This window comes from Pseudomonas sp. PsB (assembly GCF_043658375.1).
GTDB classification, from domain to species: Bacteria; Pseudomonadota; Gammaproteobacteria; order Pseudomonadales; family Pseudomonadaceae; genus Aquipseudomonas; species Aquipseudomonas putida_Z.
Map to the genome: position 1 here is coordinate 112,123 of NZ_JBIGLU010000005.1, position 57,550 is coordinate 169,672.

Sequence of the window (57,550 nt, forward strand, 5' to 3'; positions counted from 1 at the left end):
CGCAAGGCCATGGCCGAGAAGATCGGCTTCGATGCCTATGGTGTCAGTGGCGACATGCCCGACCCGGTGGCCCGTGCCATCGGCCAGATGCTCGACCACCTGCAGGCAGTCGACGAGCGGCTGGAGGGCATGTGCGGCGCCCTGACCAAGATGGGCAGCGATTACTGCGCCAAGGAACTGCCGGCCCTGCCGGAAGATGACTTCACGGAAGTCGCCCAGGTGGCTCAGCGCGACACTCAGTCGCATTGATTGCGCCGCGCTGAAATCATGGTGACATACGGGGCGTGTGCTCACGCCCCCTGTCTGCTACAATCGCGCCCGCCTCCCCGATGCAAACCCGACTAAAGCACTAGGTCTAATAGTTGACTTAAATGCTCGGGAATCGCATACTCGCTCACATCCTGTAACTCCCGTGGTACCCAATAGCCATGCGACTGACTACCAAAGGCCGATACGCCGTGACCGCCATGCTCGACCTGGCGTTGCACGCGCAGCATGGGCCGGTGTCTTTGGCCGACATTTCCGAGCGCCAGGGCATTTCCCTCTCTTATCTGGAACAGCTGTTCGCCAAGCTGCGCCGCAGCAGTCTGGTCTCCAGCGTGCGTGGTCCAGGCGGTGGCTACCAGCTGTCGCGGGGCATGGAAACCATCCAGGTGGCCCAGGTCATCGATGCGGTCAACGAATCGGTCGATGCCACCCGTTGCCAGGGCCTCGGGGACTGCCATGCCGGTGACACCTGCCTGACCCACCACCTGTGGTGCGACCTCAGTCAGCAGATCCATGAATTCCTCAGCGGTATAAGCCTGGCCGACCTTGTCATGCGCCGCGAGGTGCAGGAAGTCGCCCAGCGCCAGGACCTGCGTCGTGTCGCAGGCCGAACCGCCCAGCTGGACAAGATTGAGACGTCCGCCGTCGATTGATCCCACCGGGACGACGAGCGACGCCACCGCCTGATAGGAGAGACAAATGAAGTTGCCGATCTACCTCGATTACTCCGCGACCACCCCGGTCGACCCACGCGTGGCCCAGAAGATGGCCGACTGCCTGCTGGTCGACGGGAACTTCGGTAACCCGGCTTCGCGCTCCCACGTCTTTGGCTGGAAAGCCGAGGAAGCGGTCGAGAACGGTCGTCGCCAGGTTGCCGAACTGATCAACGCCGATCCGCGCGAAATCGTCTGGACCAGCGGTGCCACCGAGTCCGACAACCTCGCACTCAAGGGCGTCGCGCACTTCTATCAGACCAAGGGCAAGCACATCATCACCTCCAAGATCGAGCACAAGGCGGTCCTGGACACCGCTCGCCAGCTGGAGCGTGAAGGTTTCGAAGTCACCTACCTCGAGCCAGGCGAAGACGGCATCGTCACCCCGGCCATGGTCGAGGCGGCGCTGCGCGACGACACCATCCTGGTTTCGCTGATGCACGTGAACAACGAAGTCGGCTCGATCAACGATATCGCCGCCATCGGTGAACTGACCCGCTCGCGCGGCGTGCTGTTCCACGTTGACGCCGCGCAGTCGGCCGGCAAGGTCGAAATCGACCTGCAGAAGCTGAAGGTCGACCTGATGTCGTTCTCGGCGCACAAGGTCTACGGCCCGAAAGGCATCGGCGCGCTGTACGTCAGCCGCAAGCCGCGTGTACGCCTGGAAGCCATCATTCACGGCGGTGGCCATGAGCGCGGCATGCGTTCGGGCACCCTGCCGACCCACCAGATCGTCGGCATGGGCGAGGCCTTCGCCATCGCCAAGCAGGAAATGGCCGCGGAAAACGTACGCATCAAGGCCCTGAGCGACCGCTTCTTCAAGCAGGTCTCGGACCTCGAAGAGCTGTACGTCAACGGCAGCAAGACTGCCCGCGTACCACACAACCTGAACCTGAGCTTCAACTACGTCGAAGGCGAATCGCTGCTGATGTCGCTGAAGGACATCGCCGTATCGTCCGGTTCGGCCTGCACCTCCGCGTCGCTCGAGCCGTCCTACGTATTGCGCGCCCTGGGCCGCAACGACGAGCTGGCGCACAGCTCGATCCGCTTCTCCTTCGGCCGCTTCACCACCGAAGAAGAAGTCGACTACGCCGCGCAGAAAGTCTGCGAGGCCGTGAACAAACTGCGTGAGCTGTCGCCGCTGTGGGACATGTACAAAGACGGCGTTGACATCTCCAAGATCGAGTGGGCCGCCCACTAAGCAGTCGCCGGCAAGAGCGGCTCCCTGATGAGGAAGGAATTGCACCATGGCATACAGTGAAAAGGTCATCGACCACTACGAAAACCCGCGCAACGTCGGCAAGATGAACGCCGAAGACCCGGACGTCGGTACCGGCATGGTCGGCGCGCCGGCCTGCGGTGACGTGATGCGCCTGCAGATCAAGGTCAACGAGCAGGGCGTGATCGAAGACGCCAAGTTCAAGACCTACGGCTGCGGTTCGGCCATCGCTTCCAGCTCCCTCGCCACCGAGTGGATGAAGGGCAAGACCCTGGACGAAGCCGAGACCATCAAGAACACCCAGCTGGCCGAAGAACTGGCGTTGCCGCCGGTCAAGATCCACTGCTCGGTACTCGCCGAAGATGCCATCAAGGCAGCCGTACGCGATTACAAGCAGAAGAAAGGCTTGATCTAAGTCGCCTGTTGCGAGGTAAGGAGTCCTGATGGCTATCAGCATGACAGAAGCCGCCGCCAACCACGTGCGGCGTTCCCTGGAAGGGCGCGGCAAGGGCGAAGGCATTCGCCTGGGCGTGCGCACCACCGGTTGCTCGGGCCTGGCCTACGTGCTGGAGTTCGTCGACGAGCTGGCGGACGAAGACCAGGTGTTCGAGAACCATGGCGTCAAGGTGATCATCGATCCCAAGAGCCTGGTCTACCTCGATGGCACCGAACTGGACTTCGTCAAGGAAGGGTTGAACGAAGGCTTCAAGTTCAACAACCCCAACGTGCGCGGTGAGTGTGGCTGCGGCGAAAGCTTCAACGTTTGAGGCTGGCTGTGGGTACTCCTTGTCATTTCGCATTGTTTGACCTCCAGCCAAGCTTCCGCCTGGATCTCGACAAGCTGGCCACTCGCTATCGTGAGCTGGCCCGCGAAGTCCATCCCGACCGCTTTGCCGACGCCTCCGAGCGCGAGCAGCGCGTGGCGCTGGAAAAGTCCGCGGCCCTCAACGACGCCTACCAGACACTGCGCAGTGCGCCGCGTCGCGCCCGCTACCTGCTGGCCATCGGCGGCCACGAAGTGCCTCAGGAGGTCACGGTCCACGACCCTGACTTCCTGTTGCAGCAGATGCAGTGGCGTGAAGAGCTCGAAGAACTGCAGGACGAAGCCGACCTCGATGGCGTGGCCGTGTTCAAGAAGCGCCTGAAGGTCGCCCAGGACACACTGAACGAGGACTTTGCCGCCTGCTGGGACGCCCCAGGCGAGCGCGACAAGGCCGAACGCCTGATGCGCCGCATGCAGTTCCTCGACAAGCTCGCCCAAGAAGTGCGCCAACTGGAAGAGCGCCTCGACGATTAACCCGGTGCTGCCCGTGATGGCACCTAAGGTATTCAGATAAGCATGGCCCTACTGCAGATTGCCGAACCCGGTCAAAGCCCTCAGCCGCATCAGCGCCGCCTGGCGGTGGGGATCGACCTGGGTACCACCAACTCCCTGGTCGCCGCACTGCGCAGCGGCCGTAGCGAGCCCCTGCCCGACGCGCAGGGCAACGTCATTCTGCCGTCCGCGGTGCGCTACCTCGAAGGGCGCAACGAAGTGGGGCAGGCTGCACGCGATGCCGCTTCCAGCGACCCGCTGAACACCGTGCTGTCGGTCAAGCGCCTGATGGGGCGCGGCCTGGCCGACGTCAAGCAACTGGGCGAGCAGCTGCCGTACCGCTTCGTTGGCGGTGAGTCGCACATGCCGTTCATCGACACCGTGCAGGGGCCGAAAAGCCCGGTGGAAGTGTCCGCCGATATCCTCAAGGTGCTGCGCGAGCGTGCCGAAGCCACCCTTGGTGGTGAGCTGGTGGGGGCGGTGATCACCGTGCCGGCCTATTTCGACGATGCCCAGCGCCAGGCCACCAAGGACGCTGCGCGCCTGGCCGGCCTGAACGTGCTGCGCCTGCTCAACGAGCCGACCGCCGCTGCCGTGGCCTATGGCCTGGACCAGAACGCCGAAGGCGTGGTGGCCATCTATGACCTGGGCGGCGGTACCTTCGACATTTCCATTTTGCGCCTGACCGCCGGCGTATTCGAAGTGCTGGCCACCGGTGGCGATACCGCCCTGGGTGGTGACGACTTCGACCACGCCATCGCTGGCTGGATCATCGAGCAGGCCGGGCTGTCGTCCGACCTGGATCCGGCCACCCAGCGCGCGCTGTTGCAGACCGCCTGCGCCGCCAAGGAAGCCCTGACCGACGCCGACGTGGTCAGCGTCAGCCATGGCACCTGGCAGGGCGAGCTGAGCCGCGCCGGCTTCGAAGCCATGATCGAGCCCATGGTTGCCCGCAGCCTCAAGGCCTGCCGCCGCGCCGTGCGTGACAGCGGTATCGAGCTGGAAGAAGTCAGCGCCGTGGTCATGGTCGGTGGTTCGACCCGCGTACCGCGTGTACGTGAAGCCGTCGGAGCACTGTTCGGCCGCACCCCGCTGACCTCGATCGACCCCGACCAGGTGGTGGCCATCGGTGCCGCCATCCAGGCCGATACCTTGGCCGGCAACCGCCGCGAAGGTGGCGAACTGCTGCTGTTGGATGTCATCCCGCTGTCGCTTGGCCTCGAGACCATGGGCGGGCTGATGGAGAAGGTGATCCCGCGCAACACCACCATCCCGGTGGCGCGTGCCCAGGAGTTCACCACCTATAAAGATGGCCAGTCGGCCATGATGATCCACGTGCTGCAGGGCGAGCGCGAGCTGATCAGCGACTGCCGCTCGCTGGCGCGCTTCGAGCTGCGTGGCATCCCGGCCATGGTCGCCGGTGCGGCAAAAATCCGCGTCACCTTCCAGGTCGACGCCGACGGCCTGCTCAGCGTCGCTGCCCGCGAACTGGGCTCGGGCGTGGAAGCCAGCATCCAGGTCAAGCCGTCCTACGGCCTGACCGACGGCGAAATCGCCCGCATGCTCAAGGATTCCTTCGAACACGCAGGTTCCGACAAGCAGGCCCGCCAGCTGCGCGAGCACCAGGTGGACGGCGAGCGCCTGCTCGAAGCGGTACAGGGCGCCCTGGACGCCGACGGTGAGCGCCTGCTCAGCAGTGACGAGCGCGACGCCATCGAATTCCAGATGCAAGAACTACGTGATTTGCTGGCCGGCACCGATGGCGCAGCCATCGAGCAACAGACCAAGCGTCTGTCGCAGGTGACCGACGCATTTGCCGCCCGTCGCCTTGATTCGACGGTCAAAGCCGCACTGGCCGGGCGCAACCTGAATGAGATCGAGGAGTAACCGATGCCGCTGGTGACATTCCTGCCGCACGAGAAGTTCTGCCCCGAAGGGCTGACCGTGGAAGTCGAGCCCGGGACCAACATCCTGGAGCTGGCCCACGACCATCACATCGAGATGGAAAGCGCCTGCGGCGGCGTCAAGGCCTGCACCACTTGCCACTGCATCGTGCGCAAGGGCTTCGACTCGCTCGAAGAAGCCGACGAGCTGGAAGAGGACATGCTGGACAAGGCCTGGGGCCTGGAGGCTCAATCGCGCCTCGGCTGCCAGGTGGTCGTCGCTGACCAGGACCTGGTCATCGAGATCCCCAAGTATTCGCTCAACCACGCCGCCGAAGCGCCGCACTGAGGTTTGCCCCATGAGCCTGAAATGGATTGATGTACTTGAGATCGCCATCCAGCTTGCAGAAAGCAAGCCGGAAGTCGATCCTCGTTATGTGAATTTCGTCGATCTGCACCGCTGGGTGCTGGCCTTGCCAGAATTCAGCGACGATCCGTCACGCGGCGGTGAGAAAGTGCTCGAGGCCATCCAGGCGGCCTGGATCGAAGAAGCCGACTGAACGCGTCCTGCAGGTTAGGCAATCCCCTGGAACCCGCGTATAATTCGCGGGTTTAATTTTTCGCAACACTCATTTTTCTGGAGTTTTCCATGGCTGTTCAACGTACTTTCTCCATCATCAAGCCTGACGCCGTTGCCAAGAACGTCATCGGCGAGATCACCACTCGTTTCGAGAAAGCCGGCCTGCGCGTCGTCGCTTCGAAAATGAAGCAACTGTCCAAAGCCGAAGCCGAAGGCTTCTACGCCGAGCACAAAGAGCGCGGCTTCTTCGGTGACCTGGTTGCCTTCATGACCTCCGGCCCGGTCATCGTTCAGGTTCTGGAAGGCGAGAACGCCGTTCTGGCCAACCGCGAACTGATGGGCGCCACCAACCCGAAAGAAGCTGCCGCTGGCACCATCCGTGCTGACTTCGCCGTTTCCATCGACGAAAACGCTGTTCACGGTTCCGACTCGGAAGCTTCGGCTGCCCGCGAAATCGCTTACTTCTTCTCCGCTACCGAGCTGTGCGACCGCATTCGCTAAGCGAAGCAGGTCTTGGGTGATTCCATGAGTGACATGACTGGCAAGATCAACCTGTTGGGCCTGACCCTGCAGGAAATGGAAAAATTCTTCGAGTCGATCGGAGAGAAGCGTTTTCGTGCCGGTCAGGTCATGAAATGGATTCACCACTTTGGCGTCGACGATTTCGCCGCCATGACCAATGTCGGCAAGGCCTTGCGCGAAAAGCTCGAGGCCGTTGCCGAGATTCGGGGCCCGGAAGTGGTCAGTGAAGACATTTCCGCCGACGGTACCCGCAAGTGGGTGGTCCGCGTTGCCTCCGGCAGCTGCGTCGAAACCGTCTACATCCCCACCGACGATCGCGGCACCCTGTGCGTGTCGTCGCAAGCCGGCTGTGCCCTGGACTGCAGCTTCTGCTCCACCGGCAAGCAAGGCTTCAACAGCAACCTCACCGCCGCCGAAGTGATCGGCCAAGTGTGGCTTGCCAACAAATCCTTCGGGACCGTTCCGGCCAAGATCGACCGCGCCATTACCAACGTGGTCATGATGGGCATGGGCGAACCCCTGCTGAATTTCGACAATGTCATCGCCGCCATGAAGATCATGATGGAAGATCTGGGCTATGGCATTTCCAAGCGTCGCGTCACCCTGTCCACCTCGGGCGTGGTGCCGATGATCGACGAGCTGGCCAAGCACATCGACGTGTCGCTGGCCCTGTCGCTGCACGCACCGAACGACGAACTGCGCAACAAGCTGGTACCGATCAACAAGAAGTACCCGCTGAAGATGCTGCTGGAATCGTGCATGGGCTACATGTCCACCCTGGGTGGCAAGCGCGTGCTGACCATCGAGTACACCCTGCTCAAGGATGTAAACGACCAGCCGGAGCATGCTGCGCAAATGATCGAGCTGCTGCGCGACGTGCCATGCAAGATCAACCTGATCCCGTTCAACCCGTTCCCGCACTCCGGCTACGAGCGGCCGAGCAACAACGCCATCCGCCGCTTCCAGGACCTGTTGCACCACGGTGGCTTCAACGTCACCACCCGCACCACCCGTGGTGATGACATCGACGCTGCCTGTGGTCAGCTGGTCGGTCAGGTCAACGACCGCACCCGCCGCAGCGAGCGCTACATCGCTGTGCGCCAGCTGTCCGCGGACGCCGAGCTGCAAGACAGCCCCGCCAGCCACTGACCGGGACCTTGCCCATGAGCCTGCGCGCCGCGCTGTCGATCCTTGCGCTTTCGCTGCTGGCCGGCTGCGTGTCGGGCGGCGCGAGCGACCCCCTGGCCAGCCGCCAGGGCAGGGCAGAGGCGGGGCGGGCCTATGTGCAGCTTGGGCTAGGTTATTTGCAACAGGGTTTGACCGAGCAGGCCAAGGCGCCGCTGGGCAAGGCCCTGGCCCTGGATGGCGGTGATGCCGACGCGCACGCCGCCCTGGCGCTGGTCTTCCAGGCCGAAGGCGAGCCGGCGCTGGCCGAAACGCACTTTCGCAAGGCGCTGCACGCACGCACGGGCGATACGCGAATTCGCAACAATTACGGCAGTTTCCTTTATGCTCAGGGGCAATTTGCCGAGGCCGAGCAGATGTTTCGCCTGGCCAGCGCCGATACCCTGTATCCTGAGCGCTCACGCGTTTACGAGAACCTGGGCCTGACCGCTCTGAAGCTCGAGCGCCGCGACCAGGCGCATGCGTATCTGCTGAAAGCTTTGCAACTCAACCAGCGGCAACCGAAAGCGTTGCTGGAAATGGCTGAGTTGTCCTACGAAAACAGGCATTATGTGCCGGCCCGGGACTACTACGATCGTTTCAGCCAGTTGAGCGACCACGATGCCCGTAGCCTGCTGCTGGGCAGCCGCCTTGCCAGGGTATTCGACGAGCAGGGCACACTGGCCGAGCTGGGCCAGCAATTACAACGACTTTATCCCGGTACGCCGGAATATCAGCAATACCTGTCGGAGCAACGATGAAAGCCGCGCATCCCGAAGTAGCAGTAGCGCCTGGCCAGAACCCCGGTGAGCTTTTGCGTCAGGCCCGTGAGAACCGGGACTGGTCACAAGCCGAGGTGGCCCGCAAGCTCAACCTCACTGTCAGTTCGTTGAACCACGTGGAAACCGGCGCCTTCGACAAGCTGCCGGGGCATACCTTCGCCCGTGGTTATATCCGCGCCTATGCCAAGCTGATGGACCTGGACCAGGCTGCCCTGGTGGAGGCCTTCGACCGTTACACCGGCACCCACGCCAAAGGCAGCGACGTGCACTCGCTGGGCCGTATCGAAGAGCCGGTGCGCCTGTCGCACAATATCCTGCGCGGCGTCAGCCTGCTGCTGCTGGTGGCCGTGGTCGGTGGCGGCTTCGTCTGGTGGCAGGACCAGGGCAGCCTGCGTGGCAAGGACCTGGCCAAGATCGCCCTGGAGCACGTCGAAGTCGAAAGCGCCGACGGTACCACCCAGATTCACCCGCTCGATGAGCCTGAAGACCAGGCTGTTTCCGCTGGCCAGCAGCCTGAGAGCGCGCCGCTGCCGCTGGAGCAGGGCGTTGCCGAGCAGCCTGCCGCCGCCGAACCGGCACCGGCAAGCCCGGCACCTGCTGCTACCGCTGCCGCAGTGCCGGCACCGGCCCAGCAGGCGCCTGTGCCACCGGTCGCCAGCGCCCCTGCTGCCGCGCCTGCGCCGGTAGCACCGGTTGCCCCGGCTCCGGCCCCGGCGGCTGTTGCACCTGCTACGCCGGTAGCGGCCGTGGCCGCTGCCGAGCCTGTCGCCCCCGCCGCAGTGCCGGCTGGCAGCGCCAAGGTCGCCATCCAGTTCGTCGCCGATTGCTGGACCCAGGTCACCGACGGCAACGGCAAGGTGCTGTTCAGCGCCATCAAGCGCAAGGGGGACAACCTCGAGCTGACCGGCAAGCCGCCGTTCTCGGTACGCCTGGGCTTTGCCCGTGGCGCCCAGGTCAGCTACAACGGCCAGGCCGTCGATGTTGCCCCGTTCACCAGTGGCGAGACCGCTCGCCTGAAGTTGGGACAGTAATCATGCACGGCGAATCTCCGATCAAACGTCGCGAATCCCGCAAAATCTGGGTCGGCAATGTACCGGTGGGTGGTGATGCCCCCATCGCGGTGCAGAGCATGACCAACACCGACACCAACGATGTGGCCGCCACCGTGGCGCAAATCCAGCGCCTGGTCGATGCCGGCGTGGACATCGTGCGCGTCTCGGTGCCGGACATGGACGCCGCCGAGGCGTTCGGCCGCATCAAGCAGCAGGTCAGCGTGCCGCTGGTTGCCGACATCCACTTCGACTACAAGATCGCCCTGCGCGTGGCCGAACTGGGCGTGGACTGCCTGCGTATCAACCCGGGCAACATCGGCCGTGAAGACCGTGTGCGCGCGGTGGTCGATGCCGCCCGCGACCGGGGCATCCCGATCCGCATCGGCGTCAACGCCGGCTCCCTGGAAAAGGACCTGCAGAAGAAGTACGGCGAACCGACCCCGGCAGCGCTGGTCGAGTCGGCCCTGCGCCATGTCGAGCACCTCGACCGCCTGGACTTCCAGGACTTCAAGGTCAGCGTCAAGGCCTCCGATGTGTTCATGGCCGTCGAAGCCTACCGCCTGCTGGCCAAGCAGATCGTGCAGCCGCTGCACCTGGGCATCACCGAAGCCGGTGGCCTGCGTTCGGGGACGGTGAAATCCGCAGTCGGCCTCGGTATGCTGCTGGCCGAAGGCATTGGCGATACCATCCGTATCTCGCTGGCGGCCGACCCGGTCGAAGAAGTGAAAGTCGGCTACGACATCCTCAAGTCGCTGCACCTGCGTTCGCGTGGCATCAATTTCATCGCCTGCCCGAGCTGCTCGCGGCAGAACTTCGATGTGGTCAAGACCATGAACGAGCTGGAAGGGCGCCTGGAAGACCTGCTGGTGCCGCTGGACGTGGCGGTGATCGGTTGCGTGGTCAACGGCCCGGGCGAAGCCAAGGAGGCCCATGTGGGGCTGACCGGCGGCACGCCGAACCTGATCTACATCGACGGCAAGCCGGCGCAGAAGCTGACCAACGACAACCTGGTCGATGAGCTGGAAAAGCTCATCCGCCAGAAAGCGGCCGAAAAGGCCGAAGCCGACGCGGCGCTGATCGTCCGTGGCTGACACACAGAATTCGTAAGGACTTTTCGTGAGCAAATCGCTGCAAGCCATCCGTGGCATGAACGACATCCTGCCAGAACAGTCGCCGCTGTGGCGCTACTTCGAAGGCACCGTGGCCGGCCTGCTGGACACCTACGGGTACAGCCAGATCCGCACGCCGATCGTCGAGTTCACCGAGCTGTTCAAGCGCTCCATCGGTGAAGTCACCGACATCGTCGAAAAAGAGATGTACACCTTCGAGGACCGCAACGGCGATTCGCTGACCCTGCGCCCCGAAGGCACTGCCGCGTGCGTGCGTGCCGTGCTCGAGCATGGCATCACCGGCAACGGCCAGGTGCAGAAACTGTGGTACATCGGCCAGATGTTCCGCCACGAGCGCCCGCAGAAGGGCCGCTACCGCCAGTTCCACCAGATTGGCGTGGAAGTGTTCAACCTGGACGGCCCGGACATCGACGCCGAGCTGATCATGCTGACCTGGCGCCTGTGGGGCCTGCTGGGCATCCAGGACGCGGTCAAGCTGGAACTCAACAGCCTGGGCACCAGCGAAGCCCGTGCACGCTACCGTGATGCGCTGGTCGAGTTCCTCTCGGCGCGCCTGGAGCAACTGGACGAAGACAGCCAGCGCCGCCTGAAGAGCAACCCGCTGCGCATCCTCGACAGCAAGGACCAGAACACCCAGGCGGTGCTGGTCGGTGCGCCGAAGCTGGAAGACTACCTGGACGAAGAGTCGCGCGTGCACTTCGAGGGCCTCAAGGCCCGCCTGGACGCTGCCGGCATTCCGTTCGTGATCAACACCAAGCTGGTGCGTGGCCTGGACTACTACAGCAAGACCGTGTTCGAGTGGGTCACCGACAAGCTCGGCGCCCAGGGTACCGTCTGCGCCGGCGGCCGTTACGACGGCCTGGTCGAACAGATGGGCGGCAAGCCGACCCCGGGCGTCGGTTTCGCCATGGGCATCGAGCGCCTGATCCTGCTGCTGGAAACCCTGGGCAAGGTGCCCGAGTCCATCAGCCGCCAGATCGACGTCTACCTGTGCGCCTTTGGCGAACAGGCGGAACTGGCCGGCCTGCGCCTGTCCGAAGGCCTGCGCGACCGCCTGCCGGGCCTGCGCCTGGCAGTCAACGCAGGCGGTGGCAGCTTCAAGAGCCAGTTCAAGAAAGCCGACAAGAGCGGCGCGCTGTTCGCCCTGATCCTCGGCGACGACGAACTGGCCAAGCAAGAGATCGGCTTCAAGCCCCTGCGTGGTCAGGGCGAACAACAGAACATTGCCTGGGATGCTCTGGCTGAGCACCTGGAAACCGCGATCGCTCAGGCGTAACGCGGTTCAACAAGCGAATAGGCGAAAAGGAGTATTGGGGTGTCGAGTACCGATGATGAACTGGCAGGGGTCAAGGACTGGTGGAACCGCAACGGCAAGCCGCTGCTGACCGGTGCCCTGTTGGCTGGCGTGGTGGTGTTGGGTTGGAATACCTGGCACAAGTACCAGAACAATCAGTCGCAAGGTGCCTCGCAGCTGTACCAGGCCTTGCTGGAGACCAGCCTGACGCCGACTGGCCAGCCTGACGCGACCAAGGTCGCGGAACTGGCCGGCAAGCTCAAGAGCGAGTTCGGCGGTACCGCCTACGCCCAGTACGGCAGCCTGTTCGTGGCCAAGGTCGCGGTCGAAACCGGCAAGCTCGACGACGCTGCTGCCGAGCTGAAGAGCGTGCTGGACAAGCCGGCCGATGACACCCTGGGCGAAATTTCGCGTCAGCGCCTGGCTCGTGTGCTGGCCGCCCAGAACAAGGCCGAGGACGCCCTCAAGCTGCTCGACGGCGACGCCGACAAAGCCTTCCTGGCCAGCCGCGAAGAGTTGAAAGGTGACCTGCTGGTGCAACTGGGTCGCGCCGACGACGCGCACAGCGCTTACGAGAAAGCCAAGGCTGCGTTGTCCGATGAGGCGGCGGTCGGTGGCCTGCAATTGAAGCTGGATGACTTGGCCAAAGGGGACGCGTAAGTGATCGGTTGGAAACATGCAGCAGTGCTGACCCTGGCCGTACTGGCCGCAGGTTGCAGCAGCAACAGCAAGAAGGAACTGCCTCCGGCCGAGCTGACCAAGTTCACCGAGGAAGTGGTGCTGAAGAAGCAGTGGAGCCGTTCGATCGGTGACGGCCAGGGCGAGACCTACAACACCCTGGTACCTGCCATCGAGAACGACCGTATCTACGCCTCCGACGTCAACGGCGAAGTCTTCGCCCTCGACCGCATCACCGGCGACGTGGTGTGGAAGAAGGACCTCGAGCTGCCGGTATCCGGCGCTGTCGGCGTGGGCTACGGCCTGGTCATGATCGGTACCCTCAAGGGGGAAGTCATCGCCCTGGACTCCAGCACCGGTGAGGAGCGCTGGCGCTCCCGCGTGACCAGCGAAGTGCTGGCCCCGCCTGCCAACAACGGTGAGGTGGTGGTGGTGCAGACCCAGGACGATCGCCTGATCGGCCTGGATGCCGCCACTGGCGACCGTCGCTGGATCTACGAAAACACCCCGGCCGTGCTGACCCTGCGTGGCACCGGCGCGCCGATCGCCACCAACCGCCTGGCCGTCGCCGGCCTGTCCACCGGCAAGGTGGTGGCGGTGGACATCAACAACGGCGTACCGGTGTGGGAAAGCCGTGTGGCAATCCCGCAGGGCCGTTCCGAGCTGGACCGTGTGGTCGATATCGACGGCGGCCTGCTGCTGTCGGGTGGTACCTTGTACGTCAGCACCTACCAGGGCCGCGTCGCGGGCCTGGACCTGGAAAGCGGCCGCGTGCTGTGGCAGCGTGATGCCTCCAGCTACGTGGGTGTCGCCCAGGGCTACGGTAACGTCTATGTCAGCGAAGCTTCCGGTACTGTCGAAAGCGTCGACGAGCGCTCGTCCAGCGCCCTGTGGTCCAACGACACCATGGCTCGCCGCCAGCTGACCGCGCCTGAAGTGTTCTCCAGCTACGTGGCGGTGGGCGACTTCGAGGGTTACCTGCACCTGCTGAGCCAGGTCGATGGCCGCTTCGTCGGCCGTGAGCGTATCGACAGTGATGGCCTGCGTGCCCGCCCACTTGTGGTCGGCGACACCATCTACGTCTTCGGCAACAGCGGCAAGCTCGAGGCACTGACCATCCGCTGAAGCTATGCTTGAAGCCTTGGCGGGCTTCAAGCCGCGGCGTAGGACACGCCGCCCGAACTCCGGCCGCTGCCTTGCAGCGGCCTTTGCATTTTCAAGAATTCAAGAGTGGAGAGCCGAATGGTTCCCGTAATCGCCCTGGTGGGCCGCCCGAACGTCGGCAAATCCACCATGTTCAACCGCCTGACCAAGACCCGCGATGCCATCGTCGGTGACCTGTCGGGCCTGACCCGTGACCGCCAGTATGGTGATGCCAGCTGGCAGGGTCGCTCCTTCATCCTGATCGACACCGGCGGTATCACCGGTGACGAAGTGGGCATGGACGAGAAAATGGCCGAGCAGTCGCTCATGGCCATCGAAGAAGCCGACTATGTGCTGTTCCTGGTCGATGCCCGTGCCGGCATGACCGCTGCCGACCAGATGATCGCCGAGCACCTGCGCAAGCGGAACAAGGAAGCGATCCTGGTTGCCAACAAGATCGACAACATCGATGCCGATGTAGCTCGCGCCGAGTTCTCGCCGCTGGGCATGGGCAACGCCATCCCGGTGGCCGGCTCCCAGGGCCGCGGCATCAATGCGCTGATGGAGGCCGTGCTCGGCCACCTGCCACGCGACCAGGTCGAGGAAGCGCTGGACGCCGAAGTCGCGGAAGGCGAGGAAGCGGTGCGCATCCCGGGCCCGAGCGAGAAGGATGGCATCAAGATCGCTATCATCGGCCGCCCCAACGTCGGCAAGTCGACCCTGGTCAACCGCATGCTCGGCGAAGAGCGCGTGGTGGTGTACGACCAGCCGGGCACCACCCGCGACAGTATCTACATCCCGTTCGAGCGCGATGACGAGAAGTACACCTTCATCGACACCGCCGGCGTGCGCAAGCGCGGCAAGATCCACGAGGAAGTCGAGAAGTTCTCGGTGGTGAAGACGCTGCAGGCGATCAAGGACGCCAACGTGGTGATCTTCGTCATGGACGCCCGCGAAGGCGTGGTGGACCACGACCTGAACCTGTTGGGCTTTGCCCTGGAGGCTGGCCGCGCCATCGTCATCGCCCTGAACAAGTGGGACGGCATGGAGCCGGGCGAGCGTGACTACGTGAAGACCGAGCTGGAGCGCCGGCTGTTCTTCGTCGATTTCGCCGACATCCACTTCATCTCCGCCCTGCACGGCACCGGCGTGGGCCACCTGTACAAGTCGGTGCAGGCCGCGTTCAAGTCGGCGGTAACCCGCTGGCCGACCAGCCGCCTGACGCAGATCCTCGAAGATGCCGTGAGCGAGCACCAGCCGCCGCTGGTCAACGGCCGCCGCATCAAGCTGCGCTATGCCCACCTTGGTGGTGCCAACCCGCCGCTGATCGTGATCCACGGCAACCAGACCGACAAGATTCCGAAGTCGTACTCGCGTTACCTGGAGAACACCTACCGCCGCGTGCTGAAGCTGGTCGGTACGCCGATCCGCATCGAGTACAAGGGCGGTGAGAACCCGTACGAGGGCAAGAAGAACACCCTCACCGACCGCCAGGTCAACAAGAAGCGCCGCCTGATGTCGCACCACAAGAAGGCCGAGAAGAAGCGCCGCGACAAGCGCTGATTCCGCGTCGACTTCTTCGCGGGTAAACCCGCTCCTACAGGACCCACAGTTTTCGAAATCTGTGCAGTACCTGTGGGAGCGGGTTTACCCGCGAAGAGGCCCTTTGATCCAGCGCAAATCCCCCTATTGTTTCAACCTTTTTCCTGACCGCTCGATCCGCTATGCTCGGACTCCACCCCGTGCCGGATACACCCCAGGAAAGAGGGCTCCATGATCCGCAGCAAACTGCCGAATGTCGGCACGACCATCTTCACCACCATGTCCCAGCTCGCCGTGCAGACCGGCGCGCTCAACCTGTCGCAAGGCTTTCCCGACTTCAATGGCCCGCAGGCGCTGCTCGATGCAGTCGGCCGGCATGTGGCCGCCGGGCATAACCAGTATTCGCCGATGACCGGCTTGCCGGCCCTGCGCCAGCAGGTGGCGGCCAAGGTCGCGCGGCTGTATGGCGCGCAGGTGGATGCCGACCAGGAAGTGACCATCACCCCTGGCGCCACCGAGGCGATCTTCTGCGCCATCCAGGCAGTGGTGCATGCCGGTGACGAGGTAATCGTCTTCGATCCTTGCTACGACAGCTACGAGCCGTCCGTGGAACTGGCCGGTGGGCGCTGCGTGCATGTACAGCTGAGCGACGGCGATTTCCGCATCGACTGGCAGAAGTTCAGCGATGCCCTCAGCCCGCGCACGCGCATGGTGATCCTCAATTCACCGCACAACCCCAGCGGTGCGCTGATTACCCGAGAAGACCTCGACCAATTGGCCCGGCTTATCGCTGATCGCGATATCTACCTGGTCAGCGACGAGGTCTACGAGCACCTGGTCTATGACGGTGTACGCCATGCCAGCGTGTTGGCCCACGAGCAACTGTACCAGCGCGCCTTCGTGGTCAGCTCGTTCGGCAAGACTTATCACGTCACCGGCTGGAAGACCGGCTACGTGATCGCCCCGCCAGCACTGAGCGCCGAGCTTCGCAAGGTACACCAGTACGTCAACTTCTGCGGTGTGACCCCGCTGCAGTGCGCCCTGGCCGATTTCATGGCTGAACACCCCGAGCATATCGAGGAACTACCGGCCTTCTACCAGGCCAAGCGAGACTTGTTCTGCGGCTTGCTGGAGGGCTCGCGGTTCCGTTTCACCCGCACGGCGGGTACCTATTTCCAGCTGGTGGACTATTCGCAGATCCGCCCGGACCTGAACGATGTCGACATGTCGCTGTGGCTGACCCGTGAGCACGGCGTGGCGACCATCCCGGTGTCGGTGTTCTACCAGCACCCCATCCCCGAGCAGCGCCTGGTCCGCCTGTGCTTTGCCAAACGAGAGGAGACGCTGCGTCAGGCAGCGGAAAAACTATGCGCGATCTGAGCACACTGCCGAACCTGAAAGTCGCCCTGGTGCAGACCACCCTGGCCTGGCACGACCGCGAGGCCAACTATGCGCACTTCGAAGTGCTGCTGGAGCAGGTGGGCGAGGTGGACCTGGTGATCCTGCCGGAAATGTTCACTACCGGTTTTTCCATGCAATCGGAAAGCCTGTGCGAGCCGGAAAACGGCCCGACCTACAAATGGCTGAAGGCCCAGGCGAAGAAGTACAACACGGTAATTACCGGCAGCGTGATCATCCAGGCCGCCGATGGCAGCCACCGCAACCGCCTGCTGTGGGCCCGGCCGGATGGCGAGATCCTGCACTACGACAAGCGCCACCTGTTCCGCATGGCCGGTGAGCACAAGCATTACACCCCGGGCGAGCGCCAGGTGCAGTTCGAGCTCAAGGGCTGGCGGATCCGCCCGCTGATCTGCTACGACCTGCGCTTCCCGGTGTGGAGCCGTGATGCCCAGGACACCGACCTGTTGCTGTACACCGCCAACTGGCCGGCTGCGCGCCGCCAGCACTGGAACCGCCTGTTGCCGGCGCGGGGTATCGAGAACCTGTGCTATGTGGCGGCGGTGAACCGGGTGGGCACCGACGGCAAGGGCTTTGCCTACTCTGGTGACAGCCAAGTGCTGGACTTCCAGGGCGAGAGCCTGCTCAGTGCCGGGGAGGCCGACGGGGTGTTCACCGCGGTGTTGAGCGCGGCGGAGCTGGCGGCCTACCGGGCCAAGTTCCCGGCCAACCTGGATGCTGACACCTTCGAGCTGCACTAAGCCGGAACTGTATGGCTTGAATTGGCCTGTATGGTCTGAATTGGCCTTTATTGTGGGAGCGGCCTTGTGTCGCGAAAGGGCTGCGTAGCAGCCCCAGCAATTCATGCATCGCTGCCGATATCCCGGGGCCGCTGCGCGGCCCTTTCGCGACACAAGGCCGCTCCCACAAGGGCCGGTGCAGCTAGCTAGTACACATCCCGCCGATACCGCCCATCCTCGATCAGTTGCTGCACTACCGCTTCCCCGAGGATGCCGTTGAGCGCCGCATCCACCCCGGCAGCCATGCCTTGCAGGCTGCCACATACATACACACAGGCGCCATCCGCGACCCAGCGCTTGAACTCTTCAGCCTGCTGCAGCAACACATCCTGCACATACACCTTGTCGGCTTGATCCCGCGAAAATGCGAGGTCCAGGCGTGCCAGGTCGCCGTTGTCCAGCCAGCCTTGCAGCTCGTTGCCGCACAGCAGGTCATGCGCACGGTTACGCTCGCCGAACAGCAGCCAGTTGCGCTGCTCGCCAGCATTCACCCGCGCGCGGAGCAAGCTGCGCAGGCCGGCCAGGCCGGTACCGTTGCCAATCAACACCAGCGGTGCAGCCGTTTCCGGCAGGTGGAAGCTGCTGTTGCGCCGCAAACGCAGGCTCAGCGTACCGTCAAGCGGCAGGTATTCGGTCAGCCAGCCGGAACCCAGGCCCAGGTTGCCATCAGCATGGCGTTCCTGGCGCACGATCAGCTCCAGCACGCCATCGCTGGCGATCGAGGCAATCGAGTACTCGCGGCTGCCGATGGGCACCAGCGCGTCGACCAGCGCCTGCGGCTGCAAACCGACCAGGTGATCGCGACGGGTCGGCAACTGGCGGCCGGCCAGGGCCTGGGCGAGGGTTTCGCCCAGGCCATTCACTTGCACCTTGGCCCCGGCGTCCAGCGCCATGCCATCGAGGAAGGCGTCGATCCTCGGCTGGCCGTTGAGCGGCAGGATCTCCACCAGGTCGCCAGCATCCCAGTTGGCGGGCTGTTCCGGTCGCAGGCCCAGCAGGTACACCGGCTGGCCCTGGCTGCCCGGGTTGAGCAGTTCGCGGCGCACCAGCGACCAGTTGCCGAAGCTCGGCGGCTGCCAGGCGGCCACTGGCTGGGCGCCGGTCAGTTGCGCCAGTTCCTGCTGCCACTGCTGCAGCGCGGCCTGGTCGGCGTTGTCCACTTCCACCGGGCTGAACGCACTGCTGGCACCGCGTTCACCCAGCCATGCCTGCAGGCGGCGGGCGAAGCCGCAGAAGTGCGGATACTGGCGGTCACCGAGGGCGAGCAGGGCATAGCTGAGGTTGTTCAGCGCCCAAGGCTGGCCGAGCACCTTGCGCTCGAAGGCGCGGGCGCTGTCGGGGGCTTCGCCGTCGCCGAAGGTGCTGACCACGAACAGCGCACGGCGGGCCTGGCGCAGGTCGCTTTCACCCAGTTCTGCCAGGGCGCGTACCTGCACTGGCAGGCCGGCGGCCTGAAGCTGCCCGGCGCTCTGCCAGGCCAGTTGTTCGGCAAGCCCGCTCTGGCTGGCAAAGCCGATCAGCCAGCTGTCGCCGCTGGCAGTGTTGCTGGTGACGTTGCCACGGGCGGCACGTACCTGGCGCTTCTTGCGACGGCGGTCGAGGTACAGCAGCCAGCCGGTGACGAAGAACAGCGGCATGGTCAGGCTGGCGATGGTGACGATGATGCGCCCCGGCAGGCCGAAGTATTCGCCCACGTGCAGGGCGTAGACGCTCTGCAGCAACTGGGCCTTGAAGGACTTGTCGGTGTAGCGGTCATGTCTTTTCACCTGGCCGCTGGCCGGGTCCAGTACCAGGGTGTTGAAGGCACGTGGGTGGTCGGCGTTGTCCAGCAGGTAGAACAGGTTGGCCGGCTGACCGCCTACCGGTGGCAGACGCAGGTTGTACATGGCCAGGCCCGGGCCGGCAGCGTCCTTGAGGTTGGCCCAGATTGCGTCGTAGTCGACCACCAGCGGCGGGGCGTTCTTGTCGATTTTCTGCGGCCCGTGGCGGCCCCGGCCTTCGCCGCGCTTTTGCTGCTGGCCGGCGGCCGGCGCGTCGGCCAGCAGCTTGTTCAGGCCCTCGCGGTACCACTCGTAGGACCAGAACAGCCCGGTCAGGGCGAACAGCAGGTAGAACAGCAGGCACCAGGTGCCGGCCACCGCATGCAGGTCCCAGTTGAAGGCGCGGCCTTTCTTGGCCCAGTCGAAGGTCAGCCAGGTGCGCCAGTCCAGCGCCTTGCGCGGCCAGCGCAGGTACAGGCCGGAGAGGCAGAAGAACACCAGCATCAGGGTGCAGGCACCGGTGATCTGCCGGCCGCTGTCGCCCATGGCCAGGAAGCGGTGCAGGTTGAGCATGAGGTTGAAGAAGCCTTGCCCGGCCACTTCTCCCTTGAGTTCGCCGGTGTACGGGTCGGCATAGCGCAGCTGGCCACGGCGCTCGCCTGGTGGTGGGGTGAAGAAGACGCGTGCGGCGTTGCCTTCGCGTACATCGACCCACAGCATCGCCACCTTGTCGTGCTGCTGGGCCTCGACCCGCTGGACCAGTTCGGCCGGGGGCAGCACGCCCTCCGGGCGCACCTGGACCTTCAGGACATCGGCATTCAGCGCGCGCAGCAGTTCTTCCTGAAACGAGTACAAGGCCCCGGTGATACCCATCAAGGCCAGCACCAGGCCAGCGGTGATGCCAAAGAACCAGTGCAATTGGAACAGCGTCTTCTTCACCACATGATCACCTTGTGTTTCTGCCGCACACTGCGCGGCGTGCATTATGCCTTGATACGCAAAAGCCCCGCTCACGGGAATGAACGGGGCAGGGTGGGCTCGTCAGTCAGGCTTGTGTTGTCTGTACCGGCCTCTTCGCGGGTGAACCCGCTCCCACAGGTACTGCACTGACCTCAGGTCCAGTGATATCTCTGTGGGAGCGGGTTCACCCGCGAAAGGGCCGGCACAGGCGCAGCCCATTCAACAGATCAACCCCATCCCGGCATCAGAAGTGGAAGCTGGTGGTCAACAGTGCAGTCCGCCCGGCGGCCTGGTTGGCATAGTGCCCACTGTAGGCCTTGTCGTAGTAGACCTCGTTGGTGAGGTTCTGCACGTTCAACTGCAGGTCGACATGCTTGGTCAGCTTGTAGCTGGCCATGGCGTCGTAGCGCCAGTACGAGTCGACCATCACGCTGTTGGTGGTGTTGCCGAACACTTCATCGACGTAGAAGGCACCACCACCAATGGTCAGCTTCGGCGTGACGTTGTAGGTGGTCCACAGGGTCAGGCTGTTGTTCGGTGTGTTAGGCAGCTGGTTGCCATCGTTGTAACCATCGATGAACACCGTGCCGACCCGCTGCGCGCCGCCGTCGACGAGCTTGGCATCCAGGTAGGTGTAGCCGGCGAATACCTGCCAGGCGTCGGTCAGCTTGCCGCTGGCGCTGAGCTCCAGGCCATCGACACGGGTCTTGCCGATGTTCTGGTAGGTGTTGTTATCCACCAGTACACGAGCGTCTTCCTTCTCGGTGCGGAAAATGGCTGCGGTCAACGCCAGGCGTTCGTCGAGCAGATCCCACTTGGTACCGATTTCGTAGTTGGTGGTTTGTTCTGGTTTCAGCTCGCTGGTAGTGGTGGCCGTGACCAGCTCGTTGCCGGTGCCTTCGCCGAGCGCGTAGCCAGGCGGGGTGGCGGAGGTGGCATAGGATACGTAGATGCTGCCGTTCTCGGCAGGCTTCCAGGTCAGGCCCAGCTGGCCAGTGACGAACTCACTGGTGTCTTCGGTCTTGAAGCTTGTAGAACCGTTGGCCGCTTTGGTCTTGGCCTTGGTGTCGAAGTGGTCGTAACGCAGGCCCATGGTCAGCAACCAGGCCGGGTCGAGCTCCAGCGTGTCGGTGAAGTAGATGGCGCGGGTATTGCCAGCCGTATCGGCACCGGCTTCGGTGCGGCTGATGGTGCCGTCCCACTCTTCATGCGGGTTGGGGTTCGGGAACGAGGTACAGACACCGGAGATCTGCCCTGTTGCACTCGAGCAGCTGCCAGCGCCGAAACCGGTGACGTCATAGCCCGATTTCACCGATGTTTCCCGGCTGAGTTCGATACCGGTGGAGAAGCTGTTCTTCATGCCACCAACGTAGAAATCGCCATACAGGTCGGTCTGGTTGGTGGTCGTGCGGGTGTTGGCGACACGGTTGTTCGGGCGACGCCAGACTTCACCGTTGAGGATGTTGCCCTTGCTGTCGTCTGGCTGGCTGTAGATGTAATCCTGCAGCGTATTGCCATGGCGCAGGGTGTTCTTGATGGTCAGCGAGTCGCTCAGGTCGTGCTCGATGCTGATGGTCGAGATATCTGCACGGCTCTTGGAGAAATCGCGACCGACCAGACCGTAGTAGTTGCTGCTGCTGCCACCGCCGTGGGTCGGCTTGTCCGGGTTGGCCGAGGTGCGAGCGGCCGAGCTGCCGGAGCGCAGGCTGTAGGGAATACCCGAATCCGGCAGGTCGTCGCTTTCCACGTGGTAGTAGTCAAGGCTCACGCGGGTATCGGTGCCCAGACCGAACACCAGCGAAGGTGCCACGCCCCAGCGGTCGTAGTTGACCTCATCGCGGCCGGCGACGTTGCTTTTGTGGGTCATCAGGTTCAGGCGGCCAGCGACGCTGTCGCTGAACTGATAGTTGCCATCCAGGGTGTAGCGCTGGGTCTGATCGCTGCCCCAGGTCCAGGCGCCGTCGAGCGAGTTGCCCAGGTGCGCACGCTTGCTGACCATGTTGATGGTGCCACCGGCAGCGCCACGGCCAGCGATCGAGGAGTTCGGGCCCTTGGCCACTTCCACCGACTCGATGGCGAAGATTTCGCGGGTTTGCGAACCGGTATCGCGCACGCCGTCCAGGTACATCGAGCTTTGGCTGTCGAAGCCGCGAATGAATGGGCGATCGCCGGAGGGGTTGCCACCTTCGCCGGCACCCATGGTGATGCCCGGCACGGTGCGCAGTGCATCCTGCAGGGTCAGGGCGCTGGTGTCCTTGATCACCTGCTGCGGGATCACGGTGATCGAGCGCGGGGTATCTACCAGCGGCGCGGTGTACTTCTGCGAAGAGGCCTTGTCGACCTTGTAATCGGTGCTGGCCTGTTCAGCCTTGCCGTTGACGCTGGTGGCGTCGAGGGTGATAGCGCTGCTGGCGGCCGGGTCAGCGGCATAGGCCGACGAGGCGCTGAGGGCGACGCCGATGGCAGACACGATCAGGCGTGGTGAACTCACTGCAGATGGTACGTACTGGCGCATTGCTAAGGACCTTCCCCAAGGTGTTAAGGCCGCGGATCTTAATGTAAGCAATTGTGACTCACAATAGAGAGTCGTTACCATTCGTGAAGAATTTACAATCTTTACAATTTGCCTTTACGGTTTCATCAAGCTGAAACGTCTTAAGCGGCGAATGGGGCTTGTGAAGCGCAAAAGGGAATCAATATCATTGGCGCCTTTATATTTTCCAACGGTGCTGCCGCCATGCTGCTTCACATCCCCGGCCTGTTTCACGCCGATGAACTGGCCCGTATCCGCGAGGCGCTGGAGCAGGCCGACTGGGCCGACGGCAAGATCACGGCCGGCTACCAGTCGGCCAAGGCCAAGCACAACCTGCAGCTGCCGGAAGGTCACCCGCTGGCCAAGGAGATCGGCAATGCGCTGATCGACCGCCTGTGGCAGACCCCACGCTTCATGTCTGCAGCCTTGCCGCACAAGGTGTTCCCGCCACTGATCAACTGCTACCGCGAAGGCGGCAATTTCGGCTTCCACATCGACAACGCCCTGCGCCAGCCCAAGGGCAGCCCGGAGCGGGTGCGCACCGACCTGTCTTCCACGCTGTTCCTCAGCGATCCGGACAGCTACGACGGCGGCGAGCTGGTGATCCAGGACACCTATGGCGTGCAGCAGGTCAAGCTGGCCGCCGGTGACCTGGTGCTGTACCCCGGCACCAGCCTGCACAAGGTCAACCCGGTTACCCGTGGCCAGCGTTACGCCGCGTTTTTCTGGACCCAGAGCCTGGTGCGCGAGGACAGCCAGCGGGCGTTGCTGTTCGAGATGGACAATGCCATCCAGCAACTGACTGCCGATGTGCCGGAGCATCCATCACTGCTACAGCTGACCGGCACCTACCACAACCTGCTGCGCCGCTGGGCCGAGGTCTGAACCGTGTCCTATCAGTTGCGGCGTGAGGAAGTAGTGGATGTGGCGGGTTTGCAGGCCATGCTGGAAGAAAGCCCTGGCAAGGCCGCCCAGGCGATCCTGGCGGCGGCCGGGCAGGGCGCGGTGGAGGCACAGTTGCTGCTGGGGCAGATCCTGCTCGACGGGCGCGGCATTCAGGCGGATGCCGCCGTGGCCAGGCGCTGGTTCGGCATCGCCGCGCAGGGCGGCAGTGCCATGGCGCACAACATGCTGGGGCGTTGCCTGGAGCATGGCTGGGGCGGTGAGCCAAGCCAGGCACAGGCGGCCATCCACTATGCGCGTGCGGCCGATGCCGGGCTGGACTGGGGGCTGTACAACCTGGGCAACCTGCTGGCCACCGGGCGCGGCGTACCGGCCAACCAGGCGCAGGCGCTGATGTGCTACGAGAAGGCCGCGCACATGGGGCATGCCAAGTCGATGAACCTGTACGGGCGTTATCTGGAGCAAGGCATCGCCACGGCGCCCAACCCGGCACGGGCGGTGCGCTGGTATAGGCGTTCGGCCGAGGCGGGGGACTTTCGTGGCATGTTCAGCCTGGGACTGGTGCTGGTCGAGCGTGGGCAGGTGGCGGAAGCCGGGCCCTGGCTGGAGCGGGCGCGGGTCGAGGGGAACATGAATTTCCTGCGCAGTGCGCTGATGACCTTGCAGGGGGCGGGGCCGGTGTTGATGGCCTTTGCGGCGCGGTATGCCGAGGAGATCGAACGGCGCGAAGCTTGAGGTTCCCTCAAGGCCCGCACTACCTGTAGGAGCAGCCTTGTGCTGCGAAGAGGCCGGCATGACAAAAGATGGCCTTTGGCATTTATGGCCTCTTCGCAGCACAAGGCTGCTCCTACAGGGAGTTGCACAGGCCTGAAGGCGGAAAGCACAAATGAAAACGGGGCCTTGCGGCCCCGTCTTGCGTTACAGGTAGTAAGCCTTCAGCGGCGGGAAGCCGTTGAATTCCACTGCGCTGTAGCTGGTGGTGTAGGCACCGGTCGACAGCCAGTACAGGCGGTCGCCGATGGCCAGGTTCAGCGGCAGGCCGTACTTGTAGTGCTCGTACATGATGTCGGCGCTGTCGCAGGTCGGGCCGGCGATGACCACTTCTTCGGTCTCGCCTTTCTTCTCGGTCCAGATCGGGAACTTGATGGACTCGTCCATGGTTTCGATCAGGCCGGAGAACTTGCCCACATCGGTGTAGATCCAGCGCTCGACGGCGGTGCGCGACTTGCGTGCAACCAGTACCACTTCGCTGACCAGGATACCGGCGTTGGCAATCAGCGAACGGCCCGGCTCGAGGATGATTTCCGGCAGGTCGTCACCGAAGTCTTCCTTCAGGAAGCGGATGATCTCTTCGGCGTAGGTTTCCAGGCTGTTGGTCCGGGTGATGTAGTTGGCCGGGAAGCCGCCACCCATGTTGATCAGCTTCAGCTCGATGCCGTCTTCTTCCTTCAGGCGCTCGAAGATCACCTTGACCTTGGCGATGGCAGCATCCCACACGCTGATGTCGCGCTGCTGCGAGCCAACATGGAAGGAAATGCCGTAAGGCACCAGGCCCAGGTCGCGGGCGAGGATCAGCAGGTCCATGGCCATGTCGGTCTGGCAACCGAATTTACGCGACAGCGGCCAGTCGGCAGTGGTCGAGCCTTCGGTGAGGATACGTACGTACACTTTCGAACCCGGTGCGGCCTTGGCGATGTTGCGCAGGTCGGCTTCCGAGTCGGTGGCATACAGGCGCACGCCCTTCTCGTAGAAGTAGCGGATGTCCTTGGACTTCTTGATGGTGTTGCCGTAGCTGATACGGTCAGCGCTTACGCCGCGGCCCAGTACCTTGTCCAGCTCGTAGATCGAGGCGATGTCGAAGCTCGAACCTTTCTCTTTGAGCAGGTCGATGATTTCCACGGCCGGGTTGGCCTTGACCGCGTAGTACACCTTGGCGAATTCGAAACCAGCACGCAGGTCGTCATAGGCCTGGCTGATCATCTGGGTGTCGATGAGTACGAACGGGGTTTCCTGCTTGTCGGCGAACGCCTTCATTTTCTGGAAGGTGTCACGCGCGAAATAGTCTTCGACCTGGATCGACATGCTCAGGGACTCCATGGGCAAACTGAAAATTTAAGTGGCTGCAAACTGAACGTCCTCCGTATCCCCACTTTGGTTCGCCTACTCAGTACTTGAGCCGGATGGATCGTTTCCAGCATGGACGTTCGGCGCGCACTTTAGGGCGTGAAGAATGCAGAATCAACAGGCAATCCGGGCGTGATCGACGCGGATCGACGACCTGCCATTTGAATAACCGACCCATGTGACCGGCTGATGTTCCCCGGAGTGTTTCAAGCGTAAAAAATAGTGGAATGGAGCGCGTTGGCTCCTTCGCGGGCACGCCCGCTCCCACAGGCATCTCGCGGTTCCTGTGGGAGCGGGCGTGCCCGCGAAAGGGCCTCAGGTGTTCATATTTATGGCCACATTTCCCTGGCACCGCCGTGCATGAAAAAGACGATAAATTTTTTGTTACCGACTGGCGGAATTGCCGTGTTTGATGAGAAACATTACTATTCGCACCCTTGTCTGCCTCCCTGATGACCCCGACCGTGTCCGGACCCAAAGGCTTCCTCGACCACTACCATGAGCTGATCGGCACCTGGACGCGCAAGTTGCGCAGTCGACAGCAGGCCGAGGACCTCACCCACGATGCCTTTGTCCGGGTACTGGAAAACCCGCGCGAGCAGGTCGAGCAGCCACGCGCCTACCTGCACCAGACCGCACGCAATATTGCCGTGGATGGTTTCCGGCGCGAGGACCGCCGCCAGGCCCTGGAGCTGGAAGCCTTCGACGAAGGCGTGGCCGCCAGTGGCGACCCCGAGGCCTACGTGCATGCGCTGGAGCTGGCCGACAGTGTCGAGCGGGCGCTGGCCGAACTGCCGCTCAATTGCCGGCAGGTGTTCATCTGGCAGAAGCTCGAAGGCCTGACCCAGGCCGAGATTGCCGAGCGCATGGGGTTGAGCAAGAACATGGTCGAAAAGTATATGATCCGCACGCTCCGGCATCTGCGTGAGCACCTGGATGTGTCGGCATGATGAGTCAGGAGACCTTTTCGATGAAACAGCACGGTACCGATACCGTCCGCGAGCAGGCGGCCGCGTGGTTCGCCCGGGTGCAGGATGCGCCTCGCGATGCCGGGCTGCAGGCGCAGCTGCACGCCTGGCTGGAAGGCGATGCACGGCACCGTGATGAGTACCAGCAGCTCGCCCGCCTGTGGCAGGCCACCGACTTCATCCCGCGCCAGCGCCTGGAAGCGCTGTGCCAGCCGGCACCGGTACGCCAGTTGCCACGTCGGCGCTTCGTGCGCCAGGCCTTGGCCGCCAGCGTGGCCGCAATGGCGTTGGGCCTGGGCTGGGGCGGCTGGCACTACCAGCAACTGAATCACCAGGGCAGCTTGCAGACCGCCTTCAACGAACGCCGCCAGGTCGAACTGCCGGATGGTTCGCACCTTGAACTCAACGGCAGCACGCAAGTGCAGGTCGCTTTCAGCGCCGGCCAGCGGCATGTCCGGCTGATGGCGGGTGAGGTGATGTTCACCGTCGCCCACGACAGTGGCAGGCCGTTCGTGGTCGACACCGCCCAGGGCAGCGTGACTGTCACCGGTACCCGTTTCGACGTCCGCCTGGACCCGGCCAGCACCCGCGTGGCGGTGGAGCAGGGCTCGGTGCGTGTGCAGGGCAAGGGCGCCTCGCTGGCGCAGCTCACGGCGGGCCAGGGCTCGCATATAGATGCACAAGGCCAGGTGGCGGCGCCCTATGCGGTGAATACCGGCGCCCTGACTGCCTGGCGCCAAGGCAGGCTGGTGTTCGACAACGCCACCCTGGCCGAGGTGGTGGCCGAGGCCTCGCGTTACCGCAGCCAGCCGCTGCGGGTCGCCCCCGGTAAAGTCGCCCAGCTGCGGCTGTCCAGCACCTTCAGCACCGACGACACCGACGCGCTGCTGCGTGCCTTGCCGAGCATCCTGCCGGTGGCCATCAAGGCCCATGAAGATGGCTCGCGCGAAATAATCGCGAAATAGATTCAGGTTTTTTTCCGCTCGTTCGTCTTCCCCGCCAGCTGCAACTGCCAAGCATTTCCATTTGCATGCGGTTGGCGTTTATTCCGTATTCCAGGAAGTTTCGACGACGTGAACAACAACAAGCCCTTCCCACGCTTCCGCGCCCTGGCGCTGGCCCTGGCGGTCAGTGCCGTGGCGGTCAACAGCCAGGCCGCAGAGTCCGGCAGCACCATCCAGATCCAGGCCCAACCCTTGGCTTCGGCGCTGAACCAGCTGGGCCAGCAGACCAACCTGCAGCTGTTCTTCAGCCCCGAGCTGGTGGCCGGCAAGCAGGCCCCGGCGGTGTCCGGCCAGCTGGCGCCCGAGCAGGCGCTGCAGCAGCTGCTGCAAGGCAGCGGCCTGACCTACGAGATGTCCCAGGGCACCGTGGTGGTCAAGCCGGCCCAGGCCGATGGCACCCTCACCACCGGCAGCCTGGAGCTGGCACCCACCGACATCAAGGTGGTGGGTGACTGGCTGGGCGATGCCCAGCAGAGCGTGGTGCAGAACCACCCCGGCGCGCGCACCGTGGTACGCCGCGAGGCGATGGTGGAGAAGGGCGCAATGAACGTGCGCGACGTGCTGCGCGGCATCCCAGGCGTGCAGGTGCAGGACTCCAACGGCACCGGCGGCAGCGACCTGTCGCTGAACGTAGGTGTTCGCGGCCTGACTTCGCGCCTGTCGCCACGCTCCACGGTGCTGATCGACGGCATCCCGGCCGCCTTCGCGCCCTATGGCCAGCCGCAGCTGTCGATGGCGCCGATTTCCTCGGGCAACCTCGACAGCATCGACGTGGTGCGTGGCGCCGGCTCCGTGCGTTATGGCCCACAGAACGTCGGCGGGGTGATCAACTTCGTTACCCGGGCTATCCCGGAGAAGGCCTCGGCCGAGCTGTCCACCACCCTGGAAACCTCCCAGCATGGTGGCTGGAAACACACCGAGTCGGCCTTCGTCGGCGGCACGGCGGACAACGGCATGGGCGTGGCGCTGCTGTACACCGGGGTGAATGGCAACGGCTACCGTGAAAGCAACAACGGCAACGACATCGACGACGTCATCCTCAAGACCCACTGGGCGCCGACCGACGTTGACGAGTTCTGGCTCAACTTCCACTACTACGACGGCCGTGCCGACATGCCCGGCGGCCTGACCCAGGCGCAATACGACAGCAACCCGTACCAGTCGCTGCGCGACTACGACTACTTCGCCGGCCGGCGCAAGGACGTGTCGTTCAAGTGGCAGCGGCAGCTCGACGACGCCACCCAGTTCGAAGTGCTGACCTACTACACCGACAGCTTCCGCGGCAGCTCCATTGCCTCGCGCGACATGAAGACCCTGTCGTCGTACCCGCGCAACTACCACACCTTTGCCATCGAACCACGGCTGTCGCGGATCTTCTTCGCCGGTCCGACCACCCAGGAAGTCAGCGTGGGCTACCGCTACCTGAAGGAAGCGATGCGTGAGCAGTCGACCCGCCTGGCGCTGATCGACAACGTGCCGACGCCGACCCCGACCTCCGACGGCCATGTGTTCCAGGACCGCAGCGGTGGTACCGAGGCCAGCGCCTACTACATCGACGACAAGATCGACGTGGGTAACTGGACCATCACCCCAGGTATCCGCTTCGAGCATATCAACACCGACTGGCGCGACCGCCCGGTGCTCGGTGCCAACGGCCAGCCGGTGCCGGAGAAGAAGCGCAGCATCACCAGCAACGAGCCACTGCCGGCGCTGAGCGTGATGTACCACATCTCCGATGCGTGGAAGGTGTTCGCCAACTACGAGACCTCGTTCGGCAGCCTGCAGTACTTCCAGCTGGGCCAGGGTGGTACTGGCAACAGCACGGCCAATGGCCTGGAGCCGGAAAAGGCCAAGACCTACGAGATCGGTACCCGCTATGACAATGGCGGCTTTGCCGGTGAGCTGACGGCGTTCTACATCGATTTCGATGACGAACTGCAGTACATCAGCAACGACGTGGGCTGGACCAACCTCGGCGCGACCAAGCACCAGGGTATCGAGGCCTCGGTGCGCTATGACCTGGACGGGCTGGACCCGCGTCTGGAAGGGTTGTCGGTGAGCGGTGGCTATACCTATACCCGCGCTACTTATGAAGGGGACATTCCTGGCTTCAAGGGCCGTGACCTGCCGTTCTATTCACGCCAGGTGGCCACTGCCGGGGTGCGTTACGCGGTCAACCACTGGACCTGGAACCTGGATGCCTACGCCCAATCCAAGCAGCGCGCGCCGGGTACCGGGATCAATGCCGATGGCAGCTTCAACGGCGACTACATCACCGAGCCGAGTGCGGATGGGCAGTACGGTGATATTCCGGGTTACGTGACCTGGCATGCCCGTGGCGGGTATGAGTTCGGGCCACAGATGTCCAACCTGAAGCTGGCGGCGGGGGTGAAGAACCTGTTCGACAAGCAGTACTTCACCCGCTCCAGCGACAACAATGCCGGCATCTATGTGGGTGAGCCGCGGACCTTCTATGTGCAGGCCAGTGTAGGGTTCTGACATCGCGTCGCCTGCTTCGCGGGTGAACCCGCTCCCACAGGTACCGCGCAGGTCTTTAGCCTTGCATCGACCCTGTGGGAGCGGGTTTACCCGCGAAGAGGCCGGCACAGGCAATCCATTACCTGGGTTTTGAGCCGAGATTGCCGGGGCCGCTTTGCGGCCCATCGCGACACAAGGCCGCTCCTACAGAAGAACGCGATCTGCTGTAGGAGCGGCCTTGTGTCGCGAAAGGGGCGCAGCGCGCCCCCGGCGATTACGAAACCACCGCCTCAGCCGGCGAAACGATGCTGGTCTTCGCCCCCCGCGAGCGCCCCGAACTCAGGTACGCCGCAATCGACTCCTGCGTCACCTCGCCCAGGAACACCTGCTCGGCATCCAGCACCGGCAGCCACGCCCGGTTGAACTCGTACATCCGCGACAACAGGATGCGCAAATGCTCGTCATGCGACGCCGTGGCATTGAACGGCCGCAGGAAGTCGCCACAAGTCCCTTGCTGGCGATGTATGTCACGCCGGCGCACGTAGCCCAGTGCCTTGTTCTGCGCATCGGTCACCACCACGTAGCGGCGGTCGTGCTCGTCCAGCAGTTCCAGCGCATCGCTCACCGGCGTCTGCGGGCTTACCGATGGCGCGTTGTCTGCCGCATCCTCCGCACGCACCAGCAGCAGGCGCTTGAGGGTGCTGTCCTGCCCGACGAAGTTGCTGACGAACTCGTCCGCCGGGTGCGCCAGCAAGGTGTCCGGGTGATCCAGCTGCAACAGCTTGCCGGCGCGGAAGATGGCGATCTTGTCGCCCAGCTTGATCGCTTCGTCGATGTCATGGCTGACCATGATCACGGTCTTGTTCAATGCCCGCTGCATCTCGAAGAACTCGTTCTGGATCATCTCGCGGTTGATCGGGTCGACCGCGCCGAACGGCTCGTCCATCAGCAGCACTGGCGCTTCCGCCGCCAAGGCGCGGATCACGCCGATACGCTGCTGCTGGCCGCCGGACAGCTCGCGCGGGTAGCGCTGCAGGTACTGCTTGGGCTCCAGCTTGATCATGTGCATCAGCTCGCGGGCGCGTTCATGGCACTTCTGTTTGTCCCAGCCGAGCAGGCGCGGCACCACGGTGATGTTCTCCTCGATGGTCATGTTGGGGAACAGGCCGATCTGCTGGATGACATAGCCGATGTGCCGGCGCAGGGTGACCTCGTCCAGCCCGGTGGTGTCTTCGCCATTGATGAACACCTGACCGGAAGTGGGCGTGATCAGGCGGTTGATCATTTTCAGGGTAGTGCTCTTGCCGCAGCCCGAGGGGCCGAGGAACACGCAGATTTCCCCTTCGTTGACGGTGAGGCTTACCGAGTCGACGGCTTTGACGTCCTTGCCGTTGACGTTGAAGGTTTTGCTGAGGTTCTTCAATTCGATCATGAGCGCAGTCCTTCTGGAGTCAGGGCACGTTGCAGGGTTTGCAGGAGCAGGTCGGCGATGATTGCCAGCAGGCTGACCAGCACGGCGCCGACCAGCAGCATCGACATGTCGCTGCGGCTGATGGAGGTGAGGATGAGTACGCCAAGGCCGCCGGCGCCGATGGTGGCGGCGATGGTCATCACGCCGATGTTCATCACCACGGCGGTGCGCACGCCGGCGAGGATCACCGGCACGGCGATGGGCAGTTCGACCATGCGCAGGCGCTGGCCGAAGGTCATGCCGATGCCGCGCGCGGCTTCACGGATGCCGGGCTCGACGTTGGTCAGGGCCAGGTAGGTGTTGCGCATGATCGGCAGCAGTGAGTAGAGAAACACCGCAGTGATCGCCGGCAGCGGCCCGAGGCCCTCGCCGAACTTGGAGTAGAACGGCAGCAGCAGGCCGAACAGGGCGATCGAGGGGATGGTCAGCAACACCGTGGCGCTGGCTTGCAATGGGCCGGCGACGGCCGGGAACCGGGTCATCAGGATGCCCAGCGGTACGCCGACGATGATCGCCAGGCCCACGGCGACGCCGACCAGCATGATGTGCTGCCAGGTCAGTTGCAGCACCTGGGCCCAGTCCAGGTGGTTGAAGGTATCGATCAGGTTCATGGCTGGCCCTCGCTGTTCAGTGGGTGCTCACGCAGGAAGGTGGCGGCCACGGCAGTCGGGTTCTGGTGCTCGACATCGACCTTGGCGTTGAGCTGGCGCATGGTTGCGTCATCCAGCTGTTCGGCCAGTGGCTTGAGCAGGCCGGCCAGCTGCGGGTTGGCGTCGAGCACGGATTTGCGCACCACCGGCGCGGCGGTGTAGTCGGGGAAGTAGTGCTTGTCGTCCTCCAGCAGCTTGAGGTCGAAGGCGTTCAGGCGGCCGTCGGTGGTGTACACCAGCCCGGCGAACACCTGGTTGTTGCGCATCGCGGTGTACACCAGGCCGCCGTCCATCTGGCGGATGTTGCGGCGGTCCAGCGGCAGGCCGTACATCTCGCGCAGGCCGACCAGGCCATCGGGGCGGTTGGCGAACTCGGTGTCCAGCGCCACCAGGTGATTGCGGTGGCTTTCGTCACGCAGTACCTGGTTGAGGTCGCTGATGGTGTTGACCTGCGGATAGGCCTCGGCCACCTGCTTGGGCAGGCCCAGCGCGTAGGTGTTGCTGAACTTCGATGGGGTCAGCCAGATCAGGCCCTTCTTCGCATCCAGCGCCTTCACCCTGGCGAGGGTTGCCTCGGCACTGGGCATGCGCTCGTCGATATGGTTGTACGACACCAGCGACACGCCGGTGTATTCCCACATCAGGTCGAGCTGGCCGGTTTCCTGGGCCTGGCGCGCGATATTGCTGCCAAGGCCGGTGGTGACGCGCACGTCATAGCCGTTGGCGCGCAGGTATTGCGCGGTGATTTCGGCGAGTACGGTCTGTTCGGTGAACACCCGCGCGCCGATGCGGATCAGCGGTTTGTCCGCCGCCTGGGCAAATCCTGCGAACAGCAGGGCCGCGCCCAGCAGCAAGGCGATTCTCTTGTTCATATGTTCCCTATCTTTATTGGGCCAGGCCACGTTCCAGCCAGCGCTTGCTGGAGAAACTCACCGCCGCGTCCAGCGCCAGCGCCAGCAGTGCGGTGCAGGCAGCCCCCAGCAGCAGCTGTGGCTGGTTGTTCAGGGCGATGCCGGGGAAGATCAGGCTGCCCAGGCTGTTGGCGCCAATCAGGAACGCCAGCGGTGCGGTGCCGACGTTCAGCGCCAGGGCCACGCGCACACCGCCAACGATGATCGGCACGGCGTTGGGCAGCTCCACTTGCCACAGTTGCTGGCGCGGGGTCATGCCGATGCCGGTGGCGGCTTCCTTGAGCGAGGCGGGGACGTTTTTCAGGCCCTCATAGGTGTTGCGCACGATGGGCAGGAGGGAGGCGAGGAACAGCGCGAAGATCGCGGGCCCGGCGCCGATGCCCAGGATACTCAGGGCGATGGCCAGAACGGCGAGGGGAGGGATGGTGTTACCAACGTTGAACAACTGCATGAAGCGCTCGGCTTTGTCGACCCGGTGCGGTCGACTTAACGCAATGCCGGCGGGGATGCCCACGGCCAGCGCCGCCGCCATCGAAGCCAGCACCAGTACCAGGTGCGCTTGCAGGTAGAACCCAAGATCGTCGCGATACCGCGCGATCGTGTCGATGCCGATCCAGTGGACCAGCAGGGCCAGGATGACGAGCACGGCGGCCCATCCCAACAGCCCTTTTCCGTAGCGTTCAGCCACAGGCGGACTCCTTGTGTAGTCGGCGAGCACACTTCTTGGTTGCCGGCCAGTCCTGGCGGCGGGTGGTGTGTTCGCGAGTAGCAGCGTGACGCACGCCGAAGGCTGCGATCAGGCCATGAGCCGAACCCCGTCGGGCCCGAAAAAGCTGATGAAACCAGCTCCCCAACCGAAGCGGGTTGCAGGGGAGTGGACGTCTCCGTGGGCGTAAAGGTTCCCATCTGGGGCGGCATTTGGCCAGCGTTAATCACTGGTTGGTTGGAAAATTGACGAGAAAAAGCAGCGGGTTAGTGCTCTGTAGGCGTTGAAATAACTGCTCTTTGGCCATTTGTCGTGATAAAGTGGCTGGTTGTTGATTTGTAGTGGCAGTGCCGGCCTCTTCGCGGGCACGCCCGCTCCCACAGGGATCTCCACTGCTGTTCAGGCCTGTGCAGTACCTGTGGGAGCGGGCGTGCCCGCGAAAGGGCCGGAACAGGCACCGCCGGTTCAGCAAATTTTGGTCCCGGCCCAACTTCAGGTATGATATCGCCCCTTTTAAATCCCCCAGTCAGGCGATTTCCCATGACCAACCAGGCCGCCGAAGTCGCGAAGCGCCGCACTTTCGCAATCATTTCCCACCCCGACGCCGGTAAGACCACCATCACCGAGAAGCTGCTGCTGATGGGCAAGGCCATTGCCGTCGCCGGTACCGTGAAGTCGCGCAAGTCCGACCGCCACGCCACCTCCGACTGGATGGAAATGGAGAAGCAGCGCGGCATCTCCATCACCACCTCGGTGATGCAGTTCCCGTACCGCGAGCACATGATCAACCTGCTCGACACCCCCGGCCACGAAGACTTCTCGGAAGACACCTACCGCACCCTGACCGCGGTGGACTCGGCGCTGATGGTGCTCGACGGCGGTAAAGGTGTAGAGCCACGTACCATCGCCCTGATGGACGTGTGCCGCCTGCGCGACACGCCGATCGTCAGCTTCATCAACAAACTCGACCGCGACATCCGCGACCCGATCGAGCTGCTGGACGAGATCGAAGCCGTGCTGAAGATCAAGGCCGCGCCGATCACCTGGCCGATCGGTTGCTACCGCGACTTCAAGGGCGTGTACCACCTGACCGGTGACTACATCGTGGTGTACACCCCGGGCCACGGCCACGAGCGCACCGAAGCCAAGATCATCCAGAAGCTGGACTCGGACGAAGCCCGTGCCCACCTGGGCGACCAGTACGATTCGTTTGTCGAACAGCTGGAGCTGGTGCAGGGCGCCTGCCACGAGTTCAACCAGGAAGAGTTCATCAACGGCCAGCTGACCCCGGTGTTCTTCGGTACCGCGCTGGGCAACTTCGGTGTCGACCATGTGCTTGACGCCGTCGTCGACTGGGCGCCGCGCCCGCTGGGCCGTGTTGCCCACGAGCGCACCGTGGAGCCTGTGGAAGAGAAGTTCACCGGTTTCGTGTTCAAGATCCAGGCGAACATGGACCCGAAACACCGCGACCGCATCGCCTTCATGCGTATCTGCTCGGGCAAGTACGAGAAGGGCATGAAGATGCGCCACGTGCGGATCAACAAGGACCTGCGTATCGGCGATGCGCTGACCTTCTTCTCCTCCGAGCGTGAGCAGCTGGAAGAGGCCTATGCCGGCGACATCATCGGCCTGCACAACCACGGCACCATCCAGATCGGCGACACCTTCACCGAAGGCGAGGCGCTGGGCTTCACCGGTATCCCGCACTTCGCCCCGGAGCTGTTCCGCCGCGTGCGCCTGAAGGACCCACTGAAATCCAAGCAGCTGCGCCAGGGCCTGCAACAGCTGGCCGAAGAAGGTGCTACCCAGGTGTTCTTCCCAGAGCGCAGCAACGACATCATCCTCGGTGCAGTCGGTGTGCTGCAGTTCGACGTGGTCGCCAGCCGCCTGAAGGAAGAGTACAAGGTCGAGTGCGCCTACGAGCCGATCACCGTATGGTCGGCCCGCTGGATCGGCTGTGACGACAAGAAGAAGCTCGAGGAATTCCAGAACAAGGCCATGGAGAACCTGGCCATCGACGGTGGCGGGCACCTGACCTACCTGGCGCCGACCCGGGTCAACCTGTCGCTGATGGAAGAGCGCTGGCCGGACATCAAGTTCCGCGCTACCCGCGAGCACCACTGATTCGGAAAGCTTGCATCTGACCCCTGTGGGAGCGGGTTTACCCGCGAATGCGTCGGTGAATTCAACATCGCATTCGCGGGTAAACCCGCTCCCACAGTGACCGCGTTACGGCCGCACTCAGTTTCCTGCCTTGATACTGGTCCAGATCCTCGTCCGAATACGGTCGATCTTCGCCGGCATTGCCTCCAGCGCATACAGCTTGCCCATCACTTCCTCGCTCGGGTAAACCATCGTATTACCCTTCATCGCCGGATCCACCAGCCCGTCCGCCTCAAGGTTGCCGTTGGCGTACTGCACATGGTTGCTGATGTTGGCCATCACCTCCGGCTGCAGCAGGTAGTTCATGTAGGCATACCCGGCCTTCTCATCCGGTGCATCGGCCGGCATGGCAACCATGTCGAACCACATCGGTGCGCCTTCCCTGGGTATCGAATACCCCACGTTCACCCCGTTCTTCGCCTCCTCGGCACGATTCTTCGCCTGCAGCACATCCCCCGAGAAACCGACCACCACGCAGATATCGCCGTTGGCCAGGTCGCCGGTGTACTTCGATGAGTGGAAGTAGCTGATGTATGGCCGCACCTGCATCAGCAGCGCCTTGGCCTTGTCGTAGTCCGCCGGGTTCTGGCTGTGGTGCGGCAGGCCCAGGTAGTGCAGGGCGATCGGTAACAGCTCAGGGCCGTTGTCCAGCACGGCGACGCCGCAGCTTTTCAGCTTGCTCATGTACTCAGGCTTGAAGATCAGGTCCCACGAGTTTATTGGCGCGCTGTCGCCGAGCACCGCCTTGACCTTGTCGACGTTGTAGCCGATGCCGGTGCTGCCCCACAGATACGGGAAGCCGTATTGGTTACCCGGGTCATTGACCTCTAGTGCCTTGAGCAACACCGGGTTGAGGTTGTGCCAGTTGGGCAGCTGCGACTTGTCCAGCTGCTTCAGGGCTTTGCCCTGGATTTGACGGGCCATGAAGTGGTTGGACGGGAACACCACGTCGTAGCCGGAGTTGCCGGTCATCAGCTTGCCGTCGAGGGTTTCGTTGCTGTCGTAAACGTCGTAGGTGGGCACGATACCGCTGGCTTGCTGGAAGTTCTTCAGTGTGTCGGGGGCAACGTAGCTGGACCAGTTGTAGATCTTCACCGTTTCGGCGGCACCGGCCACGCTGGCGGCCAGCATCAGGGGGGCGAGAAGGAGCGTGCGCATGTCGGGGTTACCTTGCTTTGTGTGTTGTTATCGAAGGCAGGCGATCAGCGGAACCGGCAAATCCTGTGTCGGGGAAAGGAAAGTCAGTGCATGAAGCCTTCCATGAAGTCCGCAAGATTGCTGGCCAGGCGCCGCCTCCAAGGCGCGCTGGCGGGGTTGGCGAGGGTCCGATCCTCGTGGACGAAGCTCTGGATGATCGCGTTGTAGCCCAGCCAGCGGCAGGGCTCGGGTGGCCAAGTGGCCAGGCTTGAAAGCGGGCGGCTGTCGAGCACCCAGGGTTGCGCGGTCAGTTCGTTGTGCTGGTTGAGGATCAGCGCCGCCAGGGTGCGCCCGCCCAGGTTGGTGGCGCCGACGCCTTCGCCGCCGTAGCCGCCCGCCAGGGCGATGCCGCGTTGACGGTCGCAGAGCATGTGCGGGCGGAAGCGCCGAGCCATGCCCAGGTTGCCGCCCCAGGAGTGGGTGATACGCACGTGCTTCAACTGCGGGAACAACTCGCTGAACAGGTAGCGGCGCAGCTCGATTTCCTGTTCGTCGAGGTTGAAGTTTTCGCGCAGGCGGCCACCGAAGCGGTAGCCGCCACGGGCGCCGAATACCAGGCGGTTGTCGGCGGTGCGCTGGCCGTAGGTGACCTGGCGGCTGCTTTCGCTGAACGCCTGGCCCTGGTTCAGGCCGATCTGTTGCCAGGTGGCCTCCGGCAGTGGTTCGGTGGCCACCAACAGGCTCTGTACCGGCAGCTGATGTTTGCCCAGTGGCGGCAGGCTGGCGGCGTAGCCCTCCACGGCGGGTACCATCCATTGGCAACGGATGCGCGCCAACGGGGTACGCACCTCACCCGGCTGCCAGTCGATGGCTGGGGTGTTTTCGTAGATGGGTACGCCCAGCGCCTCTACCGCTCGGGCCAGGCCACGCGCCAGCTTGGCGGGTTGGATGGTTGCGGTGTGCGGGCTGTAGATGGCGCCATAGGCATTGCTGACCCGCAACTGAGCGTCAAGCTGTTCGGGGCGTAGCCAGCGGTAGTCGTCCTCGGTCATGCCTTGGCGATAAAGGTCGTCGAGGTAGGCGCGCAGGCTGCGCTCCTGTTCCGGGTAACGCGCGGCGCAATACAGCACGCCGCCTTTGCGGTAGTCGCAGTCGATGCCCTCGCGTTGCAGCACACTGTGCACTTCATCGGGAATGCCATGCAGCAGGTCGATGCTGGTGCGGCGCTGCTGCGGCGACAGGGTGGCGAGCAGGCGGTCTTCGCCGAGCAGGTTGCCCATCAACCAGCCGCCGTTGCGCCCCGAGGCGCCGAAGCCGGCGATGTTGGCCTCGATCACCGCGATGTTCAGTTGCGGCGCCTGGCGCTTGAGGTAGTAGGCGGTCCACAGCCCGGTGTAGCCGGCGCCGATGATGCACACATCGACCTCGAGGTCCTGGCGCAGGGCCGGGCGCGCGCACAGCGGCTCGTCGAGCTGGTCCATCCAAAGGCTGAGCGTGCGCAGGGGTTGCATCGGGTTTTGCTCCACATCCGTCAAGGTCTGTGGGCGATGCTAGTGGTGTCTGCCAGTGCCTGTCTTACGTGCGTGCACGCAGGGAAATTTGCTTCAGATAGGCCTTGGGGGTGAGGCCGGTGTGCTCGCGGAAGCACTTGTAAAACGCCGAGAGCGAGTTGAAGCCGGCGCTGAACGCCAGGTCGTCGATCGCCGCTTCGACGCTGTCATCGTCAAGGCTGGCCATCAGGTGTTGCAGGCGCGCCTGGTTGACGTAGCGGTAGAAGCTTTGCCCGAGCACCTGGTTGAACAGATAGGAGATCTGGTTGCGGCTGTAGCCGCTGGCGTCGGCCACCTGCTGCAGGTCCAGCTCCGGGTCCAGGTAGGGGCGCTGGCGCTGGAAGTAGTGTTCCAGGTCCTGGGCCATGGTCGACAGCTGCCGGGGTGACAGGCCCAGGCGGCTGGTGGCCGGGCGCGGGCCGCTGCTGGCATGGCCACTGCTGCTCCGGCGGACCAGCGTGGCGTATTCGTTGACCTGCCAGATCAGGCCGTCCTTGACGGTAATCGCCTCGCTGGACTGGAACGCCACCAGGCCGTCGCCGCCCTGGACCGTGACCTGGTACTGGATGAACGCGGTACAGCCGTCGACGCGGATGCGGTCGCTGTGCACGATATCTTCGCCGGCTTCATGGGGCAGGCAGGCGCGCACGTAGTCACGCAGTTCCTGGTAGCCGAGCACGCGGTTCTGGAAGAAGTCGTGGTACTGGATGTCGGGGTGGTAGAGCACCATGACGCCGTCGAGGTCGCGGTGCTTCCAGCACAGGTGGTAGCGCAGCACGGTGTCGGCGGTGAGCGGGGTCTGCTCGGGGCCGTCGGGGAGGGTGGTGGCGGTCATGAGCCTGATAGTGCATTGCAGAACACCCAGCTGCAAGGGTGCGGATCCGGCATATTGCACGGTTTTGCCAAGCGGCTTGGGCAGTAAGCCTTTGATTCGGTTGAGAGTGATTTTTTGACAGGGATGGCATGGCGAGTGCACCGGTCTGTTCAACATCGAACAAGGAGAAAGGCCATGCGCTCGATACTGCTCTGGATGATTGGGGTGCCGATTCCGGTGATTATCCTGATCTGGTTCTTCATGCATTGAGATTTTTGGGGCCGCTTTGCGGCCCATCGCGACACAAGGCCGCTCCTACAGGAGATTGCGGTCCCTTGTAGGAGCGGCCTTGTGTCGCGATGGGCTGCAACGCAGCCCCGGCTATCTAAAGGCTAAAGAAACTGCTCGGCATAGTGACAAGCCACCTGCCGGGTACTCACCTGCCTAAGCGCCGGCACCTCCTTGGCACACCGCTCGGTCGCATACGGGCAGCGCTTGTGAAACGCACACCCATCCGGCGGGTTCAGCGGGTTGGGCAACTCCCCGGCAATGCGGATCTTCGGCTTCAAAGGGTCCGGGTGAATCGCCGGCGTCGCCGACAGCAGCGCCTGGGTATACGGGTGCAACGGCCTTTCGTAGATATCTTCTTTCGGCCCCATCTCCGCCGGCCGGCCGAGGTACATCACCAGCACCTGATCGGCCACATGCCGCACCACCGCCAGGTTGTGCGAGATGAACACGTAGGCAGTGTTGAACTCCTTCTGCAAATCCATGAACAGGTTCAGCACCTGGGCCTGGATCGACACGTCCAGCGCCGAGGTCGGTTCGTCCGCCACCAGCACCTTGGGCTGCAGCATCATTGCCCGGGCCAGGGCGATACGCTGACGCTGGCCGCCGGAGAACATGTGCGGGTAGCGCTGGTAATGCTCGGGGCGCAGGCCGACCTGTTCCATCATCTTCTGCACCTTTTCTCGCCGCTCGGCCTTGCTCAGCGAGGTGTTGATCAGCAACGGCTCGGCCAGCTGGTCACCAATCTTCTGCCGTGGGTTGAGCGAGGCGTAGGGGCTCTGGAACACCATCTGTACGTCGCGGCGCAGTTGCTTGCGCTCGCTCTTGCTGGCGCCTTTCACTTCGGTGCCGGCAATTTGCAGCGAGCCGGAGGACGGCTCTTCGATCAGGGTCAGTGCGCGGGCCAGGGTCGACTTGCCACAGCCGGACTCGCCGACCACGGCCAGGGTCTTGCCGGCCTCCAGTTCGAACGACACGCCATTCAGCGCGCGGACCAGGGCGTGGCCCTTGAACAGCCCGCGGGAGACTTCGTAATGCCGGGTCAGCTCCCGGGCGGATAGAACGACGGCCATCACGCCACCTCCTGGTTCAGCGGGTAGAAGCAACGCACCAGGCCATGGGCCTGGGGATCGAGGGGCGGGCGCTGGCGCCGGCAGTTGTCCTGCACGTACGGGCAGCGCGGTGACAGCAGGCAACCCACGGGGCGGTCGTAGCGGCCGGGGACGATGCCGGGCAGGGTGGCCAGGCGTTCGGCACCGATGCTGTGCTCGGGGATCGCCGCCAGCAACGCTTCGCTGTAGGGGTGGGCGGGCACGTCGAACAGCTCCGGCACCTGGCCCACTTCCACGGCCTGGCCGGCGTACATCACGCACACCCGCCTGGCCGTTTCGGCGACCACGGCGAGGTCGTGGGTGATCAGGATGAGCGCCATGTTGCGCTCCTTCTGCAGGTTGACCAGCAGCTCCATGATCTGCGCCTGGATGGTCACGTCCAGCGCAGTGGTGGGTTCGTCGGCAATCAGCAGCTTGGGCTCGCCGGCAATCGCCATGGCAATCGCCACGCGCTGGCTCATGCCGCCGGACAGCTGGTGCGGGTAGGCGTCCAGGCGGCTTTCCGCAGCCGGGATCTCGACCTTTTTCAGCAGCTCCAGGGCACGCTGGCGCGCGGCCTTGCCCTTCAGGCCCAAGTGCTGGCGCAGCACTTCCTCGATCTGGTAGCCCACGGTGTAGCTGGGGTTGAGCGCGGTCATCGGGTCCTGGAAGACCATGGCGATGTCCTTGCCCACCACCTTGCGTCGCTGGCGGCCGCTGAGCTTGAGCATGTCGGTGCCGTCGAAGGTGAGCGAGTCGGCGGTGATGCGCCCGGGGGCGTCGATCAGGCCCATCAGGGCCATCATGGTCACGGACTTGCCCGAGCCGGATTCGCCGACGATGGCCAGAATCTCGCCGGCCTCCACCGTCAGGTCCAGGCCATCGACCACCGGTACCGCATTGGCGTCGCCGAAGCGCACGTTCAGGTTGTTGATCTGCAACAGTGACATGGCGTTCTCCTCAGGCGGCGTTCTTGAGTTTCGGGTCCAGCGCATCGCGCAGGCCGTCGCCCATCAGGTTGATTGCCAGCACACTGAGCAGAATGGTCAGGCCGGGCAGGCTCACCACCCACCAGGCGCGCTCGATGTAGTCACGGGCCGAAGCCAGCATGGTGCCCCACTCCGGGGTCGGCGGCTGTACGCCAAGGCCAAGGAAGCCCAGGGCGGCGGCGTCGAGGATGGCCGAGGAGAAGCTGAGGGTGGCCTGCACGATCAGCGGTGCCATGCAGTTGGGCAGCACGGTGACGAACATCAGCCGTGGCAGCCCGGCACCAGCCAGGCGTGCGGCGGTGACGTAGTCGCGGTTCAGCTCGCCCATCACGGCGGCGCGGGTCAGGCGCACGTAGGATGGCAACGACACGATGGCGATGGCGATCACGGTGTTGATCAGGCCTGGGCCGAGGATGGCGACGATGGCCACCGCCAGCAGCAGCGAGGGCAGGGCCAGCATCACGTCCATCAGGCGCATGATCGACGGGCCGAGAAGTTGCGGGAAGAAACCGGCCAGCAGGCCCAGCAGGATGCCAGGGATCAGCGACATCACCACCGACGACAGGCCTATCAGCAGCGAAAGCCGCGCGCCCTGGATAAGCCGCGAAAGCAGGTCGCGGCCCAGCTCGTCGGTGCCGAGGATGAACTGCCAGCTGCCACCTTCGAGCCACACCGGTGGGGTCAGCAGGAATTCGCGGTACTGCTCGCTCGGGTCGTGCGGGGCGACCCACGGCGCGAACAGCGCGCAGAACACCACCAGGCACATGAAGGCCAGGCCCATCACCGCGCCTTTGTTGCGGGCGAAGGCTTGCCAGAATTCTTTGTATGGCGAGGGGTAGAGCAGGCTCTGGTCCACCGGGCTGACCGGTGTGACGGATTTCGGAATCGGGCTAGTCATGGCGAAGGCCTCAGCGCTGATGACGGATGCGTGGGTTGGCCAGGCCGTAGAGGATATCCACGACGAAGTTGACCAGGATCACCAGGCAGGCGATCAACAGGATGCCGTTCTGGACCACGGGGTAGTCACGGGCACCGATGGCTTCGATCAGCCACTTGCCGATGCCCGGCCAGGAAAAGATGGTTTCGGTCAGCACTGCACCGGCCAGCAACGTGCCAACCTGCAGGCCGAATACGGTCAGTACCGGGATCAGCGCGTTGCGCAGGCCGTGCACGAACACCACGCGGGCCGGCGACAGGCCTTTGGCGCGGGCGGTGCGGATGTAGTCCTCGCGCAGCACTTCGAGCATCGACGAGCGGGTCATGCGGGCAATCACCGCCAGCGGGATGGTGCCGAGCACGATGGCCGGCAGGATCAGGTGCATCACCGCGTCCTTGAACGCGCCTTCCTCGTCGCTGAGCAGGGTGTCGATGAGCATGAAGCCGGTTTTCGGCTCGATGTCGTAGAGCAGGTCGATGCGCCCGGACACCGGGGTCCAGCCCAGGCTTACCGAGAAGAACATGATCAGGATCAGGCCCCACCAGAAGATCGGCATCGAGTAACCGGCCAGGGAAATGCCCATCACCCCGTGGTCGAACAGCGATCCGCGCTTGAGCGCAGCGATCACCCCGGCCAGCAGGCCGACGATGCCGGCGAACAACAGGGCGGCGAAGGCCAGTTCGAGGGTGGCCGGGAACAGGGTGAGGAACTCGCTCCACACGCTCTCGCGGGTGCGCAGCGATTCACCGAGGTCACCCTGGGCCAGCTTGCCGACGTAGTCCAGGTACTGGACCGGCAGCGGCTTGTTCAGGCCCAGGCGCTCCATGGCCTGGGCATGCATTTCGGGGTCGACCCTGCGCTCGCCCATCATCACTTCCACCGGGTCGCCGGGGATCAGGCGTATGAGCGCGAAGGTCAGCAAGGTGATACCGAAAAAGGTCGGTATCAGCAGGCCAAGGCGCCGGGCAATAAAGCTCAACATTGTCTGGGTTACCTCATCAGGCCGTGCGGCTAGCAGCACGCTACGGGGTGCCGCCGGTCCCCGTGTGGGTTGCCGGCGGTCGTTGTTGTTCTACTTCACCTTGGTGGTGGCGAAGTTGTTGTTGGCCAGAGGGCTGATCACGTAGCCCTCCACGTTGTCACGCATGGCGGCGAACACCTTAGGGTGGGCCATGCTGATCCAGGGTTGGTCGTCATCGTACACCCTTAAAGCCTCGGCATAGACCCATCGGCGCTCATTGTCATCCGTCATCTGCCGTGCACGCGTGATGAGTTCCTGGAACTGCGGATTGCACCAGCGGGCGTAGTTCTCGCCGTTCTTGGCGGCCTCGCAGCTCAGCAGCGGGGTAAGGAAGTTGTCCGGGTCACCGTTGTCGCCTGCCCAGCCGGTGGAGACCAGGTCGGCTTCGCCGTTCTTGGCACGACGCAGCATTTCGGCCCATTCCATCACGCGGATATCCAGCTGCAGGCCGACCTGTTTCAGGTCGGCCTGCAGCATCTCGGCTGACAGGCGTGGGTTGGGGTTGGTCATGCCGCCGCCGTTGCGGGTGAACAGGGTGATCACGGTACCTTCCGGTACGCCAGCTTCCTTGAGCAGGGCACGGGCCTTGGCCAGGTCCCGAGGCGGGTTCTGGTTGGTGGTGTTGTAACCGAGCATGGTCGGCGGGTATGGGTTCACGCCCACCAGCGCGTTGTTCTTGCCAAACAGCTGGTCGACGTGTGTCTGGCGGTCAAAGGCCATGTTGATGGCTTTGCGCACGCGCACATCGCTGAGGTACTTGTGCTGGGTGTTCATGGCGATATAGCCGGTGACCAGCGCTTCGGTCTCGGCGACCTTGAGCTTGGGGTCGGCCTTGATCGTCGGCACGTCCTCTGGTTTGGGGTATAGCGCCACCTGGCATTCGTTGGCGCGCAGCTTTTGCAGGCGCACGTTGCTGTCGGTGGCGATGGCGAATATCAGGGCGTCTGCCGGGGGCTTGCCGCGGAAGTAGTCCGGGTTGGGTTTGAAGCGGACCTGGGCGTCCTTGTTGTAACGCTGGAAGATAAACGGGCCGGTGCCGATCGGCTTGCTGTTCAGCTCGGCGGTCTTGCCGGCCTTGAGCAACTGGTCGCCGTATTCGGCGGAGTAGATCGAGGTGAAGCCCATGGCCATGTCCCGCAGGAACGGTGCTTCCGGGCGGGTGAGGGTGATCACCACGGTGTGGTCATCGGTCTTGTCCACCGACTTGAGCAGGCTTTTGAAGGACATGCTTTCGAAGTACGGGTAGCCGACGCTGGTCTTGTCGTGCCACGGGTGCGCCGGGTCGAGCTGACGGCGCAGGCTCCACAGCACGTCATCGGCGTTGAATTCGCGAGTGGGCGTGAAGTAGTCGGTCTTGTGGAACTTCACCCCTTGGCGCAGGTGGAAGGTGTAGGTCAGGCCGTCCGGTGCGATGTCCCAGCGTTCGGCCAGGGCCGGCTGGACGTCGGTGGTGCCAGGCTTGAAGTCGACCAGGCGGTTGAACAGCGCTTCGGAGGTGGCATCGAAGGTGACCCCCGTAGTGTACTGGACAACGTCGAACCCTTCCGGGCTGGCCTCGGTGCACACTACCAGCGGCTTGGCCGCCAGCTGCGTGGCGCTGCCCAGTACCAGCGCTGCCAGGGCGAGGCGTAGCGGTAGCGATTTCATGAAAGCTCTCTGCATGGGTGGACTCCCTGCTTGCATTGATTCCAGCGTAGCCGCCACGGCCCGCAGCGAAGCAGGCCGTGGCGCCGGCGGTCAGAGAATGTTGAATGGAATGGTGGTAACCACCCGGAACTCATCCAGGCTGCCATCGCCCTGGGCCTTGCTGGCGCGGTGCGCGGTGTAGGTGGCACGGATGCTGGTGTCTTTCAGCGGCCCGCTCTGTACCGCGTAGCTGGTGCCGAAGCCCCACTCGTAGTGGGTTTCGCCATCCAGGCCGTTCACGTCGTAGGCGGTACCGCGGTAATGGGTACCATCGATGCCCCAGCCGCGGGCGTTGTACAGGTTGAACTTCAGGCCCGGCACGCCGTACGGCGCCATGTTCAGCACGTAGGAAATCTGCAGCGATTTCTCGTTGGGGCCGTTGAAGTCCGACAGCAGCGAGTTGGCCAGGTAGATGCCGTTGGTTTCGTGCAGGTAGTCGAAGTATTCGTTGCCGTTGACCTGCTGCCAGGAGGCGCTGAGGGTGTGGGCCTGGTGGGTCAGGCCGAACGACAGGCTGTAGGTGTCGTTGTCGATATCGCCCATCTTCTTGCTGCCGGCGTCGACGGTCTTGTAGTAGTTCAGGCCGGTGCTCAGGCTGAGCACTGCGCTGTCGCCTAGCACGTGGTTGGCGCCGAAGTAGTACTGGTTCCAGAAGTCATCGACCTTGGTGGCGTACAGGCTGGTGCTCAGGCTCTTGAACGGCTGGTAGTTGATGCCGGCGGTGCTGGCGCGGTCGGTTTCCACGCCAGTGGCACTGTACTCGGTGCGGAACTTGCTGAGGCTCTGTTCGGTACGTGGCGAGACGCGGTCGAAGGTGCCCAGGTCGAAGCTCAGGTTGTCGAATTCGGCGCTGTGCAGGAACGCGCCCTGGAAGCTCGAGGGCAGGGCGCGGTTGCCGATGTAGGCAATCATCGGCGTGTCCACCGATTGGCGGCCGACGGTGAGCGTGGTGTTGGACACCCGCGCCTTGACGTTGGCCAGGCCCATCTTGCTCCACTGGCCGACCGGGTCGCCGTCGCTGTGGGTCAGGGTGCGGTTGTTGGGGCCGGCGACGTCCTCGCGGTTCTGCAGCAGGGCGATGGCATTGTAGCCGGCGGCTTCGACGGCGAAGCCGACGGTGCCCTGGGTGAAGCCGGAGCTGTAGTTGAGGATGGTGCCCTGCACCCAGTTCTCGCGGCTGTGGGTGTCGTGGCGGGTGCCGTCGCTCTTGTAGTACTTCCACAGCGGGGCGCGTGCGGCGCGCTCGCGGGCGTACCAGTTGCGGGTGCTGCCGGACAGGCTCTGGCCGTCGACGAAGCCACTGGCCTGCTCCTGCTCGCTGCTGCCTTTGAGGGTGATGGGCACGTATTCCTGGCTTTGCGGGTCGGCCTGGGTCACGGTGGATAAGGCACTGATGGATAACGCCAGTGCGGTCAAGGTGAATAGTCTCAAGGTTAAAGCTCCCTTTCTGTTCTTCTAGTTATTGCCTGGCCTTGTGGGCCGGGCTTCTTGCTGCGGTGTTGCCAGGGTTGCCCGGGGTCACCGGGCAGAATCGGGGCGTTGTGTTGGCTGTGCCGGCCTCTTCGCGGGCGCGCCCGCTCCCACAGGTTTCGTGAACCTGAGGAGAACCCTGTGGGAGCGGGTTTACCCGCGAAGAGGCCGGTACCGGCTAATGCTCAATCAACACTCACACCGGAAAAGTCGTTGCGCCCGAACGGGCTGACCTTGAACTCGGAAACCTTGACGCTGAGCGGTTGGTTGACCGTGGAGTGCGCCACCGGGGTAATCGGCACCTGTTGCTTGAGCCGCTGCTGGGCCTGCTGGTACAGGGCGGTGCGCTGCGTGCGGTCGGTGACCTGCTTGGCCTGCTTGACCAGGCTGTCGTACTGCGGATCGCACCACAGCGAGTAGTTGTTGCTGCCGATGGCATCGCAGTTGTAGAGGGTGCCCAGCCAGTTGTCCGGGTCACCGTTGTCCCCGGTCCAACCGATCAGGGCGATATCGTGCTCGCCGCTTTTCATGCGCTTGAGGTACTCGCCCCATTCGTAGCTGACAATGCGCACCTTGAAGCCGAGCTTGCTCCAGTCGGCCTGGAGCATTTCCGCCATCAGCTTGGCGTTGGGGTTGTACGGGCGCTGCACCGGCATGGCCCACAGGGTGATCTCGGTGCCCGGCTTGACCCCGGCCTGCTGCAGTAGCTGCTTGGCCTTTTCCGGGTCGAAGGGCGCGTCCTTGAGGCTGTCGTCATAGGACCACTGGGTCGGCGGCATGGCGTTGACTGCCAACTGGCCGGAATCCTGGTACACGGCCTGGATGATCGCCTGCTTGTTCACTGCCATGTCCATCGCCTGGCGCACTTCCAGGCGGTCGAATGGTGGGTGCTGGGTGTTGTAGGCGATGTAGCCGAGGTTGAAGCCAGGTTGCTGCAGCACCTGCAGTTTGCTGTCGGCCTTGAGCGCCGGCAGGTCGGCGGGGCGCGGGTGCAGGGTGACCTGGCATTCGTTGCGGCGCAGCTTCTGGATGCGCACCGAAGGGTCGATGTTGATCGAGAACACCAGGTTGTCGATCTTCACGTCCTGCGGTGACCAATAGGCCTTGTTGCCCTTGTAGCGGATCTGCGAATCCTTCTGATAACGCTGGAACACGAACGGGCCGGTGCCGATCGGTTGCTGGTTGATGTCGCTGGGGCGCCCGCTGGCCATCAGCTGCTCGGCGTATTCGGCAGACAGGATGGAAGCGAAGCTCATGGCCAGGTTCTGGATGAACGCGGCATCGACGCTGTTCAGAGTGAACACCACGGTCAGTGGATCGGTCTTTTCGACACGGGCGATGTTCTTGTCCAGGCCCATGCTGATGAAATAGGGGAACTCGGTCGGGTAGGCCTGGCGGAACGGGTGGTTCTTGTCGAGCATGCGGTTGAAGGTGAACAGCACGTCGTCGGCGTTGAAGTCGCGGCTCGGTGCAAAGGCCTTGTTGCTGTGGAATTTCACCCCTTCGCGCAGGTGGAAGGTGTAGCGCAGGCCATCTTCGGACACCTCCCAGCGGGTCGCCAGGGCAGGGTGCACGGCAGTGCCGCCGCGTTCGAACTCGACCAGGCGGTTGTAGATCGGTTCGGCGGCGTCGTTGTCGGTGGCGCTGGTGTACTGGGCGGTGTCGAAGCCGGCCGGGCTGCCTTCGGAGCAGAACACCAGATTGTTGGCCAGCAGGGCCGGCGATTGGCTGATCAGGCCCAGGGCGAGCAGGGCGGAAAGGCGGGTGGTATGGCGCATGGAAAGTCCTTTTACGTCTGTTTGCGCCGCCTCGGGGTACGAATGGCGGCAACAGGTCGCCGACCCCGCTGCGGATGGCGGCGGGACGACATGAAAGGGTACGAGGATGGCGGGGCACCCGCCGCTCGGCGGGTGCCTTGGCTAGCCTATTTGTCCACGCTGACGCCGTAGAAGGAGTTCAGCGCGAACGGGCTGATCTTGAAGTCCTTCACCTTGGCGCTCATGGGCTGGTACACGGTGGAGTGGGCGATCGGGGTGATCGGCACCTGCTCCTTGAGGATGTGCTGTGCCTGCTGGTACAGCTCGGTGCGCTTGGCCTGGTCGGAGGTGGCCTTGGCCTGCTTGATCAGGTCGTCGTAGGGCTTGTAGCACCACTTGGAGAAGTTGTTGCCGCTCATGGCGTCGCAGCCGTACAGGGTGCCCAGCCAGTTGTCCGGGTCGCCGTTGTCACCGCTCCAGCCGATCAGCATGGCGCCTTGTTCGCCGCCTTTGGAGCGCTTGATGTACTCGCCCCATTCATAGCTGACGATCTTTGCCTTGACGCCGACCTTGGCCCAGTCGGATTGCAGCATCTCGGCCATCAGCTTGGCATTGGGGTTGTACGGGCGTTGCACGGGCATCGCCCACAGGGTGATTTCGGTGCCTTCCTTGATGCCGGCTTCCTTGAGCAGCTGCTTGGCTTTCTCAGGGTCGAACGAGGCGTCCTTGATGCTGTCGTCATAGGACCACTGGGTCGGCGGCATGGCGTTGACCGCCAGTTGGCCGGCGCCCTGGTAGACCGACTCGATGATCTTTTTCTTGTCCACGGCCATGTCCAGCGCCTCGCGGACTTTCAGCTGGGCCAACGGGTTGGCCTCGTTGCTGCCCTTGACCTTGTCCATCACGTTGTAGGCGATGTAGCCGAGGTTGAAGCCGGCTTGTTGCGGCATCTGCAGCTTGGGGTCCTGCTTCAGCGGCTGGATGTCGGCCGGCCGCGGGAACAGGGTGACCTGGCATTCGTTCTTCTTCAGCTTCTGCATGCGCACCGAGGCGTCGGTGGTGATGGCGAAGATCAGGTTGTCGATCTTCACGTCATCGGGTTGCCAGTAGTCCTTGTTGCCCTTGAAACGGATCTGCGCGTCTTTCTGGTACTTGCTGAACACGAACGGGCCGGTGCCGATCGGCTTCTGGTTGATGTCGGCGGCCTTGCCGTCCTTGAGCAGCTGGTCGGCGTATTCGGCGGACTGGATCGAGGCGAAGCTCATGGCCAGGTTCTGGATGAACGCGGCGTCGACTTCGTTGAGGGTGAACTTGACCGTGTGCTCGTCGAGCTTCTCCAGCTTGGCGATGTTCTTGTCCATGCCCATGTCGGTGAAGTACGGGAACTCGGTGGGGTAGGCATTGCGGAACGGGTGGTTCTTGTCGAGCATGCGGTTGAAGGTGAACAGCACGTCGTCGGCGTTGAAGTTGCGGGTGGGTTTGAAGTAGTCGGTGGTGTGGAACTTGACCCCTTCGCGCAGGTGGAAGGTGTAGGTCTTTCCGTCGTCGGAGACTTCCCACTTGGTCGCCAGACCCGGGATGACTGCAGTGCCGCCACGTTCGAACTGGGTCAGGCGGTTGAACACGGTCTCGGCCGAGGCGTCGAAGTCAGTCCCTGTGGTGTATTGGCCTGGGTCGAAGCCGGCCGGGCTGCCTTCGGAACAGAACACCAGGTTGGACGCGGCGAGGGCCGACGGTGCGCCGGAGAGCAAGCCTGCGCCTAGCAGGAACGGAATGACTGCGTGTTTGAGCATGGTGGCCTCATTGTTGTCATTTTTCGATTGAGGTGGCCTCGTGAGCCGACCTGCGGATACTTATGCAGGGGCTGTTCCCAATGCAATATGCAGAGGGATAGTTGACGCCAGAAAAGTGGTACGGTCGTACATGGATGTCGCATTGATATAACTTTCGAAGAAGTTAAACGTTTGCGCAGGCGAAATGATGGCTTTTTGCGGGATGTTACGAGGCGGGGTTAATGTAGGAAGCACCTATTTGGTGCGTAGGAAACTTCCGAAAATCCTGATTTGACAGACAACTGGACTCGCAAGCGATCCGCGTACCCTGTGGGAGCGGCTTTAGCCGCGAAGAATCCAACGCGGTGCATGGCACCGGCTGCGCCGGTGTTCGCGGCTAAAGCCGCTCCCACAGGGTCCCTGCTAACTCAATGAGTTATGTGCAGTTCCATGAGAGCGGGCAAGCCCGCTCCCACAGGTGTTTCGGGATTTAAGGCATCTGCACTTCGATCAGGCCATCGGCATTCATGCTCACTTCACTGGTCCCGGCCTCGATATCCGGCGCCGGTGCCGACTCATCAGCCCCCATGGCCTTCATCGCCATCGGTGCACTGCGCAGGTACGGGCGTGGGTAACCGCTGCTGTTGAGGTTCAGGCTGACCACTTTGTAGCCCTTGCCACCCAGCGCCTCGGTAGCCAGCTGGGCGCGCGCCTTGAAGGCATCCACCGCATCCTTGAGCAGTGCATCCTCGCTGGCCTTGCGCGTGGCCGGAGCGATGGAGAAGTCCATGCCACCCATCTTCAGCTCTTGCAGCAGGTCGGCGGTCAGCTGCGACAAGGCCGGGAAGTTGGCGCTTTCCAGGCGCAACTCGGCGCGCTCGCGCCAGCCGGTGATCTTCTGGCCCTTGCTGTCATATACCGGGTAGCTGTTGCGGCTGCCCTGGCTGATCTTCACGTCCTTGACCTGGCGCGACTGCTGTACGGCCTTGTTCATGGTTTCGGTGATCTGCTTGGCGAGCTTGCCCGGGTCGGTGTTCTGCGCTTCGCTGTACAGGGTAACGACCATCAGGTCACGCGCCACTTCCTTGCTGACTTCGGCACGCAGCGAGACCTGGTTGTAGCGCGGCTCATCGGCAGCCAGCGCCGGCAGGCTGGCGAGCAGGCCGCAGGACAGGATCAGGGCGGTGCCGCGACGTGGGATTTGCATGTGGTACTCCTTGGCAATATAAGGCGTGGGTTGTGGTCATCCATTCCACGCATGGCCCATCAGACCGGCAACAGTGTAGTGGGTTCAAAAGTGCCATCATCAACCTGTGACAAAGTGTGGCGCTTTGCCGCATCGCTGCAGCGAGGCGCCTGGCTTCGGTATACTCCAGCCGATTTTTCTGGAGCACTCATCAGGAGAGCTCATGCTCGCCGCCGTACAACCGCTGTCCGCTACTCGCCAGAACCTCTGGCGCCTGACCGTCATTCGGGTCCTGGTCCTGGCTGCCCAGGCCGGCTCCGTGGGCGTCGCCTACTGGACCGAACTGCTGCCCTTGCCCTGGCTGTCGCTGGCCGGCACCTTGGCCTTGTCTTCGCTGCTGTGCGCCTTCACGGCCCTGCGCCTGCGCCTGTCGTTGCCGGTCACCGAGCTGGAGTACGCCCTGCAACTGGCCTGCGACCTGCTGATCCACAGTGCCTTGCTGTATTACTCCGGCGGCTCGACCAACCCGTTCGTGTCGTATTACCTGGTGCCGCTGGCGATCGCCGCGGTGACCTTGCCGTGGTTGTATTCGCTGATTCTCTCGGGCATTGCCCTGACCGCATACAGCCTGCTGCTGGTGCAGTTCTACCCGCTCGAAGGCCTGCCAATGGCGCGGGACAAGATGCAGGTGTACGGCATGTGGTTGAGCATTGCCCTGGCCGCCGCAGTGATCACCTTCTTTGCCGCGCGCATGGCCGAAGAGCTGCGCCGCCAGGAGCAGCTGCGTTCCGAGCGGCGTGAAGAAAGCCTGCGCGACGAGCAGCTGCTGGCCGTGGCTACCCAGGCCGCCGGTGCCGCCCATGAGCTGGGCACGCCGTTGGCGACCATGAGCGTGCTGCTGAATGAGATGCGTCAGGACCACGCCGACCCGCTGCTGCAGGAAGACCTGCAGATCCTTCAGGACCAGGTGAAGCTGTGCAAGGAAACCCTGCAACAGCTGGTACGCGCCGCCGAAGCCAACCGCCGCCTGGCCGTGGTGGAGCAGGACGTGACGGCCTGGCTGGACGAGGCGCTCAACCGTTGGCACCTGATGCGCCCGGAAGCCAGCTACCGCTTCCAGCGCCTGCGCGACGGCCAAGTGCCGCGCCTGACCCCGCCGCCGGATCTGACCCAGGCGCTGTTGAACCTGTTGAACAATGCCGCCGATGCCTGCCCCGATGACCTTGAAGTGCGCCTGGACTGGGACGCCCATGACATCGTCATCAGCATCCGTGACCATGGCCCCGGCGTGCCGCCGGCCATCGCCGAAGCCATCGGCAAGCCCTTCATTACCACCAAAGGCAAAGGCTTCGGCCTGGGCCTGTTCTTGAGCAAGGCCAGCGTGACCCGTGCGGGCGGTTCGGTGAAACTCTATAGTCATGAACAGGGTGGCACCCTGACCGAACTGCGCCTGCCCTATGGCAAGCGAGGAGATGAATGATGAGCGAAGAAAACCAGGTCGAAGGCGAAGAGCTGCCGCACCTGCTGCTGGTGGATGACGATGCCACCTTCACCCGGGTCATGGCCCGTGCCATGAGCCGCCGCGGTTTCCGCGTGAGCACCGCCAGCTCTGCCGAGGAAGGGTTGATCCTGGCCCAGCAGGACCTGCCGGACTACGCCACGCTGGACCTGAAGATGGACGGCGACTCCGGGCTGGTGCTGTTGCCCAAGCTGCTGGAGCTGGACCCGGAAATGCGCGTGGTGATCCTGACCGGTTACTCGAGCATTGCCACCGCGGTGGAAGCGGTCAAGCGCGGTGCCTGCAACTACCTGTGCAAGCCGGCCGATGCCGATGATGTGCTGGCGGCGCTGCTGTCGGAGCACACCGACCTGGACACCCTGGTGCCGGAAAACCCGATGTCGGTCGACCGCCTGCAGTGGGAACACATCCAGCGGGTGTTGAACGAGCACGAAGGCAATATCTCGGCCACCGCGCGGGCGCTGGGCATGCACCGGCGGACCTTGCAGCGCAAACTGCAGAAGCGCCCGGTTCGGCGCTGATTCAGTACTGGCAGTACCGGCCTCTTCGCGGGTAAACCCGCTCCTACAGGTATTTCACAAGCCTCAAGACCTGTGCAGTACCTGTGGGAGCGGGTTTACCCGCGAAAGGGCCGTAACTGACAGAAACTTCTCTTTATCACCCCGCGATCCCCGCAACTCCGGGCCGTTGGCGTATCATTAGCCCCCTGACGGCAACCCCTCCAGGATCGCTTGCGCATGCTCGCCCTTCTTATCCAGACACTGAACATCACGGCCCCGGTCTTCGCCATGCTGTTCATGGGCGTGCTGCTCAAACGTATTCGCCTGATCGACGACAATTTCAACCGCGTCGCCTCGCAGCTGGTGTTCAACGTGTGCATGCCGGCGCTGCTGTTCCTCGGCATCTATCACGCCGACCTAGCCACGGCGGTCAAACCGGGCGTCCTTCTCTATTTCGTCGTCGCCACCCTGGCCGGCTTCGCCATTGCCTGGGGCCTGGCCATCTGGCGCAGCCCGCTGGCCGACCGGGGCATCTATACCCAAGGCGCATTCCGCGGCAACAACGGTGTGATCGGCCTGGCCCTGGCCGCCAGTCTCTATGGCGACTACGGCATCTCCCTGGGTGCGGTGCTCGCCGGCCTGGTCATCCTCATGTACAACTCGCTGTCGGCAGTGGTGCTGGCGGTGTACAGCCCGGACCTGAAGTCCGACCCGTGGAGCATCTGCAAGAGCATCCTCAGCAACCCGCTGATCATCAGTGTGCTGGTGGCCACGCCCATGGCGTACGGCCAGGTGCCGCTGCCCAACTGGCTGCTGACCTCGGGCGACTACCTGGCGCAGATGACCCTGCCGCTGGCGCTGATCTGCATCGGAGGCACGCTGTCGCTGGCGGCACTGCGCGACAGTGGCAGGCTGGCCATCGACGCCAGCCTGGTGAAGATGGTCTGGCTACCGCTGCTCGGCACCCTCGGTGCCTGGCTATGCGGCTTCCGCGGGGCCGAGCTGGGCATCCTGTTCCTGTACATCGGCAGCCCGACCGCAGCGGCCAGCTACGTCATGGCGCGGGCGGCCAACGGCAACCATGAGCTGGCGGCGTCGATCATCGTGATTACCACGCTAATGGCGGCGATCACCACCAACATTGGTATTTTCATCTTGCAGTGGGGCGGATGGATCTAGATCCTTGACTGCAAACAACACAAAAAACACAGCCTCACTGAGCTAAAGGACACTTCATGCAAGACCAGAGCACGCCCGAGCGGTTACAGCGCGGGCTGAAGAATCGCCATATCCAGCTGATCGCGCTGGGCGGGGCCATTGGTACCGGGTTGTTCCTGGGCATCGCCCAGACCATCCAGCTGGCCGGCCCTTCCGTCCTGCTGGGCTACGCCATTGCCGGCCTGATGGCCTTCCTGATCATGCGCCAGCTCGGCGAAATGGTGGTGGAAGAGCCGGTGGCCGGCAGCTTCAGCCACTTCGCCCACCAGTACTGGAGCGAGTTCGCCGGCTTCGTCTCGGGCTGGAACTACTGGGTGGTGTACGTACTGGTCGGCATGGCCGAGCTGACAGCGGTGGGTATCTACGTGCAGTACTGGTGGCCCGGCTTCCCCACCTGGGCCACGGCGGCGATCTTCTTCGTGGTGATCAACCTGATCAACCTGACCCAGGTGAAGGTCTACGGCGAGATGGAGTTCTGGTTCGCCCTGGTCAAGGTGGTGGCCATCGTCAGCATGATCGGCTTCGGCGCCTGGCTGCTGACCAGCGGCCATGGCGGCCCGGACGCCAGCGTGGCCAACCTCTGGCAGTACGGCGGCTTCTTCCCCAACGGCGTCACCGGCCTGGTGATGGCACTGGCAGTGATCATGTTCTCGTTCGGTGGCCTGGAGCTGGTGGGCATTACCGCCGCCGAGGCCGACAACCCGCGTCAGAGCATCCCCAAGGCCACCAACCAAGTGGTGTACCGCATCCTCATCTTCTATATCGGTGCCCTGGCGGTGCTGCTGTCGCTTTACCCGTGGCAGAAGGTGGTGCAGGGTGGCAGCCCGTTCGTGATGATCTTCCACGAACTGGACAGTGACCTGGTGGCGACCATCCTCAATATCGTGGTGCTGACGGCCGCGCTGTCGGTGTACAACAGCTGCGTGTACGCCAACAGCCGCATGCTGTTTGGCCTGGCCAGCCAGGGCGACGCACCGCGTCAGTTGCTGAAGGTAAGCCGTAGCGGCGTGCCGCTGACCGCGCTGGGTGTGTCGGCTTTCGCCACCGGGCTGTGCGTGCTGATCAACTACCTGATGCCGGGTGAAGCCTTTGGTTTGCTGATGGCCCTGGCGGTGTCGGCGCTGGTGATCAACTGGGCGAGCATCAGCATCACCCACCTGAAGTTCCGCAAGGCCAAGCTGGCGGCCGGGATTACCCCGTTCTACAAAAGCTGGGGGCACCCGGTCACCAACTACCTGTGCCTGGCATTCATCGTGCTGATCCTGGTGGTGATGTACCTGACCCCGCCGATTCGCATCTCGGTGATGCTGATTCCGGGGTGGATCCTGGTGCTGTGGGTGGCCTTCAAGATGAAGAAGGCTCGCCAGGCCAGATAGGTAACACAGTACCGGCCTCTTCGCGGGTAAACCCGCTCCCACAGGGACCCTACAGGCTCTGAGACCTGTGCAGTACCTGTGGGAGCGGGTTTACCCGCGAAGAGGCCGGGCCTGAGAAAGGCTGGATCAGCCTTGATAACTGTCGATCACTTCCTGTGCCGCACGGAACGCATCAATCGCCGCCGGCACCCCCGCATACACCGCGCAATGCAGCAGCGCTTCGCGAATTTCCTCCACCGTACAGCCATTGTTCAGCGCCCCGCGCACATGCCCCTTGAGCTCTTGCGGGCACTTGAGTGCGGTCAGTGTGGCCAGGGTAATCAGGCTGCGGGTTTTCAACGGCAGCCCGTCGCGGGCCCACACGCTGCCCCAGGCATGTTCGTTGACGAAGTCCTGCAGCGGTTGGGTAAAGTCGGTGGCATTGCCCAAGGCGCGGTCGACGAACGCATCGCCCATCACCTGGCGCCGAATCTGTTCGCCGGTTTTCTTGCTATCAGCCATGTTGTTTTCCTTAGTGTTGGCGACGCCAGGCTCGTGCGGTGGTGTACAGCAACACCATGGCGAGCACCGGCAGTACGTAGAACAGCATCAACCGCTCCAGGCGGCCGGCCAGTGGCATGCCCATGGTGAACGCCGCCACGTGCAGCCCATAGGCCAGGTACAGGCAGAGGAACACCAGGCCTTCGGCGCGGGTGATACGGTAACCGGAATAGAACACCGGCAGGCTCAGCGCAGCAACACCCAGCATTACTGGCAGGTCGAAGGCCAAGGCGTTGGGCGAGATCGACAGCGGCTCGGGGGTGACCAGTGCGGTCAGGCCCAGCACCGCCAGCAGGTTGAACAGGTTGCTGCCTATCACCGTGCCCACGGCGATTTCCCGTTCACCGCGCAGGGCGGCGATCAGCGCAGCGGCCAGTTCCGGCAGGGAGGTACAGATGGCAACGACGGTCAGGCCGATGATGCGCTCGGACAGCCCCAGGTCGGTGGCCACCTCTACGGCAGCTTCCAGCAACAAGTGACCCGCCAGGCTCAGCAGGCCCAGGCCGGCCAGCACCTGCAGCAGCGTGCCCGACCAGAAGCGCCCGGTGCTGCTGGTGGCGGTGGCCGGAGCGGGGTAGGTGCGGGC

At 63.6% G+C, this 57,550-nt stretch carries 51 protein-coding genes (2 of these 51 running past the window's edge); 30 read left to right on the forward strand and 21 right to left on the reverse strand.

Annotation, left to right across the window (positions count from 1 at the left end; genetic code table 11):
- The 20 genes from cysE to ACGLHT_RS09670 form a co-directional block, all read left to right on the forward strand.
- Positions 1–249, forward strand: the final stretch of a protein-coding gene (cysE, locus tag ACGLHT_RS09575; protein WP_025337771.1) for a serine O-acetyltransferase. The gene continues 537 nt to the left of window position 1, outside the view; 249 of the gene's 786 nt are visible here — the last part of the coding sequence; its start codon lies off the left edge, out of view; it ends in the stop codon at positions 247–249.
- Positions 250–428: 179 nt separating this feature from the next.
- On the forward strand, positions 429–920 hold the full coding sequence (gene iscR / locus ACGLHT_RS09580) for a Fe-S cluster assembly transcriptional regulator IscR (RefSeq protein ID WP_008092572.1): 492 nt from the start codon (positions 429–431) through the stop codon (positions 918–920).
- 46 nt (positions 921–966) lie between these two features.
- The gene (locus ACGLHT_RS09585) at positions 967–2,181 is read left to right on the forward strand and encodes an IscS subfamily cysteine desulfurase (protein WP_013971017.1); all 1,215 of its coding nucleotides are present in this window, start codon (positions 967–969) and stop codon (positions 2,179–2,181) included.
- A 46-nt stretch (positions 2,182–2,227) separates the two neighbouring features.
- On the forward strand, positions 2,228–2,614 hold the full coding sequence (iscU, locus tag ACGLHT_RS09590) for a Fe-S cluster assembly scaffold IscU (RefSeq protein ID WP_003248539.1): 387 nt from the start codon (positions 2,228–2,230) through the stop codon (positions 2,612–2,614).
- 28 nt (positions 2,615–2,642) lie between these two features.
- Complete coding sequence (gene iscA, locus ACGLHT_RS09595; protein ID WP_003257854.1) at positions 2,643–2,966, forward strand: iron-sulfur cluster assembly protein IscA; 324 nt, start codon at positions 2,643–2,645, stop codon at positions 2,964–2,966.
- An 8-nt stretch (positions 2,967–2,974) separates the two neighbouring features.
- Entirely contained in the window at positions 2,975–3,496 is a 522-nt protein-coding gene (gene hscB / locus ACGLHT_RS09600; RefSeq protein WP_015269012.1) for a co-chaperone HscB, read from the forward strand.
- A gap of 42 nt (positions 3,497–3,538) precedes the next feature.
- Positions 3,539–5,401: a Fe-S protein assembly chaperone HscA gene (gene hscA / locus ACGLHT_RS09605; RefSeq protein WP_015269013.1), complete on the forward strand. Its 1,863-nt coding sequence runs from the start codon at positions 3,539–3,541 to the stop codon at positions 5,399–5,401.
- A gap of 3 nt (positions 5,402–5,404) precedes the next feature.
- Positions 5,405–5,746, forward strand: coding sequence for an ISC system 2Fe-2S type ferredoxin (fdx, locus tag ACGLHT_RS09610; RefSeq protein WP_025337773.1), 342 nt, complete (start codon positions 5,405–5,407; stop codon positions 5,744–5,746).
- Between the two features lie 10 nt (positions 5,747–5,756).
- Entirely contained in the window at positions 5,757–5,957 is a 201-nt protein-coding gene (gene iscX / locus ACGLHT_RS09615) for a Fe-S cluster assembly protein IscX (protein WP_003257859.1), read from the forward strand.
- Positions 5,958–6,046: 89 nt separating this feature from the next.
- Positions 6,047–6,478 carry a nucleoside-diphosphate kinase gene (gene ndk / locus ACGLHT_RS09620; protein WP_013971021.1) on the forward strand — a complete coding sequence of 144 codons (432 nt, stop codon included), beginning with the start codon at positions 6,047–6,049 and terminating at the stop codon, positions 6,476–6,478.
- Between the two features lie 24 nt (positions 6,479–6,502).
- Positions 6,503–7,648, forward strand: a complete 1,146-nt coding sequence (gene rlmN, locus ACGLHT_RS09625; protein ID WP_046615810.1) for a 23S rRNA (adenine(2503)-C(2))-methyltransferase RlmN — start codon at positions 6,503–6,505, stop codon at positions 7,646–7,648.
- Positions 7,649–7,662: 14 nt separating this feature from the next.
- On the forward strand, positions 7,663–8,424 hold the full coding sequence (gene pilW, locus ACGLHT_RS09630) for a type IV pilus biogenesis/stability protein PilW (RefSeq protein ID WP_274119726.1): 762 nt from the start codon (positions 7,663–7,665) through the stop codon (positions 8,422–8,424).
- The gene (locus tag ACGLHT_RS09635; RefSeq protein WP_274119725.1) at positions 8,421–9,476 is read left to right on the forward strand and encodes a RodZ domain-containing protein; all 1,056 of its coding nucleotides are present in this window, start codon (positions 8,421–8,423) and stop codon (positions 9,474–9,476) included. Before pilW ends, ACGLHT_RS09635 begins: the two co-directional genes overlap by 4 nt.
- Before the next feature lie 2 nt (positions 9,477–9,478).
- Positions 9,479–10,588 (forward strand): flavodoxin-dependent (E)-4-hydroxy-3-methylbut-2-enyl-diphosphate synthase, encoded by a 1,110-nt coding sequence (gene ispG / locus ACGLHT_RS09640; RefSeq protein WP_003257869.1) that lies wholly within the window; start codon positions 9,479–9,481, stop codon positions 10,586–10,588.
- Between the two features lie 25 nt (positions 10,589–10,613).
- Entirely contained in the window at positions 10,614–11,903 is a 1,290-nt protein-coding gene (gene hisS / locus ACGLHT_RS09645; protein ID WP_075043833.1) for a histidine--tRNA ligase, read from the forward strand.
- 39 nt (positions 11,904–11,942) lie between these two features.
- On the forward strand, positions 11,943–12,581 hold the full coding sequence (locus tag ACGLHT_RS09650; RefSeq protein ID WP_137163028.1) for a tetratricopeptide repeat protein: 639 nt from the start codon (positions 11,943–11,945) through the stop codon (positions 12,579–12,581).
- Positions 12,582–13,724, forward strand: coding sequence for an outer membrane protein assembly factor BamB (gene bamB, locus ACGLHT_RS09655; protein ID WP_137163029.1), 1,143 nt, complete (start codon positions 12,582–12,584; stop codon positions 13,722–13,724). It begins immediately after the preceding gene.
- Between the two features lie 117 nt (positions 13,725–13,841).
- Entirely contained in the window at positions 13,842–15,305 is a 1,464-nt protein-coding gene (der, locus tag ACGLHT_RS09660; RefSeq protein ID WP_025337780.1) for a ribosome biogenesis GTPase Der, read from the forward strand.
- Between the two features lie 210 nt (positions 15,306–15,515).
- Positions 15,516–16,664: a pyridoxal phosphate-dependent aminotransferase gene (locus tag ACGLHT_RS09665; protein ID WP_137163030.1), complete on the forward strand. Its 1,149-nt coding sequence runs from the start codon at positions 15,516–15,518 to the stop codon at positions 16,662–16,664.
- A complete protein-coding gene (locus ACGLHT_RS09670) occupies positions 16,652–17,443 on the forward strand; it encodes an amidohydrolase (RefSeq protein WP_015269022.1) in 792 nt (263 codons plus the stop codon). The genes ACGLHT_RS09665 and ACGLHT_RS09670 overlap by 13 nt, the downstream gene beginning before the upstream one ends.
- Before the next feature lie 185 nt (positions 17,444–17,628).
- Here the strand turns inward: ACGLHT_RS09670 and ACGLHT_RS09675 are convergent, their stop codons facing one another.
- Together ACGLHT_RS09675 and ACGLHT_RS09680 are read right to left on the reverse strand one after the other, a co-directional pair.
- On the reverse strand, positions 17,629–20,184 hold the full coding sequence (locus ACGLHT_RS09675; protein ID WP_274078549.1) for a sulfite reductase flavoprotein subunit alpha: 2,556 nt from the start codon (positions 20,182–20,184) through the stop codon (positions 17,629–17,631).
- A 262-nt stretch (positions 20,185–20,446) separates the two neighbouring features.
- Positions 20,447–22,717, reverse strand: a complete 2,271-nt coding sequence (locus tag ACGLHT_RS09680) for a TonB-dependent siderophore receptor (RefSeq protein ID WP_137163032.1) — start codon at positions 22,715–22,717, stop codon at positions 20,447–20,449.
- A 222-nt stretch (positions 22,718–22,939) separates the two neighbouring features.
- Between ACGLHT_RS09680 and ACGLHT_RS09685 the strand changes: the two genes are divergently transcribed.
- On the forward strand, positions 22,940–23,620 hold the full coding sequence (locus ACGLHT_RS09685; RefSeq protein WP_137163033.1) for a Fe2+-dependent dioxygenase: 681 nt from the start codon (positions 22,940–22,942) through the stop codon (positions 23,618–23,620).
- Positions 23,621–23,623: 3 nt separating this feature from the next.
- On the forward strand, positions 23,624–24,373 hold the full coding sequence (locus ACGLHT_RS09690) for a tetratricopeptide repeat protein (RefSeq protein WP_137163034.1): 750 nt from the start codon (positions 23,624–23,626) through the stop codon (positions 24,371–24,373).
- Between the two features lie 183 nt (positions 24,374–24,556).
- Here ACGLHT_RS09690 and ACGLHT_RS09695 read toward each other — a convergent pair whose 3' ends face one another.
- Positions 24,557–25,720 (reverse strand): type III PLP-dependent enzyme, encoded by a 1,164-nt coding sequence (locus tag ACGLHT_RS09695; protein ID WP_015269027.1) that lies wholly within the window; start codon positions 25,718–25,720, stop codon positions 24,557–24,559.
- Positions 25,721–26,214: 494 nt separating this feature from the next.
- Here ACGLHT_RS09695 and ACGLHT_RS09700 point away from each other — a divergent pair, with 494 nt between their 5' ends.
- From ACGLHT_RS09700 to ACGLHT_RS09710, 3 genes are all read left to right on the forward strand, one after another.
- On the forward strand, positions 26,215–26,712 hold the full coding sequence (locus ACGLHT_RS09700; RefSeq protein ID WP_025337788.1) for a sigma-70 family RNA polymerase sigma factor: 498 nt from the start codon (positions 26,215–26,217) through the stop codon (positions 26,710–26,712).
- Between the two features lie 20 nt (positions 26,713–26,732).
- Positions 26,733–27,695: a FecR family protein gene (locus ACGLHT_RS09705; RefSeq protein ID WP_137163035.1), complete on the forward strand. Its 963-nt coding sequence runs from the start codon at positions 26,733–26,735 to the stop codon at positions 27,693–27,695.
- A gap of 108 nt (positions 27,696–27,803) precedes the next feature.
- The gene (locus tag ACGLHT_RS09710; protein ID WP_137163036.1) at positions 27,804–30,233 is read left to right on the forward strand and encodes a TonB-dependent siderophore receptor; all 2,430 of its coding nucleotides are present in this window, start codon (positions 27,804–27,806) and stop codon (positions 30,231–30,233) included.
- Positions 30,234–30,486: 253 nt separating this feature from the next.
- Here ACGLHT_RS09710 and ACGLHT_RS09715 read toward each other — a convergent pair whose 3' ends face one another.
- Genes ACGLHT_RS09715 through ACGLHT_RS09730 form a run of 4 tightly spaced genes read right to left on the reverse strand, consistent with a single transcriptional unit; the run spans position 30,487 to position 33,932 of the window.
- The gene (locus tag ACGLHT_RS09715; RefSeq protein WP_274119724.1) at positions 30,487–31,644 is read right to left on the reverse strand and encodes a betaine/proline/choline family ABC transporter ATP-binding protein; all 1,158 of its coding nucleotides are present in this window, start codon (positions 31,642–31,644) and stop codon (positions 30,487–30,489) included.
- Positions 31,641–32,294 (reverse strand): ABC transporter permease, encoded by a 654-nt coding sequence (locus ACGLHT_RS09720; protein ID WP_137163038.1) that lies wholly within the window; start codon positions 32,292–32,294, stop codon positions 31,641–31,643. The genes ACGLHT_RS09715 and ACGLHT_RS09720 overlap by 4 nt, the downstream gene beginning before the upstream one ends.
- Positions 32,291–33,205 (reverse strand): glycine betaine ABC transporter substrate-binding protein, encoded by a 915-nt coding sequence (locus tag ACGLHT_RS09725; protein ID WP_274119723.1) that lies wholly within the window; start codon positions 33,203–33,205, stop codon positions 32,291–32,293. Before ACGLHT_RS09725 ends, ACGLHT_RS09720 begins: the two co-directional genes overlap by 4 nt.
- 13 nt (positions 33,206–33,218) lie before the next feature.
- Positions 33,219–33,932 carry an ABC transporter permease gene (locus tag ACGLHT_RS09730; RefSeq protein ID WP_085616828.1) on the reverse strand — a complete coding sequence of 238 codons (714 nt, stop codon included), beginning with the start codon at positions 33,930–33,932 and terminating at the stop codon, positions 33,219–33,221.
- Between the two features lie 558 nt (positions 33,933–34,490).
- On the opposite strand from ACGLHT_RS09730, the gene ACGLHT_RS09735 reads away from it, so the two are divergent.
- The gene (locus ACGLHT_RS09735) at positions 34,491–36,074 is read left to right on the forward strand and encodes a peptide chain release factor 3 (protein ID WP_003257876.1); all 1,584 of its coding nucleotides are present in this window, start codon (positions 34,491–34,493) and stop codon (positions 36,072–36,074) included.
- Positions 36,075–36,191: 117 nt separating this feature from the next.
- Here ACGLHT_RS09735 and ACGLHT_RS09740 read toward each other — a convergent pair whose 3' ends face one another.
- The 12 genes from ACGLHT_RS09740 to ACGLHT_RS09795 form a co-directional block, all read right to left on the reverse strand.
- Positions 36,192–37,271, reverse strand: coding sequence for a polyamine ABC transporter substrate-binding protein (locus ACGLHT_RS09740; RefSeq protein WP_085616826.1), 1,080 nt, complete (start codon positions 37,269–37,271; stop codon positions 36,192–36,194).
- Between the two features lie 83 nt (positions 37,272–37,354).
- A complete protein-coding gene (locus tag ACGLHT_RS09745) occupies positions 37,355–38,761 on the reverse strand; it encodes an FAD-binding oxidoreductase (RefSeq protein WP_137163040.1) in 1,407 nt (468 codons plus the stop codon).
- A gap of 64 nt (positions 38,762–38,825) precedes the next feature.
- Positions 38,826–39,635 carry a nuclear transport factor 2 family protein gene (locus ACGLHT_RS09750; protein ID WP_137163041.1) on the reverse strand — a complete coding sequence of 270 codons (810 nt, stop codon included), beginning with the start codon at positions 39,633–39,635 and terminating at the stop codon, positions 38,826–38,828.
- 371 nt (positions 39,636–40,006) lie between these two features.
- A complete protein-coding gene (locus ACGLHT_RS09755; protein WP_024086321.1) occupies positions 40,007–40,975 on the reverse strand; it encodes a peptide ABC transporter ATP-binding protein in 969 nt (322 codons plus the stop codon).
- The gene (locus ACGLHT_RS09760; RefSeq protein WP_003257886.1) at positions 40,975–41,943 is read right to left on the reverse strand and encodes an ABC transporter ATP-binding protein; all 969 of its coding nucleotides are present in this window, start codon (positions 41,941–41,943) and stop codon (positions 40,975–40,977) included. The genes ACGLHT_RS09755 and ACGLHT_RS09760 overlap by 1 nt, the downstream gene beginning before the upstream one ends.
- A gap of 10 nt (positions 41,944–41,953) precedes the next feature.
- Entirely contained in the window at positions 41,954–42,880 is a 927-nt protein-coding gene (locus tag ACGLHT_RS09765; protein ID WP_025337799.1) for an ABC transporter permease subunit, read from the reverse strand.
- Positions 42,881–42,890: 10 nt separating this feature from the next.
- The gene (locus ACGLHT_RS09770; protein WP_012316108.1) at positions 42,891–43,901 is read right to left on the reverse strand and encodes an ABC transporter permease subunit; all 1,011 of its coding nucleotides are present in this window, start codon (positions 43,899–43,901) and stop codon (positions 42,891–42,893) included.
- A gap of 90 nt (positions 43,902–43,991) precedes the next feature.
- The gene (locus tag ACGLHT_RS09775; RefSeq protein WP_274119722.1) at positions 43,992–45,602 is read right to left on the reverse strand and encodes an ABC transporter substrate-binding protein; all 1,611 of its coding nucleotides are present in this window, start codon (positions 45,600–45,602) and stop codon (positions 43,992–43,994) included.
- 75 nt (positions 45,603–45,677) lie between these two features.
- Entirely contained in the window at positions 45,678–47,057 is a 1,380-nt protein-coding gene (locus tag ACGLHT_RS09780; protein ID WP_041506249.1) for an OprD family porin, read from the reverse strand.
- Between the two features lie 224 nt (positions 47,058–47,281).
- Positions 47,282–48,874 (reverse strand): ABC transporter substrate-binding protein, encoded by a 1,593-nt coding sequence (locus ACGLHT_RS09785; RefSeq protein ID WP_137163044.1) that lies wholly within the window; start codon positions 48,872–48,874, stop codon positions 47,282–47,284.
- Between the two features lie 146 nt (positions 48,875–49,020).
- Positions 49,021–50,646 carry an ABC transporter substrate-binding protein gene (locus tag ACGLHT_RS09790; RefSeq protein ID WP_137163045.1) on the reverse strand — a complete coding sequence of 542 codons (1,626 nt, stop codon included), beginning with the start codon at positions 50,644–50,646 and terminating at the stop codon, positions 49,021–49,023.
- Positions 50,647–51,115: 469 nt separating this feature from the next.
- Positions 51,116–51,832 carry an SIMPL domain-containing protein gene (locus ACGLHT_RS09795; protein WP_015269044.1) on the reverse strand — a complete coding sequence of 239 codons (717 nt, stop codon included), beginning with the start codon at positions 51,830–51,832 and terminating at the stop codon, positions 51,116–51,118.
- 202 nt (positions 51,833–52,034) lie between these two features.
- Between ACGLHT_RS09795 and ACGLHT_RS09800 the strand changes: the two genes are divergently transcribed.
- The 4 genes from ACGLHT_RS09800 to ACGLHT_RS09815 all read left to right on the forward strand — a co-directional run bounded on the left by ACGLHT_RS09800 (position 52,035) and on the right by ACGLHT_RS09815 (position 56,424).
- Positions 52,035–53,291 (forward strand): ATP-binding protein, encoded by a 1,257-nt coding sequence (locus ACGLHT_RS09800; RefSeq protein WP_025337805.1) that lies wholly within the window; start codon positions 52,035–52,037, stop codon positions 53,289–53,291.
- Positions 53,291–53,851 (forward strand): response regulator transcription factor, encoded by a 561-nt coding sequence (locus tag ACGLHT_RS09805; RefSeq protein WP_025337806.1) that lies wholly within the window; start codon positions 53,291–53,293, stop codon positions 53,849–53,851. The genes ACGLHT_RS09800 and ACGLHT_RS09805 overlap by 1 nt, the downstream gene beginning before the upstream one ends.
- Before the next feature lie 216 nt (positions 53,852–54,067).
- Complete coding sequence (locus ACGLHT_RS09810; RefSeq protein ID WP_025337807.1) at positions 54,068–55,009, forward strand: AEC family transporter; 942 nt, start codon at positions 54,068–54,070, stop codon at positions 55,007–55,009.
- A 56-nt stretch (positions 55,010–55,065) separates the two neighbouring features.
- Positions 55,066–56,424, forward strand: coding sequence for an amino acid permease (locus tag ACGLHT_RS09815; protein ID WP_013971058.1), 1,359 nt, complete (start codon positions 55,066–55,068; stop codon positions 56,422–56,424).
- A 126-nt stretch (positions 56,425–56,550) separates the two neighbouring features.
- Here ACGLHT_RS09815 and ACGLHT_RS09820 read toward each other — a convergent pair whose 3' ends face one another.
- Together ACGLHT_RS09820 and ACGLHT_RS09825 are read right to left on the reverse strand one after the other, a co-directional pair.
- Positions 56,551–56,925, reverse strand: a complete 375-nt coding sequence (locus tag ACGLHT_RS09820) for a carboxymuconolactone decarboxylase family protein (RefSeq protein ID WP_013971059.1) — start codon at positions 56,923–56,925, stop codon at positions 56,551–56,553.
- A 10-nt stretch (positions 56,926–56,935) separates the two neighbouring features.
- Positions 56,936–57,550, reverse strand: the 3' portion of a protein-coding gene (locus ACGLHT_RS09825; protein WP_137164765.1) for a calcium/sodium antiporter. Its footprint extends 429 nt past the window's final position; the window shows 615 of its 1,044 coding nt (coding positions 430–1,044); the start codon falls outside the window, past its right edge; its stop codon occupies positions 56,936–56,938.

Coding starts and splice junctions, on each gene's coding strand:
- ndk (WP_013971021.1), top strand. CDS start 6,047: ATGGCTGTTCAACGTACTTTCTCCATCATCAAGCCTGACGCCGTTGCC.
- iscR (WP_008092572.1), top strand. CDS start 429: ATGCGACTGACTACCAAAGGCCGATACGCCGTGACCGCCATGCTCGAC.
- ACGLHT_RS09635 (WP_274119725.1), top strand. CDS start 8,421: ATGAAAGCCGCGCATCCCGAAGTAGCAGTAGCGCCTGGCCAGAACCCC.
- ACGLHT_RS09665 (WP_137163030.1), top strand. CDS start 15,516: ATGATCCGCAGCAAACTGCCGAATGTCGGCACGACCATCTTCACCACC.
- iscU (WP_003248539.1), top strand. CDS start 2,228: ATGGCATACAGTGAAAAGGTCATCGACCACTACGAAAACCCGCGCAAC.
- ACGLHT_RS09705 (WP_137163035.1), top strand. CDS start 26,733: ATGAAACAGCACGGTACCGATACCGTCCGCGAGCAGGCGGCCGCGTGG.
- ACGLHT_RS09715 (WP_274119724.1), bottom strand. CDS start 31,644: ATGATCGAATTGAAGAACCTCAGCAAAACCTTCAACGTCAACGGCAAG.
- rlmN (WP_046615810.1), top strand. CDS start 6,503: ATGAGTGACATGACTGGCAAGATCAACCTGTTGGGCCTGACCCTGCAG.
- ACGLHT_RS09820 (WP_013971059.1), bottom strand. CDS start 56,925: ATGGCTGATAGCAAGAAAACCGGCGAACAGATTCGGCGCCAGGTGATG.
- ACGLHT_RS09735 (WP_003257876.1), top strand. CDS start 34,491: ATGACCAACCAGGCCGCCGAAGTCGCGAAGCGCCGCACTTTCGCAATC.
- ACGLHT_RS09670 (WP_015269022.1), top strand. CDS start 16,652: ATGCGCGATCTGAGCACACTGCCGAACCTGAAAGTCGCCCTGGTGCAG.
- ACGLHT_RS09720 (WP_137163038.1), bottom strand. CDS start 32,294: ATGAACCTGATCGATACCTTCAACCACCTGGACTGGGCCCAGGTGCTG.
- fdx (WP_025337773.1), top strand. CDS start 5,405: ATGCCGCTGGTGACATTCCTGCCGCACGAGAAGTTCTGCCCCGAAGGG.
- hscA (WP_015269013.1), top strand. CDS start 3,539: ATGGCCCTACTGCAGATTGCCGAACCCGGTCAAAGCCCTCAGCCGCAT.
- ACGLHT_RS09795 (WP_015269044.1), bottom strand. CDS start 51,832: ATGCAAATCCCACGTCGCGGCACCGCCCTGATCCTGTCCTGCGGCCTG.
- ACGLHT_RS09740 (WP_085616826.1), bottom strand. CDS start 37,271: ATGCGCACGCTCCTTCTCGCCCCCCTGATGCTGGCCGCCAGCGTGGCC.
- ACGLHT_RS09810 (WP_025337807.1), top strand. CDS start 54,068: ATGCTCGCCCTTCTTATCCAGACACTGAACATCACGGCCCCGGTCTTC.
- ACGLHT_RS09770 (WP_012316108.1), bottom strand. CDS start 43,901: ATGTTGAGCTTTATTGCCCGGCGCCTTGGCCTGCTGATACCGACCTTT.
- der (WP_025337780.1), top strand. CDS start 13,842: ATGGTTCCCGTAATCGCCCTGGTGGGCCGCCCGAACGTCGGCAAATCC.
- ACGLHT_RS09725 (WP_274119723.1), bottom strand. CDS start 33,205: ATGAACAAGAGAATCGCCTTGCTGCTGGGCGCGGCCCTGCTGTTCGCA.
- ACGLHT_RS09680 (WP_137163032.1), bottom strand. CDS start 22,717: ATGCGCCAGTACGTACCATCTGCAGTGAGTTCACCACGCCTGATCGTG.
- ACGLHT_RS09760 (WP_003257886.1), bottom strand. CDS start 41,943: ATGTCACTGTTGCAGATCAACAACCTGAACGTGCGCTTCGGCGACGCC.
- ACGLHT_RS09755 (WP_024086321.1), bottom strand. CDS start 40,975: ATGGCCGTCGTTCTATCCGCCCGGGAGCTGACCCGGCATTACGAAGTC.
- iscX (WP_003257859.1), top strand. CDS start 5,757: ATGAGCCTGAAATGGATTGATGTACTTGAGATCGCCATCCAGCTTGCA.
- ACGLHT_RS09785 (WP_137163044.1), bottom strand. CDS start 48,874: ATGCGCCATACCACCCGCCTTTCCGCCCTGCTCGCCCTGGGCCTGATC.
- ispG (WP_003257869.1), top strand. CDS start 9,479: ATGCACGGCGAATCTCCGATCAAACGTCGCGAATCCCGCAAAATCTGG.
- pilW (WP_274119726.1), top strand. CDS start 7,663: ATGAGCCTGCGCGCCGCGCTGTCGATCCTTGCGCTTTCGCTGCTGGCC.
- ACGLHT_RS09685 (WP_137163033.1), top strand. CDS start 22,940: ATGCTGCTTCACATCCCCGGCCTGTTTCACGCCGATGAACTGGCCCGT.
- ACGLHT_RS09790 (WP_137163045.1), bottom strand. CDS start 50,646: ATGCTCAAACACGCAGTCATTCCGTTCCTGCTAGGCGCAGGCTTGCTC.
- ACGLHT_RS09745 (WP_137163040.1), bottom strand. CDS start 38,761: ATGCAACCCCTGCGCACGCTCAGCCTTTGGATGGACCAGCTCGACGAG.
- ACGLHT_RS09815 (WP_013971058.1), top strand. CDS start 55,066: ATGCAAGACCAGAGCACGCCCGAGCGGTTACAGCGCGGGCTGAAGAAT.
- ACGLHT_RS09805 (WP_025337806.1), top strand. CDS start 53,291: ATGAGCGAAGAAAACCAGGTCGAAGGCGAAGAGCTGCCGCACCTGCTG.
- ACGLHT_RS09585 (WP_013971017.1), top strand. CDS start 967: ATGAAGTTGCCGATCTACCTCGATTACTCCGCGACCACCCCGGTCGAC.
- ACGLHT_RS09700 (WP_025337788.1), top strand. CDS start 26,215: ATGACCCCGACCGTGTCCGGACCCAAAGGCTTCCTCGACCACTACCAT.
- ACGLHT_RS09775 (WP_274119722.1), bottom strand. CDS start 45,602: ATGCAGAGAGCTTTCATGAAATCGCTACCGCTACGCCTCGCCCTGGCA.
- ACGLHT_RS09695 (WP_015269027.1), bottom strand. CDS start 25,720: ATGTCGATCCAGGTCGAAGACTATTTCGCGCGTGACACCTTCCAGAAA.
- iscA (WP_003257854.1), top strand. CDS start 2,643: ATGGCTATCAGCATGACAGAAGCCGCCGCCAACCACGTGCGGCGTTCC.
- ACGLHT_RS09800 (WP_025337805.1), top strand. CDS start 52,035: ATGCTCGCCGCCGTACAACCGCTGTCCGCTACTCGCCAGAACCTCTGG.
- ACGLHT_RS09765 (WP_025337799.1), bottom strand. CDS start 42,880: ATGACTAGCCCGATTCCGAAATCCGTCACACCGGTCAGCCCGGTGGAC.
- ACGLHT_RS09750 (WP_137163041.1), bottom strand. CDS start 39,635: ATGACCGCCACCACCCTCCCCGACGGCCCCGAGCAGACCCCGCTCACC.